46 protein-coding genes and 3 pseudogenes (1 of these 49 running past the window's edge) are annotated in these 57,671 nt (G+C 72.1%); 26 read left to right on the plus strand and 23 right to left on the minus strand.

Going from position 1 to position 57,671, the window contains the following annotated elements; all coding sequences use genetic code 11:
* The first annotated feature begins 71 nt into the window (after window positions 1–71).
* Window positions 72–476 (plus strand): ATP-binding protein, encoded by a 405-nt coding sequence (locus tag OG928_RS28510; protein ID WP_406288917.1) that lies wholly within the window; start codon window positions 72–74, stop codon window positions 474–476.
* A 20-nt stretch (window positions 477–496) separates the two neighbouring features.
* Here the strand turns inward: OG928_RS28510 and fhuB are convergent, their stop codons facing one another.
* The gene (gene fhuB / locus OG928_RS28515; protein ID WP_406288920.1) at window positions 497–2,752 is read right to left on the minus strand and encodes a Fe(3+)-hydroxamate ABC transporter permease FhuB; all 2,256 of its coding nucleotides are present in this window, start codon (window positions 2,750–2,752) and stop codon (window positions 497–499) included.
* 270 nt (window positions 2,753–3,022) lie between these two features.
* Here fhuB and OG928_RS28520 point away from each other — a divergent pair, with 270 nt between their 5' ends.
* The 6 genes from OG928_RS28520 to OG928_RS28545 all read left to right on the plus strand — a co-directional run bounded on the left by OG928_RS28520 (window position 3,023) and on the right by OG928_RS28545 (window position 8,445).
* Window positions 3,023–3,808, plus strand: coding sequence for a 2,3-dihydro-2,3-dihydroxybenzoate dehydrogenase (locus OG928_RS28520; RefSeq protein ID WP_406288922.1), 786 nt, complete (start codon window positions 3,023–3,025; stop codon window positions 3,806–3,808).
* 293 nt (window positions 3,809–4,101) lie between these two features.
* Window positions 4,102–5,292 (plus strand): isochorismate synthase, encoded by a 1,191-nt coding sequence (locus OG928_RS28525; protein WP_406288924.1) that lies wholly within the window; start codon window positions 4,102–4,104, stop codon window positions 5,290–5,292.
* Window positions 5,293–5,327: 35 nt separating this feature from the next.
* Window positions 5,328–6,983: a (2,3-dihydroxybenzoyl)adenylate synthase gene (locus OG928_RS28530; protein ID WP_406291276.1), complete on the plus strand. Its 1,656-nt coding sequence runs from the start codon at window positions 5,328–5,330 to the stop codon at window positions 6,981–6,983.
* 117 nt (window positions 6,984–7,100) lie between these two features.
* Entirely contained in the window at window positions 7,101–7,733 is a 633-nt protein-coding gene (locus tag OG928_RS28535) for an isochorismatase family protein (protein ID WP_406288926.1), read from the plus strand.
* A gap of 8 nt (window positions 7,734–7,741) precedes the next feature.
* Window positions 7,742–7,972, plus strand: a complete 231-nt coding sequence (locus tag OG928_RS28540) for a phosphopantetheine-binding protein (RefSeq protein ID WP_406288927.1) — start codon at window positions 7,742–7,744, stop codon at window positions 7,970–7,972.
* A gap of 95 nt (window positions 7,973–8,067) precedes the next feature.
* Complete coding sequence (locus OG928_RS28545; protein ID WP_406288929.1) at window positions 8,068–8,445, plus strand: RNA-binding S4 domain-containing protein; 378 nt, start codon at window positions 8,068–8,070, stop codon at window positions 8,443–8,445.
* A gap of 156 nt (window positions 8,446–8,601) precedes the next feature.
* Here OG928_RS28545 and OG928_RS28550 read toward each other — a convergent pair whose 3' ends face one another.
* From OG928_RS28550 to OG928_RS28565, 4 genes are all read right to left on the minus strand, one after another.
* The gene (locus OG928_RS28550) at window positions 8,602–10,191 is read right to left on the minus strand and encodes an APC family permease (RefSeq protein ID WP_406288930.1); all 1,590 of its coding nucleotides are present in this window, start codon (window positions 10,189–10,191) and stop codon (window positions 8,602–8,604) included.
* Between the two features lie 211 nt (window positions 10,192–10,402).
* Complete coding sequence (locus OG928_RS28555; protein ID WP_406288933.1) at window positions 10,403–11,623, minus strand: Cmx/CmrA family chloramphenicol efflux MFS transporter; 1,221 nt, start codon at window positions 11,621–11,623, stop codon at window positions 10,403–10,405.
* A gap of 205 nt (window positions 11,624–11,828) precedes the next feature.
* Window positions 11,829–12,410, minus strand: a complete 582-nt coding sequence (locus tag OG928_RS28560) for a TetR/AcrR family transcriptional regulator (protein WP_406288935.1) — start codon at window positions 12,408–12,410, stop codon at window positions 11,829–11,831.
* Window positions 12,411–12,523: 113 nt separating this feature from the next.
* Window positions 12,524–13,174, minus strand: coding sequence for a TetR/AcrR family transcriptional regulator (locus OG928_RS28565; protein ID WP_406288936.1), 651 nt, complete (start codon window positions 13,172–13,174; stop codon window positions 12,524–12,526).
* 257 nt (window positions 13,175–13,431) lie between these two features.
* Here OG928_RS28565 and OG928_RS28570 point away from each other — a divergent pair, with 257 nt between their 5' ends.
* Both OG928_RS28570 and OG928_RS28575 read left to right on the plus strand, forming a co-directional pair.
* On the plus strand, window positions 13,432–14,085 hold the full coding sequence (locus OG928_RS28570; RefSeq protein ID WP_406288937.1) for a TIGR03086 family metal-binding protein: 654 nt from the start codon (window positions 13,432–13,434) through the stop codon (window positions 14,083–14,085).
* The gene (locus OG928_RS28575) at window positions 14,082–14,963 is read left to right on the plus strand and encodes an alpha/beta hydrolase (protein ID WP_406288940.1); all 882 of its coding nucleotides are present in this window, start codon (window positions 14,082–14,084) and stop codon (window positions 14,961–14,963) included. The genes OG928_RS28570 and OG928_RS28575 overlap by 4 nt, the downstream gene beginning before the upstream one ends.
* A 100-nt stretch (window positions 14,964–15,063) precedes the next feature.
* Here OG928_RS28575 and OG928_RS28580 read toward each other — a convergent pair whose 3' ends face one another.
* Window positions 15,064–18,354 carry a S8 family serine peptidase gene (locus OG928_RS28580; protein ID WP_406288942.1) on the minus strand — a complete coding sequence of 1,097 codons (3,291 nt, stop codon included), beginning with the start codon at window positions 18,352–18,354 and terminating at the stop codon, window positions 15,064–15,066.
* Window positions 18,355–18,650: 296 nt separating this feature from the next.
* On the opposite strand from OG928_RS28580, the gene OG928_RS28585 reads away from it, so the two are divergent.
* Window positions 18,651–19,514, plus strand: coding sequence for an acyl-CoA thioesterase domain-containing protein (locus OG928_RS28585; protein ID WP_406288944.1), 864 nt, complete (start codon window positions 18,651–18,653; stop codon window positions 19,512–19,514).
* Between the two features lie 98 nt (window positions 19,515–19,612).
* On the opposite strand, the gene OG928_RS28590 is transcribed toward OG928_RS28585, so the two are convergent.
* Window positions 19,613–20,197: a TetR/AcrR family transcriptional regulator gene (locus OG928_RS28590; protein WP_406288946.1), complete on the minus strand. Its 585-nt coding sequence runs from the start codon at window positions 20,195–20,197 to the stop codon at window positions 19,613–19,615.
* Between the two features lie 79 nt (window positions 20,198–20,276).
* Here OG928_RS28590 and OG928_RS28595 point away from each other — a divergent pair, with 79 nt between their 5' ends.
* On the plus strand, window positions 20,277–20,834 hold the full coding sequence (locus tag OG928_RS28595) for a pyridoxamine 5'-phosphate oxidase family protein (protein ID WP_406288948.1): 558 nt from the start codon (window positions 20,277–20,279) through the stop codon (window positions 20,832–20,834).
* Window positions 20,835–20,939: 105 nt separating this feature from the next.
* Here the strand turns inward: OG928_RS28595 and OG928_RS28600 are convergent, their stop codons facing one another.
* The 3 genes from OG928_RS28600 to OG928_RS28610 are packed head-to-tail and all read right to left on the minus strand — an operon-like array spanning window position 20,940 to window position 24,050.
* Entirely contained in the window at window positions 20,940–21,503 is a 564-nt protein-coding gene (locus OG928_RS28600; RefSeq protein WP_406288951.1) for a rhodanese-like domain-containing protein, read from the minus strand.
* 36 nt (window positions 21,504–21,539) lie between these two features.
* Window positions 21,540–22,676, minus strand: coding sequence for a homoserine O-acetyltransferase (locus OG928_RS28605; protein ID WP_406288953.1), 1,137 nt, complete (start codon window positions 22,674–22,676; stop codon window positions 21,540–21,542).
* A gap of 24 nt (window positions 22,677–22,700) precedes the next feature.
* Entirely contained in the window at window positions 22,701–24,050 is a 1,350-nt protein-coding gene (locus OG928_RS28610; protein WP_406288956.1) for a bifunctional o-acetylhomoserine/o-acetylserine sulfhydrylase, read from the minus strand.
* Between the two features lie 975 nt (window positions 24,051–25,025).
* Here OG928_RS28610 and OG928_RS28615 point away from each other — a divergent pair.
* The 13 genes and pseudogenes from OG928_RS28615 to OG928_RS28675 form a co-directional block, all read left to right on the plus strand.
* A pseudogene (locus OG928_RS28615) lies at window positions 25,026–25,853 on the plus strand (isopenicillin N synthase family dioxygenase); the annotation flags it as partial.
* 156 nt (window positions 25,854–26,009) lie between these two features.
* Window positions 26,010–27,341, plus strand: a pseudogene (locus OG928_RS28620) (O-acetylhomoserine aminocarboxypropyltransferase/cysteine synthase family protein); the annotation flags it as partial.
* Window positions 27,342–27,427: 86 nt separating this feature from the next.
* Entirely contained in the window at window positions 27,428–28,270 is an 843-nt protein-coding gene (locus OG928_RS28625) for an alpha/beta fold hydrolase (RefSeq protein WP_406288958.1), read from the plus strand.
* Window positions 28,271–28,639: 369 nt separating this feature from the next.
* Window positions 28,640–30,193, plus strand: a complete 1,554-nt coding sequence (locus tag OG928_RS28630; protein WP_406288961.1) for an ABC transporter substrate-binding protein — start codon at window positions 28,640–28,642, stop codon at window positions 30,191–30,193.
* 40 nt (window positions 30,194–30,233) lie between these two features.
* Window positions 30,234–31,181, plus strand: a complete 948-nt coding sequence (locus OG928_RS28635; RefSeq protein ID WP_406288964.1) for an ABC transporter permease — start codon at window positions 30,234–30,236, stop codon at window positions 31,179–31,181.
* Window positions 31,178–32,893 carry an ATP-binding cassette domain-containing protein gene (locus tag OG928_RS28640; RefSeq protein WP_406288966.1) on the plus strand — a complete coding sequence of 572 codons (1,716 nt, stop codon included), beginning with the start codon at window positions 31,178–31,180 and terminating at the stop codon, window positions 32,891–32,893. Before OG928_RS28635 ends, OG928_RS28640 begins: the two co-directional genes overlap by 4 nt.
* On the plus strand, window positions 32,890–33,687 hold the full coding sequence (locus OG928_RS28645) for an ABC transporter ATP-binding protein (protein WP_406288968.1): 798 nt from the start codon (window positions 32,890–32,892) through the stop codon (window positions 33,685–33,687). The genes OG928_RS28640 and OG928_RS28645 overlap by 4 nt, the downstream gene beginning before the upstream one ends.
* 379 nt (window positions 33,688–34,066) lie before the next feature.
* A complete protein-coding gene (locus OG928_RS28650) occupies window positions 34,067–34,570 on the plus strand; it encodes a (2Fe-2S)-binding protein (RefSeq protein ID WP_406288970.1) in 504 nt (167 codons plus the stop codon).
* Window positions 34,571–34,576: 6 nt separating this feature from the next.
* Window positions 34,577–35,572: an FAD binding domain-containing protein gene (locus tag OG928_RS28655; protein ID WP_406288972.1), complete on the plus strand. Its 996-nt coding sequence runs from the start codon at window positions 34,577–34,579 to the stop codon at window positions 35,570–35,572.
* Window positions 35,569–37,746, plus strand: coding sequence for a xanthine dehydrogenase family protein molybdopterin-binding subunit (locus OG928_RS28660; protein WP_406288974.1), 2,178 nt, complete (start codon window positions 35,569–35,571; stop codon window positions 37,744–37,746). The genes OG928_RS28655 and OG928_RS28660 overlap by 4 nt, the downstream gene beginning before the upstream one ends.
* 153 nt (window positions 37,747–37,899) lie before the next feature.
* On the plus strand, window positions 37,900–39,633 hold the full coding sequence (locus tag OG928_RS28665) for an alpha-glucosidase (protein ID WP_406288976.1): 1,734 nt from the start codon (window positions 37,900–37,902) through the stop codon (window positions 39,631–39,633).
* Between the two features lie 50 nt (window positions 39,634–39,683).
* Window positions 39,684–40,202 carry a DUF4232 domain-containing protein gene (locus OG928_RS28670; RefSeq protein ID WP_406288978.1) on the plus strand — a complete coding sequence of 173 codons (519 nt, stop codon included), beginning with the start codon at window positions 39,684–39,686 and terminating at the stop codon, window positions 40,200–40,202.
* Between the two features lie 126 nt (window positions 40,203–40,328).
* Window positions 40,329–41,492, plus strand: a complete 1,164-nt coding sequence (locus OG928_RS28675) for a N(5)-(carboxyethyl)ornithine synthase (RefSeq protein ID WP_406288980.1) — start codon at window positions 40,329–40,331, stop codon at window positions 41,490–41,492.
* A gap of 131 nt (window positions 41,493–41,623) precedes the next feature.
* Here OG928_RS28675 and OG928_RS28680 read toward each other — a convergent pair whose 3' ends face one another.
* From OG928_RS28680 to OG928_RS28725, 10 genes are all read right to left on the minus strand, one after another.
* Complete coding sequence (locus OG928_RS28680; RefSeq protein ID WP_406288982.1) at window positions 41,624–42,805, minus strand: MFS transporter; 1,182 nt, start codon at window positions 42,803–42,805, stop codon at window positions 41,624–41,626.
* Window positions 42,802–42,942, minus strand: coding sequence for a hypothetical protein (locus OG928_RS28685; protein ID WP_406288984.1), 141 nt, complete (start codon window positions 42,940–42,942; stop codon window positions 42,802–42,804). The genes OG928_RS28680 and OG928_RS28685 overlap by 4 nt, the downstream gene beginning before the upstream one ends.
* A 320-nt stretch (window positions 42,943–43,262) precedes the next feature.
* Window positions 43,263–44,303, minus strand: a complete 1,041-nt coding sequence (locus OG928_RS28690; RefSeq protein ID WP_406288988.1) for an N-acetylglucosamine kinase — start codon at window positions 44,301–44,303, stop codon at window positions 43,263–43,265.
* Window positions 44,291–45,577, minus strand: coding sequence for a 6-phospho-beta-glucosidase (locus tag OG928_RS28695; RefSeq protein ID WP_406288992.1), 1,287 nt, complete (start codon window positions 45,575–45,577; stop codon window positions 44,291–44,293). Before OG928_RS28695 ends, OG928_RS28690 begins: the two co-directional genes overlap by 13 nt.
* Complete coding sequence (locus tag OG928_RS28700) at window positions 45,574–46,482, minus strand: carbohydrate ABC transporter permease (protein ID WP_406288995.1); 909 nt, start codon at window positions 46,480–46,482, stop codon at window positions 45,574–45,576. The genes OG928_RS28695 and OG928_RS28700 overlap by 4 nt, the downstream gene beginning before the upstream one ends.
* A 99-nt stretch (window positions 46,483–46,581) precedes the next feature.
* Window positions 46,582–47,547 carry a carbohydrate ABC transporter permease gene (locus tag OG928_RS28705; RefSeq protein ID WP_406288998.1) on the minus strand — a complete coding sequence of 322 codons (966 nt, stop codon included), beginning with the start codon at window positions 47,545–47,547 and terminating at the stop codon, window positions 46,582–46,584.
* A gap of 4 nt (window positions 47,548–47,551) precedes the next feature.
* Window positions 47,552–48,835 (minus strand): ABC transporter substrate-binding protein, encoded by a 1,284-nt coding sequence (locus OG928_RS28710; protein ID WP_406289000.1) that lies wholly within the window; start codon window positions 48,833–48,835, stop codon window positions 47,552–47,554.
* A gap of 442 nt (window positions 48,836–49,277) precedes the next feature.
* Window positions 49,278–50,489, minus strand: coding sequence for an ROK family protein (locus OG928_RS28715; RefSeq protein ID WP_406289001.1), 1,212 nt, complete (start codon window positions 50,487–50,489; stop codon window positions 49,278–49,280).
* A 225-nt stretch (window positions 50,490–50,714) separates the two neighbouring features.
* Entirely contained in the window at window positions 50,715–51,611 is an 897-nt protein-coding gene (locus OG928_RS28720) for a hypothetical protein (RefSeq protein WP_406289003.1), read from the minus strand.
* A gap of 203 nt (window positions 51,612–51,814) precedes the next feature.
* Window positions 51,815–52,327: a VanZ family protein gene (locus OG928_RS28725; RefSeq protein ID WP_406289005.1), complete on the minus strand. Its 513-nt coding sequence runs from the start codon at window positions 52,325–52,327 to the stop codon at window positions 51,815–51,817.
* A gap of 157 nt (window positions 52,328–52,484) precedes the next feature.
* Here OG928_RS28725 and OG928_RS28730 point away from each other — a divergent pair, with 157 nt between their 5' ends.
* Window positions 52,485–53,921 (plus strand): sugar porter family MFS transporter, encoded by a 1,437-nt coding sequence (locus tag OG928_RS28730; RefSeq protein WP_406289007.1) that lies wholly within the window; start codon window positions 52,485–52,487, stop codon window positions 53,919–53,921.
* 60 nt (window positions 53,922–53,981) lie between these two features.
* Here the strand turns inward: OG928_RS28730 and OG928_RS28735 are convergent, their stop codons facing one another.
* Window positions 53,982–55,643, minus strand: coding sequence for an ABC transporter permease (locus OG928_RS28735; protein ID WP_406289010.1), 1,662 nt, complete (start codon window positions 55,641–55,643; stop codon window positions 53,982–53,984).
* The gene (locus tag OG928_RS28740; protein ID WP_406289012.1) at window positions 55,640–56,563 is read right to left on the minus strand and encodes an ATP-binding cassette domain-containing protein; all 924 of its coding nucleotides are present in this window, start codon (window positions 56,561–56,563) and stop codon (window positions 55,640–55,642) included. The genes OG928_RS28735 and OG928_RS28740 overlap by 4 nt, the downstream gene beginning before the upstream one ends.
* A gap of 142 nt (window positions 56,564–56,705) precedes the next feature.
* Here OG928_RS28740 and OG928_RS28745 point away from each other — a divergent pair, with 142 nt between their 5' ends.
* Window positions 56,706–57,194, plus strand: a complete 489-nt coding sequence (locus OG928_RS28745; protein WP_406291277.1) for a GbsR/MarR family transcriptional regulator — start codon at window positions 56,706–56,708, stop codon at window positions 57,192–57,194.
* A gap of 222 nt (window positions 57,195–57,416) precedes the next feature.
* Here OG928_RS28745 and OG928_RS28750 read toward each other — a convergent pair.
* Window positions 57,417–57,671 (minus strand): annotated as a pseudogene (locus OG928_RS28750) (M28 family peptidase) (its annotated part continues 675 nt past the right edge of the window); the annotation flags it as partial.

Raw genomic sequence — 57,671 nt, forward strand, 5'->3', positions numbered from 1 at the left:
CTGTTGGATCGGGCGGAAGCGGGCACAGTCATCCTTCGACACCCCGCCGTCGAGGACGCTTGGGAGGAACCGTGGCTGAGGGTTCCCGGTACGCATCGTCCGGTGTGCGATGGCAGGTCCCGCGCCGGCACGGTGCGCTCGCGCAGGCGCGGGCCGCACTGCACGGCACGTTGGCCGGCTGGGGCTGGCCGAGTGAGCGGATCGACGTCGTCGTCCTGGTCGCGTGCGAGCTGCTGACCAACGCGCATCGGCACGCCGGCGGCGACGCGGGGCTCGCGGTGCGGGCCACCAAGCGCGGGATCTGGTTGGCGGTCGACGACGGCGAACGCGCTGTGCCGGTGCGCAGGGACACCGGGCCCGAGGTCGAGGGTGGGTTCGGGCTGCACATCCTCGACACCGTCGCCGATCGGTGGGGCGTGGCGGCTCGCGCGGACGGCAAGGCGGTCTGGGCCGAGATCGATCGTGTGGTCGCGTGAGGCAGCGGCCGGGATGCTTCTCAGGCCCGCGTCGCACTCGATCGACCGAGGAGGACCCACAGGAGGAACGGCCCGCCCAGCACGGTGCTGACCACGCCGACCGGGATCTCGGTGCCGTCGAGGAGTGTGCGGCCGAGAGTGTCCGCCAGCACGATCAGGATGGCGCCGACCAGCATCGAGCCGAGGATCGGCACCCGAAGCGGGCCGGCCAGCCGACCCGCTATGACCGGCGCGGCCAGGGCGATGAAGCCGACCGGCCCGCAGATACCGACCGCCAGGCCGGCGAGGCACACCGCGGCGACCAGGCAGATCATCCGGATCCGGGCCGGATCCACGCCCAGCGACGCGGCCGTCGAGTCGTCGAAGCGCAGCACGTCGAGTTTCCGGCCGAGCACCAGCGCGAGCGGTACGAGCGCGGCGAGGCCGATCAGGACCGGCACCGCGACGTCGTAGCCGCGCCCGTTCAGGCTGCCCGAGGTCCATACGTACAGCGCGCTCGCCGAGTTGAGTGAGCGGCGGGACAGGACCACCTGCGTGATCGCGGACGCGAGCGCGGACAGCGCGAGCCCCACCACCAGGACCCGGTAGCCGCGTCGGCCCAGCCCGCCCGCGACCGCCGTGACCACCACGACGGCGACCATCGCGCCGATCGGCCCCGCCCACCACGCGCCGAAGGTACCGCTCGCGCTGAACGTCACGGACAGCAGTACGGCCGCCGTCGCGCCGTCGTTGACGCCGAGCAACTCCGGTGTCGCCAGCCGGTTTCGGGCCAGCGTCTGGGTCAGGCAGCCCGCCACGCCCAGGGCCGCGCCGGCCGCGACGCCGGCGATGATCCGGCCGAGCCGGAACTCCTGGACGAGCAACACGTCGAAGCGGTCGCCGGTGCCGAAGACCGCGTTGAACGTACGGGTCAGGCCCATCTCGCGCTGGCCCGCGTACACCGACAGCACGACCGCGGCCACGAGCACGACGCCGAGCACGATCGTGGTCAGCACGGCCCGGCTCGGCAGCAGCAGGGACAGGCCGCCGCGACGGATCACCACGTGCTCGGGCAGCGTGCGCAGCCGCCGCGGCAGCCGGGCCGCGACCCGCTTGGCGAGCGACAGCCGGGTGGTCCGGGTCGCGACCTCGGCCACCGCGGGGTCGGTCATGCCCAGCGCGCCGAGTCGCCGCGACCGGACCACGCCGATCAGCAACGGCGCGCCGATCAGCGCCACGATCACCGAGACCGGGGCCTCGAACGGCCGCGACACCACCCGTGCCGCGATGTCGGACGCGGTCAGCACGGCGGCGCCGATCAGTGCCGCGAAGCAGATCTGCGCGACGATCCGCGGCCCCGCCAGCGTGCGCGCCAGGAAGCCCGCGAGCAGGCCCAGGAAGGAGATCGGCCCGACCAGCGCCACCGCGGAGGCGGTGAGCAGCGTCACCGCCAACGCGACGAGTACCCGGGTCGTGGACGGCCGATGGCCGAGCCCGCGCGCGAGGTCGTCGCCGAGCACCAGGGCGGACAGCGACCGCGACACGAACAGCGCGACCACGAACCCGACCGCGAGCACCGGGGCCAGACCGCCGAGCGACTCGTAGCCCTGGATGCCCGCGAGCGAACCGAGCACCCAGAACCGGAAGTTGTCGTACGCCTCCGCCGAGTTGACGATCAGCACATTGGTGATGCCGCCGAACGTCGCGCTCAGCGCCGCACCCGCGAGCACCAGGCGCATCGGCGAACCACCGCCGCGCTGCCCGGATATCGACAGCACCAGGACGCCCGCGACGGCCGCGCCCGCGAACGCCCAGACCAGATAGCCGAATCCGGTCTGCACCCCGACCAGGGTGATCCCGAGCACGACGCCGAGCGAGGCACCCGCGTTGACGCCGAGCAGACCGGTCTCCGCGAGCGGGTTGCGGGTGACGGTCTGGAGCAGGCAGCCGGCCGTGCCCAGTGCGGCGCCCGCGAGCAGCGCGGTCAGCGTGCGGGGGATCCGCAGATCGCGGATGACCAGCGTCAACCGCGTGTCGTCGCGCGCGTCGTCGCGGTTGAACAGGTAGTCGAACGCGCCGTCCGCGCCCACCTCGCCCGCGCCCACCGACAGCGATACCCCGGTGAGCGCCAGCACGAGCGCGACCAATGCGATGGCGGAGATCAGGACCGTGCGCCGACCGTGCGGACGCCTCGACAAGGCGTCGGGGCGATCGTCCGAGGGCTGATCGGACGTCGCGTCCGAAAGGTCGTCAGGAAGACCTTCCGACTTTTGCAGGATCGGCTGATGCACAGTCATAAGGTGAGGCTAACCTAAGATTCGAGTGCTCTCCGAGGTGCTCTCGGGTGCGCATCGACCGGGTTCGATGGCGGGTCCGGTGGCGGTCCGACGTCGGAGTCGGCGGCGGGATCGACGGCGGAGATCGCCTCCGGATGGACGGGGAAAACCGGCCATGCACGGGGTTTCAGCTGATTTGGGTACATCTCCCGCAGGCGTCGACCATGAGTACGAAGTTAGGTTAGGCTCACCTAAGTTCCGATCAGGGTTGTGCTTGTCGAGGGGAATTTCGTGCAGCCATCAGACCTCGCCGGCCGCGTAGCGGTGGTCACCGGCGCCGCCCGGGGCATCGGCGCCGCCGTCGTCCGCGGGCTCGTCGAACACGGGGCGATCGTCGCCGCCACCGACCGCGATCCGGTCGGCGTCAAGAGCCTCATGGCCGACGACGACACCGGCTCCGTGATCGCCTACCCGCTCGACGTCACCGACGCCGCCGCGGTCACCGCGACCTTCGCCGCGATCGAACGCCATCTCGGCCCGATCGCGATCCTGGTCAACGTGGCCGGCGTCCTGCACACGTCGCCCGTGCCCGAACTCACCGACCGCGCCTGGGCCGACACGTTCGCCGTGAACTCGACCGGCGTCTTCCACACCAGCCGCGCGGTGGCCGGCCCGATGGCCGAGCGGGGCGCGGGCAGCATCGTCACCGTCGGCTCCAACGCGGCCGGCACCCCGCGCACCGGGATGGCGGCCTACGCGGCCTCCAAGGCCGCCGCGACCATGTTCACGATGTGTCTGGGCCTCGAACTCGCCCGCAGCGGCGTGCGTTGCAACGTCGTGTCGCCCGGCTCCACCGACACGCCCATGCAGCGGAACCTGTGGACCGACGCCGACGCCGACGCGCCCGCCCGCGTCGTCGACGGCGACCTCGCGACCTACCGCACCGGGATCCCACTGGGCCGGATCGCCGACCCCGCCGACATCGCCGATGCCGTCGTGTTCCTGGCCTCCGACCGGGCCCGGCACATCACGATGCACAACATGTACGTCGACGGCGGCGCCACCCTGCACGTCTGACCGGCCGTCAGGACCGGTGCCACGGCCCGCTCGCGACCCCCCACCGGTACCGCCACGACGCCCCACCGATCGACCGAGCGCACCCGAAGCCCAGCCGAAGCCCGAGTCGAAGCCCGAGTCAAGCCGAGTCGAAGCCCAGCCGAAGCCGAGCCGAGCGCCCACCGGCCCGGCCGAGCGCCCTTCGACTCGGGCCGGCACCCCCGGCCCAATCCGGTGCGTGCACCCGGCCCAACCCACCCACTCCGCACCGCCCACCCGGCACCGTCCTGCCGGTGAACCAAAAGGAGCCCCAGGTGACGACCCCAGAAGCCACCGGCCTCGCCACAGTGGGCGCGGCCACCGCGCTGCTCGACGCCTATCGGCCCGGCAGCGCGCGCTTCTTCGCCTCACCCACGCGCACGCTGCTCGCGCACGGGGCACAGGCCGAAGTCGCGCACGACGCCCGGCCGCTGGCGATCCGGGTCGCCGAGACGCTGGACGCGGCGAGCCCGGTCGGCGGCCGGGCCCCGATCGTGCTCGGCGCGGTCCCGTTCGACCAGAGCGCCCCGGCCGCGCTGGTCGTTCCCGACGCCGCCACCTGGGGCCCGCCGCTGTCCGCCGACCCGCTGATCGCGCTGGCCGCCCCCGCGCCGGCCGCGACCGCCTGGGACATCCGTCCCGTGCCCGCGCCGGACGTGTACCGCGCGGGCGTCGCCGAGGCGGTCCGCCGAATGCGCGCCGGCGCCTTCGACAAGGTGGTCCTGGCCCGCACGCTCGAACTGCGCTCGCCCGACCCGCTCGACATACCCGTGATGCTGCAACGCCTGGCCCGCCGCGACCCGCAGGGCTACACCTTCGCGGTCCCGGGCGTGACCCCCGGCCGCACGCTGCTCGGCGCGAGCCCCGAACTCCTGGTCTCCAGGGACGGCGACCGCGTCGTCGCGAACCCGCTGGCCGGCTCCGCCAAGCGCAGCACCGACCTCGCAGAGGACGTCCGACGTGCGATGGCCCTGCTCGAATCCGAGAAGGACCTGCACGAGCACGCCGTCGTGGTCGCGGCCGTGCGCGCCGCGCTCGCGCCGTACTGCGACACGCTGGAGGTGCCCGACCGCCCGACCCTGGTCTGCACCGCCGCGATGTGGCACCTGTCGACCACCGTGACCGGGACCATCCGGGGCAACGAAAGCCCGGCCTCCGCACTGGAGTTGGCGTGCACGCTGCACCCCACGCCGGCCGTGTGCGGGACGCCGACCGCGATCGCGCGGGACACGATCGCCGACCTGGAACCGTTCGACCGAGGGTTGTACACCGGCATGGTCGGCTGGGGGGACGCGAACGGTGACGGCGAATGGGTCGTCACGATCCGCTGCGCCGAGGCGGACGCGGACACGCTGCGCCTGTACGCGGGTGCGGGCATAGTCGAGGCGTCCTCGCCGGACGCCGAAACCGCGGAGACCGAGGCCAAGTTCCGCACGTTCCTGCACGCCGTGGCGGACGAGCGATGAGCGCGCCCCGCATCTCGACCGGGAAGACCCCCACCATGAACGTCCCGACCGCGAACGTCCCGGCAGCGAAGATCCCGGCCCCGACCTGGCCCGCCGAGTTCGCCGAGCGCTACCGCGCCGCGGGCTGGTGGCGCGGCGAGACCTTCGGCGGCATGCTGCGCGAGCGCGCCGCCGCGCACCCCGACCGGATCGCGATCGTCGACGGCGACCGCCGCTGGACCTACCGCGACCTGGACGAGCGGGCCGACCGACTCGCCGCCGGACTGCTCGCGTGCGGGATCGGCAAGGGCGACCGCGTCGTCCTGCAACTCCCCAACGTGGCCGAGTTCTTCGGGATCGCCTTCGCGCTCTTCCGGATCGGCGCGCTGCCGGTCTTCGCGCTGCCCGCGCACCGCGAGACCGAGATCACCTACTTCTGCGCGTTCTCCGAGGCCGTCGCCTACGTGATCCCCGACGTGTCCGAGGGCTTCGACCACCGCGCGCTCGCCGCCAAGGTGCGCGCGGGCGTGCCCACCCTCAAGCACGTCCTCGTCGTGGGCGACCCCGGCGAGCACACCGCGCTCGCCGACATCGAGTGCGACCCGGTCGATGTCGCCGACCCGCCCCGCCCGGACGAACTCGCCTTCCTGCAACTGTCCGGCGGCAGCACCGGCGTGCCCAAGCTGATCCCGCGCACGCACGACGACTACATCTACTCGCTGCGCGGCTCCAACGAGCTCTGTGCGGTCGACGCGGACAGCGTGTACCTGTGCGCGCTGCCCGCCGCGCACAACTTCCCACTCAGCTCACCCGGCACGCTCGGCGCGTTGTACGCCGGCGCCCGGGTCGTGCTGTGCCCGCGCCCGACCCCCGACGTCGCGTTCGCCCTGATCGAGCGCGAACGGGTCACGATCACCGGCGTCGTGCCGCCACTCGCGCTCGCCTGGACCGAGGCCGCGCAGCGCGGCGGCTTCGACCTGAGCAGCCTGCGCGTGCTCCTCGTCGGCGGCGCGAAGTTCAGCGAGGAGGCCGCACGGCGGATCACCCCGGCCCTGGGGTGCACCCTCCAGCAGGTCTTCGGGATGGCCGAGGGACTGGTCAACTACACCCGGCTCGACGACCCGGACGAGATCATCGTCACCTCGCAGGGCCGGCCGATCTCTCCGGACGACGAGATCCGGATCGTCGACGACGCCGACGTCGAGCTTCCGGCGGGGGAGACCGGTCACCTGCTCACGCGCGGCCCGTACACCATCCGCGGCTACTGGAACGCACCCGAGCACAACGCGAAGTCCTTTACCGAGGACGGGTTCTACCGCACCGGCGACGTCGTGCGGATGCTGCCGTCCGGGCACCTCGTGGTCGAGGGCCGGGCCAAGGACCAGATCAACCGCGGCGGCGAGAAGGTCGCGGCCGAGGAGGTCGAGAACCACATCCTCGCGCACCCGTCCGTGCACGACGCGGCGGTCGTCGCGGTGCCGGACGAGTACCTGGGCGAGCGCACCTGCGCGTACGTGATCCTGCGCGCCGGCGCCGAGCCGCTCAAGCCGGTCGCGATCCGCCGCTTCGTGCGCGAACGCGGCCTCGCCGGCTACAAGGTCCCCGACCACGTCGAGTTCGTCGACACCTTCCCGTATACGGGCGTCGGCAAGGTCAGCAAGAAGGACCTGCGCGCGGCGATCGCCACGGGCCTGGCCCGGCACAGCGACTGACACCGGATCGGGGGCCACCCCGGAATACGAAACCGGCACCCACCGCACTCCACGCCCCGCACCCGCACTCCGCCCCGCCCCGCCCCTCACCCGACATCCGAAAGGCCGCACACCCTCATGGCCCTGCCGAAGATCGCCCCCTACCCGATGCCCGACGCATCGGACCTGCCGACGAACCGGGTCGAGTGGAGCGTCGACCCGGGGCGTGCCGTGCTGCTCGTGCACGACCTGCAGAACTACTTCCTGTCGGCCTTCGAGCCGGACGCGTCGCCCGTCACCGAGCTGCTCGCCAACGTCGCGCGGATCAAGAGCGAGTGCGACCGGCTCGGCGTACCGGTCGTCTACTCGGCGCAGCCCGGCGGCCAGACCGCCGAACAGCGGGGGCTGCAACAGGACTTCTGGGGTCCGGGCCTGCCGGACGACCCGCACGCGGCGGCGATCGCCGCACCCGTCGCGCCGGGGCCGGCCGACATCGTGCTGACCAAGTGGAAGTACAGCGCGTTCGCGCGCACCGACCTGCGCGAGCGGATGCGCGAACTCGGCCGCGACCAGCTCGTGATCGTCGGCGTGTACGCGCACATCGGGGTGATGACCACGGCGTGCGACGCGTGGATGCAGGACATCCGGACGTTCATGGTCGCGGACGCGGTGGCCGACTTCACCGAGGACAACCACCGCATGGCACTGCGCTGGGCGGCCGCGAACTGCGCGGTCGTCACCGATACCGAGTCGCTCTTCGCGGGGAAGTAGACAGACCCATGGCCCTGACCCTCGACCTCATCCGCGCCGACGTCGCCGACATCCTCGGCGAGGACCCGGCGGACATCCCGGTCGACGAGAACCTCGTCGACTACGGCCTCGACTCGGTCCGCGTGATGGCCCTGGTGGAGCGCTGGACGCGCGCCCACGGCGTCACCGTCGACTTCGCCGACCTGGCGGAGCGGCCCACGCTGGAGGGATGGACCGAACTCCTGGCACCGGCAGCGTAGATTGCGGCCGATCTCGATCCGGGGGGCGCCACCACGCGGGACGGACCGTCCGGTCTCCGGTCCCGATTCGCCCCGGGGGGTTCTAGAGTCGGGGGATGGGAACGACAGACGAGGGCACCGTACGGGTCGACAGTTGGATTTGGTCCGTGCGGATGACCAAGACGCGGTCGCTTGCCGCCGCGGCCTGCAAGGCCGGGCATGTGCGGGTCAACGGGGACCGGGTCAAGCCGGCTCAGTCGATCAAGATCGGCGACGAGGTGCGGCTGCGTCAGGACGGCTTCGAGCGGATCGTCGTGGTCAAGCGGATCGTGCGGAAGCGGGTCGGCCCGCCCGTGGCCGCCGAATGCATGACCGACAACAGCCCGCCCAGGCCCCCGCGCGAAGAGATCGTGGTGGTCGCCCGGCGCGACCGCGGCGCGGGCCGCCCGACCAAGCGCGACCGACGCGAGCTGGAGCAGTTCCGGGAGCGCTGACCCGAGCGCTACGCCGAGCGCCCACCCCCTGAGCGCCCACCCCCTGAGCGGCCACCCGCTGAGCACGGAACCGGGCGCCGGACCGGACGCGCACCCGTGCGCGGCACCGAGCGCCGACCCGTGGTGGGCCCGCCGACGCGGGCCCACCACCGGCGGTCACGGCTCGGTCGGTTCGACCGGCTTCGGTGCCGGCTCGCGCACCGCCGCCGAGCGCGGCAGCGTCTCGCCGCGGAAGAAGGCCGGCCGGGTGAACCGGCACACCAGCATCAGCACGATGCCCAGGAGCAGCGCGCCGATCCCGGTCAGGAACACCCCGCCCAGCGCCCAGTGCGGCGGGAACGGCAGGGTCCAGTAGGTCGTGCCGTAGTCCTTGTCCGCGTACACCCGGGACGCCTCGATGAAGAAGTAGGTCAGCAGCGCGCCACCGAGGCCCGGCATGATCCCCTTGGTCCACAGGTCGCGCGGGCTGCGCGTGAGCACGTGCCGGTAGTACCAGACACACGCGAACCCGGTCAGCGCGTAGTAGAACGCGATCGCCAGCCCGATCGAGCCGATCGAGTCGGTGAGCACGTTGGTACTGACTCGGGTGATCACGACGTAGAACGCCACCGACGCGATCCCCATCCCAACCGTCGACCACGTCGGCACCATGTTGCGGCTGTGCATGCGCGCGAACTTCTCCGGGATGGCCCGGTGCGCCGCCATGGACAGCGCGGTGCGCGCGGTGGGCAGGATCGTGGTCTGCGTGGACGCGGCCGAGGACGTCAGCACCATGAACACGAGCAGCTTGGCCATGAACCAGCCGACGCCCTCGGTGCCGAACACGCTGTCGCCGAGCCCGGACAGCACGTCCCCGGAGTTGTCCGGGTTGGCCAACCCGCCGCCCGTTTCGCCGGCGCCCGCGAAGGCCAGCGCGGAGGTGCTGCTCAGTACGTAGATCAGCAAAAGGAGCACGGTCGAGATGATCGCCGCCCGGCCGGGGGTGCGTCGGGTGTCCGCGGTTTCCTCGTTGATCGCGACGGCAGTGTCCCAGCCCCAGTAGATGAAGACACCGGCGAGTACGCCCTTGGTCAGCGCGTCGATCGAGTCGATCTCGAACGGGTTGAACCACGACCAGGCGACGTGCTGCGACCCGTCGGGGGCGTTGCCCAGGTACACCTTCCACAGCGCCGTGAGGCCGAGGGCCACGAGTACGACGACCTCGATCGTCAGCAGCACCTTCTGCAGATTGGCCGACAGTTCGATGCCGACGTAGCAGATCCACGTCATCAGGATGATCCACGCGACACCCGCGACGGTGGTCCAGAAGGTGTCCTCCGCGAGGCCGTACGCGCCGATCAGTTGGAAGCCGTACTGTCCCGCGATCTGGGCCAGATTGGCCATCACGATGACATCGGCGACGATGATCCCCCAGCCGCCCATCCAGCCGCTCATCGGGCCGAACGCGCGCGTGCCCCAAGTGAATGTGGTGCCGCAGTCAGGGTCGGCCTCGTTGAGTTCCTTGTAGCCGTAGGCGATCAGGAACATCGGGATGAAGGCCAGCACCATCACGATCGGCGCCTGTAGGCCGACGCCCGCCACGATGATGCCGAGCGTCGCGGCGATGCTGTAGGCGGGTGCGGTGGAGGCGAGACCGATCACGACGCTGGACGCCAGCCCCAGCGCGCCGGTCTTGAGACCCTTCTCACCGGCTCCGCGACCCAGCGGGCCAGGGTCGGCGGGTCTTGCGGGGTCGATTGTGGCCATGGCTAACCGTCCTGTCCTAGCGGGCAGTTTATTCGGGTTTGACCGAAAACGGACCATCGGAAACGGACCATCAGGTTAGACCCGCCACAGACCCGACCGGGAGTCCTGGAGGCCAGGAAAATCAAGGGAACTGATGACATGTCAGCCTGCCGCGAAGGCCCCGTCGCGGGAGGCGACGGGGCGGTTGCGTCGAGACGTCGCAGGGTGCCGGTCAGACGGACAGGCCGGCCGGTTCCTTCGTGGCCTCGGCCGGCCGCGGGTCGGCGACCGCGCCCGCGCCCGCGGAGGTCGGGCGCGCGTGCGAGTCGGCCCACGCGGTGGCGAGTGCGGCCAGGCCCAGGACCACGCCGACCCAGGCGACCGCCGCGTAGTCGAAGCCCGCCGCGATGACCCGCCCGCCCAGGAGCGGGCCGATCGTGATGCCGACGTTGAACGACGCCGTGTTGGTCGCGCCCGCGAGCGTGGGCGCGTCGGACGCGATCGCGAACACCCGGGCGTTGACGGCCGGATTGGCGGCGAAACCGCTCACGCCGAGGATGAAGATCAGGACCAGGGTGATGGGCAGGTTCTCGGCGGTCAGCGCGAGCAGCAGGGACGAGCCGACGATCCCGCCGATGCTCGCGTACAGCGTGCCGAACGGGTGTTCGTCGGCCACGCGCCCGCCCACGGTGATGCCGACCACCGCGCCCACGCCGTACCAGGACAGCACCAGCGGCACCCACGCCTCGCCGACGTCGGTCGTGTTGGTCAGGATCGTGCCCAGGTAGCTGAAGGTGGCGACGAGCGCGCCGAAGCTGAGGGCGGTCGTCGCGTACGCCAGCCACAGCCGCGGTCGGCGCAGCGCCCGCAGTTCGGTGCGGACCGAGCGCGGCGCCTCGTGGGTGGCGTGCCCGCCGGGCAGGACGGCGTACACGGCGATCGTGCTCAGCGCGGTGAGCACGGCGACCGCCCAGAACGCGGCCCGCCAGCCGGCCCAGTTGCCGATCATCGTGCCGAGCGGGAGGCCGACCACGGTGGCCAGCGAGAGTCCGCCGGCGACCACGGCCATCGCCTTGGCCTTGGCGTTCGGCGCGACCAGCCCCAGTGCCGTGACGGCGGCCACGGCCCAGAACCCGGCGTACGCGACGGCGCTCACGAAGCGGGTGACCAGCACGAGCCAGTAGCCGGGCGCGAGCGCGCCGACCACGTGGCCGAGGATGAACACGGCCTGGAACGCGATGAGTGCGGTGCGGCGCGGCCATTGCAGCGTCGCGACCGCCAGTAGCGGCGCGCCGACGACCATCCCGATCGCGAATGCCGAGATCAGCAGGCCGGCGTCGGGGATGGACACGCCGAGGTCCTTCGCCATCGTCTCGAGCAGGCCGGAGAGCATGAACTCCGAGGTGCCTTGCGCGAATATGCCTAGTCCGAGGATGTAGACGGCCAGGGGCATGGTGGAACTCCCGAGTTTTAGAACGGTCAGTACAAAATGCGGGCGTGCGTGATGAGCGGACCCGAGGTGTCGGGACCGGGTTGTGCGACCGGATGGTGTCGGGCAGGCGTTCTCCGGCCGGGCGTTCTCCGACCGGGCGTCGCCGGGTGTCGCCGAGTCGGGCGTCGCCGGTCCGGGGCGGATTCCCGCGGATTCCCGCGGATTCCTACAGGGCGGTCAGGGTCGTGTTCGCGATCGCCTGTAGTCCGGCGCGGTCCACGCCGCTGCGGGAGGCGAGGCGGATGGCCGACACCGTGCCGATGACCGCGTGCGCGAGCGCCCCGGCGTCCTTGTCCCGGGCCACGTCGCCGTCGAGGCGGCCGGCGTCGATCGCGGCCTTGATCGCCGCGAAGCGCCGCTCGTAGTCGTGCTTGAGGAGTGCGGCCACCTCCGCGTCGCGGCCCGCGAGTTCGATCGCGGTGTTCACGACGAGACAGCCGCGCCGGTCGTCGGTCTTGTCCACCTCGTCGGTGATGATCGCCTCCAGCAGGTCGCGGATCTTGTCCCGCACCGGCCGATCGGCCTCCAGGTCCGCGATCTGCGTGGTCGACATGTGATCGGCGTAGCGGGCGAGGGCGAGCAGGAACAGGTCGCGCTTGCTCTTGAAAGTGTTGTAGATGCTGCTGCGGCCGAGACCGGTCGCGTCGCACAGGTCCTGGGTCGACGTCGCCTCGTAGCCGGCGGTCCAGAACGCCTGGAGGGCGGCTTCCACCGCCTGCTCCTCGTCGAACTTCCTCGGTCGGGCCATGCGAAGACGCTAACAGGTTTTGTACAAGCCAGTCCAATACTCGGTTTCGACGACCGATTCCCGCTCGCCCCGGATCCGCCGGGCGCTGCGTCGGGTCGGGGTCGAGTGTGTGGTCAGGGGGTGAGCTCGGCCGCCAGCGTGGTCGGGTCGGTGGACGCGGACAGCAGGCGGGAGCGGACGGCGGTGGCGGCGCGCTCGTAGACGAGGGTGTCGTCGTGCAGGACGCTGACGCCGTTGGCGGTTTCCAGGAACGCGATGATCTCGAAGACGAGTTGGGCCGAGTCGAGGTCGGCGGGCGCGGCGCCGGCCCGCTTGGCCGCCTCGATCTCCCGGGTCAGGGTCGCGCGCCACAGCCGCCACGCTTCGGCCAGCGAGTCGCGCACCCGGCCGGGGCGCCCGTCGAATTCGGCGGACGCGTGGAAGAAGAAACAGCCGCCGGGGAAGACCCGGTCGCGCGAGTAGGCGATCCACCGGTCGACCAGCTGCCACAGTCGGATCAGGCCGGGGGGTGTGGCCCGCACGGGGGTCAGCACGTGCTCGACGAAGACGTCGCTCGCCGCGGCGATCGCCGCGAGCTGGAGTTCCTCCTTCGAGCCGAAATGCGCGAACACGCCGCTCTTGCTGATCTCCAGGTCTCCCGCGAGACGGCCGATCGACAGCCCTTCGAGCCCTTCGAGCGAGGCGATGTCAGCGGCCCGGCGCACGATCGTGAGCCGAGTGCGATCGCCCTTCCGGACCCGCCCATCGGTCGGCGACGCACTCACCACTGCCTCCACCTCCACGGGTTCGACGTATGACGCGACGGCGCCCGAGGTGCGGCGACGCGGATGACGCGACACAACGAAGGACGCGACACAACGAAGGACGCGACGAAACGGTCGGGCGACCGATCGTGGTCGATTATCTCCCGGCCTTGACAGTCCCTTCGTACTCGATAAATAGTACGACCGTTCGTGCAATTTCGCTCATCGTCCACGGTGCCCGCCGTACGACGTGGCCCATCGGCTCAAGGGGGACACCCATGACCGTTTCGAACGCCCGCGCACGGGACACCCGCGCCTTCGACATCCACGGCTTCGACATCCACAGTTTCGACATCGGCACCCTCGACATCCGGGCGCTCGACCGCCACGCGACCGTCGTCGCGCTGGACGTGCTCCGGCTCGTCCGGCGTGAGCACCTGGAGCTGTTCACCCCCTGCGCGGGATGGACGCTGCGCGACCTGCTCGGCCACCTGGTCGCGGAGAATCGCGGTTTCACCGCGGCGGCGGCCGGCTCCACCGATCCCGCCGCGTGGCACGACGACTCGCTCGGTGCCGAACCGTGGACGGACTTCGCCACCTCGGCGATCGTCCTCACCGCCGTGTTCGCGGCCGAGGACCTCCTCGAACGCAAGCTTCGGATCCGGGAGCTCGGATTCCTCCCGGGGACTCTCGCGATGGCGATCCACTTCGTCGACATCGTCGTGCACACGTGGGACATCGCACGCACGATCGGCTCCCACCGGGCGATCGAACCCGAACTCGCGCTGGCCGCGCTGGAGTTCGCCCGGCAATGGGAATCGGTCCGGCCTCCCGGCGCGTTCGGCGTCGCGGTCGAGGTGCCGGCGGACGCGTCCCCGGGCGATCGCCTCGTGGCGTTCCTCGGCCGCACACCGTTCGGGCGGACGGCGTGAGCGCGGGCGAGGCCGCCGCGCGGACCACGCTGCGGGCGGCGACCGCGCTGTCCCCGAAGGCGGCCGGCGCGCTCGCCTACCGGCTGTTCAACCGCCCGTTCGGGCGCGGCCGGGTCCGCCCCGCCGAGCGCTCGGCGCACATGTTCGCGACCGTCGACACGCTCGACGTCGGCGGCAGACGGGTCGTCACCTACCGCTGGGGCGACGGCACCGATCCGGTCCTGCTGCTGCACGGCTGGCAGTCGCGGGCGTCGCGCTTCGCGCTGTTCGTCGAGGAGCTACGGGCCCGCGGGATGACCCCGATCGGCTTCGACGCGCCCGGGCACGGGGATTCCGGCGGCAAGCGCACGACGGTCCTCGACTACGCCGAGATCGCCGGTCGAATCCAGGACCGGCACGGGGACTTCCGCGCGATCCTGGCCCATTCGTTCGGCGTGCTCGGCGCGTTCCAGGCGTTGCGCTCGGGGGTGCGGGCCGACCGCGTGGTGGCCGTCGGCGGGGTGTGCGACATGGAATACCTGCTCGACCGGTTCAGTGCCGGGCTCGGCCTCGATTCGCGGGTCAAGGCGGCGTTGCGGGCGCGGGCCGACGCGCGGTTGCTCGCGCCGGAGTCGGACATCTGGCAGCGCTTCTCCGCGTCGCACGGACCCGAGACGATCCGCGTGCCGATCCTGGTCGTGCACGACGAGGACGACGACATGGTGGTGGCGGACCAGGCGCATCGGCTCGTCGCGGCATACCGGGACCGGGCTCGGCTGTTCGGTACCAAGGGCCTCGGCCATCACCGCGTGCTGGGCGACGCCGCCGTGGTCGCCGAGGTGTTGCGCTTCCTCGAACCGGCGCCGCGACCCGAGCCGGTGTGGGGGTGCGCGGCCTGAGATCGGCGCGGGTTTCGCCCGCGGCGCGGGGGCCGCGGGTCGCGGGCCGCGGGAGCGTCGGCAGCCCGCGATGTGGGGCTCGCGACGTGCGGCTCGCGATCTACGAGCTGCGCAGTGCGTACGCCCGGTCGATGGTCTGGGTCAGCGTGTTCCCGGCGGCGTCGCGTGCCGTCGTGCGCAGGGCGATGAAGCCGTCACCGCCCGGTCCGCCCGGGGGCAGTACGGCGACGAACCGTCCGCCGCCGACCGGCAGGGCCGGCAGTCGCCGCCACCCGAGGTCGCCGCCGAACGACGCTTCGATGGTGAACGCCCGTACGTCGGGGGCGTTTTGGCCGGCGCCCTCGACGGCGATCCGCAGCACGGCCGGCCGGTGTGCCGGTACGCGGTCGTCCAGGCCGAAGTCCCCCTCGACGCGGGTCGCGAGGAGCGGCACGACATGCCGTGCGCACTCTCCCTCGTCGGCGGGTCGGGCGGACGAGAAGGTCCACTCGGCCCGCACCCTCGTCGAGGTCGCCGCGTCCCCGCGGTCCGCGTCGAGCCGCATCGTGTACTTCGCGCCGCCCTCGCTCAGGCCGCCGAGCTCCGCCCACGACGGGTTGTAGCTGGTGGACAGCTCCTGACCGCCGCTGAGCAGCGTGACCTGTCCGCTCCACGGTTCGGCGGTCGCCGTTCCCGCGTGCCCCCGGGCCGAGGCCGCGAACGGCGAGACGGCCGCGTACAGCAGATCGCCGCAGCGGACGGTGTCGTTGGCGGGCGCGAGCACCGCGCCGTTCCACGCCTCGACCGTGCGCCGGCCTGCCGTGTACCGCGTGCTCGGCCCGGTCTCGCTCGCGCCGTCGACGCCGAAGACCCCGTACCAGGACAGTCGCGGACCCGCCGAGAAGTACTCCGTCGTGGTCGCGGGCATCGGTACGTCGTGGAACCAGCCCGAGGCGTGGGTGGAGCCGTCCAACGCCGAGAGCCGGGACATCGAGGCGTCCCGGGTGCCGTTGCGGCCGTGTGTCCGCACCTCCACCTCGGCCAGGTCGCGGGTGCGGACGCGGAAGGCCGGATCCGGCGGGACTCGGCCGTCGTGACTGAGTGTCAGGTTGTAGGTCGTCGTGGCGTTGCCGAGGAACTCACGCATGACCAGTGCGTACGGACGTGACGTGACCTTCGGGGTCGGCACCGCGTACAGCGGCGTGTCCGGATTGGTGGCCATCACGTCGCCGCCGTGTTCCTGTCCCGCGATCCGTTGGACCAGGGACAGTCGCCGTACGTCGACGCGCACCGACGGGTCGTCGAGCGCGACCGTCACCGGCTTTCCGGCGCGGGCGTCCAGGGTGAGCGTGGTGTCGCGGGCGACGGTGACCTCCGGTCGGCCGGCGATCGTCCAACTGGCCGCGCCCGCACCGGCCGGAGTGCGGATCATCGAGTCGGCGGAGAACCGGCCCTTCGGCACCCGGACCACCAACGCGCCCCCGTTGTACGAGGGTTCGTAGCCGATACCGGTCTCGAGGTCGGTGAGATGCACTACCCCGGACTCGAACGGCGCGCCGGCGCGGTCGCGCAGGTCGAGCGTCACGTCGTACATCTCGGCCTCGGCGTACGCGCCGACCGCGACCCGAACGGCCGAGCCGCCCGGGCCGGTCGCGAGCACCGTCGCGCCGAACGGGCCCGCGCCCGGGGCATCCGGAGTGAAGGTCAGCGTGGCGTCGGCGGTCCCGTGCGCCGGCACCGTGACGCGGGTGGTGTCCAAGGCGATCGAGGCGGGACCGTCCACGCGCAGGTCGAGCGCGATCGGGGCGGTGCCGTCGTTGCGGTAGGTCACGGTGTCGGTGACGGGCCGGGTGAACGGCCACTTCGCGAACAGCGAGACGGTGCCCTTGCTCGGGTACACGTTCTGACTCACCGCGCGGGCCACGTCGACCAGGCCGGTGCCCTGCGCGAAGACGCCGAGGTCGGAACTGGGGGTCGCGGTCCCGATCAGCGCGGCCTTGAGCCGATCCGCGCGCCAGTCCGGGTGTCGCTGCGCGAGCAGCGCGGCGGCGCCGGCGACGTGTGGGGCGGCCATCGACGTGCCGTCGACGCGCGTGTAGTGCTCGTCCAGCGGCTCGCCGAGTTCGGTGTCGGCCGCGCGGGCGGCCGCGATGCCGACGCCGGGCGCGGTGAGTTCGGGCTTGACCGCGTTGTCGCCCAGTCGGGGGCCTTGGCTGGAGAAGGGGGCCAGGGAGCCGTCGCGGTCGATCGCGCCCACGGTCAGCGCCGCGTCGGCCGCACCGGGGTTGCTCACCTTGCCGCCGGTGCGGCCGTCGTTGCCGGCCGCGACCACGAACAGGGCGCCGGTGGAGGCGGTGAGGTTGTTCAGCGCGAGCGAGGTCGGATCCCGGCCGTCGCCCGGGCCGCTGCCGAAGCTCATGTTGACCACGCGGGCACCCTGATCGGTCGCCCACTGCATGCCGGCGATGGTGGTGGATTCGGTGCCGAAGCCGGCGTCGTCCAGGACCTTGCCGATCAGCAGCCTGGTGTCGGGGGCAACGCCCTTGTACGCGCCGCCGGACGCGGTGCCGGCTCCGGTGATGATCGAGGCGACGTGGGTGCCGTGACCGTTTCCGTCGCGGGGTCCGGCCGGGTTGTCGGTGAAGTCGGCCGCCTGCTCGACGGCGTCGAGCAGATCGGGGTGGCCGGCGTCGATTCCCGAGTCCAGCACCGCTGTGCGCACGCCCAGGCCGGTGTGGCCGGCCTGCCACGCGGCGGGCGCGCCGATGCGCGGGACGCTCCGGTCGAGGTCGGCCGCCACCTTGCCGTCCAACCAGATCCTGGTCACCCCGGGCGCCGCCGTACGCGCCTGCGCCGAGCCGGCGGTGACGGACTGCCAGAACTCCCCGGCGGTGGCCTTGGGTTCGGCCACCGCCCGGGCGCCGATGCTCGGTAAGTCCAGGCCGCGCCCCCGCGCGAGCGTGGCCGGGCCGCCGGTGGACTGCACGATGAGCGGGAGGGTCGACCGTGACCGGTCGTCGTATCCCGCCCGGACCAGGCCGGTCACGTCGAAGAGCCGGCCGTCCAGCACGCCCCGGCCGAGCAGGGCCAAGGCATCGGCGGGCACCACCGAGACCGCGGCACCCTTGCGCTGCTGGGTGAACGACATCCCGGCGCGGCCCGGGCCGGGCGTGACGGACACCGCGTCGCCGCCGTCCGGGAGATGGTCGAGCCGAACCCGGTCACCCGTCAGCAGCGTGACGGTGTCGTGCGTGCCGCCCGGCCGCGCGGTGTTCGGCGGCGCGCTCGGGGGTCCGTTCGGGGGTTGGGCGGCCGCGGCTCCGCCGCTCGCGCCCAGCGTCATCGCGATGGCGAACGCGGCGAATCGGGCGCCGGTTCCGCGCCGACGGATCTGCTTCGGGTTCTGGTGCACGGCATCCTTTCGTCGCCCCCGGACGGCGGATGCGCGTTGCCCGACCGCGGACTCGGTGAGAGCTTCGGCGTGCGTGGGCGGTCACGGCGCGAGATACCGGACCGTTCGCAGCGTCGCCGGATCGACGGTCGAAGAGAAGCCACCGCGCCAAGACGCGACCGATCCGTTGCACAGCGGGACCGTTGCACAGCGGGACCCGAAGGGGCGAGCCGGTGCCGTGGCCGGAAAGGTTCACCGCTTCTCGGCGCCCGACCCGGCCACTGGCATCTTCGGGACGGCCGTGTCAGCATCCGCCGATGGACACTTCCGGTGGCGTGCCCACCACTACGTCGACACCTTTGGGGGAGTTGCGGGTCCGGCCCACCGCCCACGGCTTCGTCGCGGACCTGCCCGAGTACTTCTGCATCAACGGCCGCGGCTTCGGCGGGTACACCGCCGCGATCGCCGCGCTGGCCGCCGCGCGATACGCCGATGGCAAGCAGCTGCGCAGCCTGCGGACGGTCTTCACGCGCAGCGCCGAGACGGGCGAACTGGACCTGGAAGTACTGCCGTTGATGCGTGGGCGCACGGCGTGCGGAGTCCAGGTGACGGCCCGTCAGGACGGCGAACCCGTCGTCGCGGCGCTGGCATGGTTCGCGAGCCCGGGGCTGTTGCCCGCGGTCGGTGCGCGCCGTTCGCCGCGGCACGTGCCCCGGCCCGAGGACTGTCCCCGGCTGCCGTGGTTGGAGAAGGTCGTGCCGTTCCTGGCCGGTTTCGACGCCCGGGCGGTGGATTTCCCGCTCACGGCCGAGGAGTTCGCGGATTCGTATCACGACGGCGGCACCTCGATCGCGCTGTGGGCAGTGCCGCGATGGCCGGATTCACCGGGGGACGGGCTCGCCGAGCGGCTCGCCGACGTCATGCTGTTCGATGCCCACCTGATGGACGCGGCGCATCGCGATCAGCCCCGCGGGACGGTCATGACCAGCCTGGACCTGGACGTCACCTGGCACGTCCCCGCCGGAGTCGGATCGCCCGATGCCACGCTCCTCGAGGCGGAGGCGGACGCCGACGGCCTGTTCGCCAACACGCGGGGAACGCTGAGCGATCCCGACGGCACCATCCGCGCCACCGGGACCAGCCAGTGCCGGATGTACCCGCCCACCCGATCGGCCGGTTGACCCGAAGCGGACGACCCGGCGTTCGAATTTCCGTGCTCGGAGGGGCCGCATCGGACCGGAGCGGGTTCGGAGCGGGTACGCAGCGGGACCGGAGCGGGTCAGTCGGCGAGCGCGGCGCGCGCGGCGGCGAGTGTGGGTGGGTCGAGCAGCGGCGGTGGGGTGCGACCGGCGGCCAGGTGTCGGTGCACCGCGGCGTACGGGATGTCGACGAGGGCGAAGGTGACCCGCTCCAGCGCGGCGGGGGAGGCGCGGCCGAAGCGGGCCGCGGTGTAGGCGCGCAGCGCGGCGGCCACGGCGTCGTTGAGGACCGCGAGGTCGGGGCCGAGGTCGGCGGGCCATTGCGCGACCAGGTCGTCGCGCCGATGCAGGAGCAGCACCGCGGCCTCGTCCGGGTTCCCGCGCACCCAGGCGAGCACGGCAAGGACCGTGCGGTCGGCGCCCCGGACCGGATCCTCGTCCGCGAGTGCCGCCAGGACCGGTTCCTGAAAGCGCCGGACCGTGCGCACCCACAGCCGCGCGAGCAGCAGGTCACGCGACGCGAACCGGTGGTACACCGACCCGACCGGCGCCCCGGCCTCGGCCGCCACGGCGGCGATGGTCACGGCACCGGCACCGGTGCGCGCGGTGACCCGGAGCGCGGCGTCGAGGAAGTCGTCCTCGCTGAACCTCGGTTTGCGACCCATGCCCACATCCTCTTGACGTTTTCTTGAAGAGGGATTCTAGTATGGCCTCACTAATAAATCGAACGATGGGCGGCGGAACATGACGACCTCCTCGACCTCCTCTACTCACGCCGATGGCGACACCGACACCGACACCGGCACCGGTACCGACCGCGGTGCCCTGCTCGAGGTGTCCCTGCGCATCCTGCGCTCGCACCCGCTCGGCTTCCTCGCCACGACCGGTCCCGACGGCGGGCCGCGTGTGCGCCTGGTGCAACACCTGGCCGTCGAGGACGACGCGACGGTATGGATCAGCGCGAGCCCGAACTCGCGCAAGGTCGCCGACGCGACGGCGCGACCGGAGGTGTCCTACGCGGTGGAGGACCGGGCCGCCTTCGGATACGCGACGCTGTACGCCCGCGCCGAACTGCTCACCACCGGCCCCGAACTCGAGGTCCACTGGACCGAGTCGCTGCGCCCGTTCTTCCCCACCGGCCCGACCGCCGGCGATTTCGCGCTGCTGCGCCTGACCCCGCACCGGATCGAGGTCGTCGACTTCGCCGCCCGGGTCCACCCCGATCCGTACGGCCTCGCCGCGGCGGTGCTGGAGTGCGGTTCGGCCGGTTCGGCCGACTCGGCCGGGAAGCCGAAGGTGTAGCCCTGCCGGACCGGCCGGGGGAGGAGTCGCCTGCGGGCGGCCACGGTCTGCGGGCGCTCGCCGCCGCCGGGGATCCGGGGATCCGCGAATCCCCGGATCCGGGGATCAGTGTCGGTCGAGGGCGGTGAGGGTGGTGGCGAGGTCCGGAGTGGTCGGGGCGGGGCGGTTGTGCGGGAGCTTGGCGAGGGCGGTGGCCATGCCGCAGGTGTTGCTGACCGCGGAGAAGATCAGGCCGGAGCCGATGGCGGCGGACAGGAGGCGGGCCTTGGGGGAGCGGCGGCCGACGGCGAGACCGAGGACGACCAGGCTGCCGGCGGCCAGGCGGACCTGACGTTCCATCGGCCAGACGTTGCGGGCGCCCGTGGGGCCGTCGAGGGCGTGGCCGTCGGCGACCCAGGCGGAGGTGCCGCCGGTGAGGTGCGCGGCGTCGATGCCGGCGGCGGTCAGATCGGTGCGGGCGCGCTCGGAGCGGGCGCCGGACGCGCAGACGATCAGCAGGTTCGGATGGCCGGCCCGCTTGAGCACGGGCACCGCTTCGCGCAGGCGGTCCAGCGGGACGTTGTGCGCGCCGGGGATGTGGCCGGTCGCGTACTCGCCGGGGGTGCGCACGTCGAGCACGGTGAATTCGGTCAGACGCGGGCGGACCTGCGCGGGGGCCAGGGCGGTCATGGTGTTCGGACCTTTCGACGGGGGCGTAATGGAAGGCTACCTACCGGTAACGGTGCGATCGAGCGCCGTGTTCCGGGTCCGCGCGAGCAGCTCGGCGAGCAGCGGCGCCACCTGGGCGAGCTCGATCAGGAAACCGTCGTGGCCGTACGAGGATTCGACCACGCGTAGTGGCCCCGCCCCGGGGATGCCGTCGGCGAGGACGCGCTGCTGGCTCGGCGGGTACAGCCGGTCGCTGTCCACCGCCGCGACCACCGTCGGCGCGGTGACCCGGGCCAGCGCGGCGGCGACGCCGCCCCGGCCCCGGCCCACGTCGTGGCTGTTCATCGCCTCGGTCAGGCTCACGTAGCTGCCCGCGTCGAACCGCGCGGTCAGCTTGGCGGCGTGGTGGTCGAGGTACGACTCGACCGCGTACCGCCCGTCGGGCCCCTCGCCGGGCTGCCGGTCGCGGCCGAAGCGGGCCGCCAGCTCCGCCTCGCTCCGATACGTGACGTGCGCGATCCGCCGGGCCAGGCCCAGGCCGCGCCACGGTCCGGACTCGGCCGGCAGCTCGTGGTAGTCGCCGCCGGCCCAGCCCGGATCGGCCCGGATCGCGTGCAGCTGCGTCGCGCACCACGCGATCTGCTCCGCGCTCGCCGCCGCCGTGGTGGCGACCAGGAACAGCGCGCCGACCCGGGCCGGATGGGTCACCGCCCACTCGACCGCCCGCATGCCGCCCATCGACCCGCCCACCACCGCTGCCCAGCGGCCGATCCCGAGCGCGTCGGCGGTGGCCACCTCGGCCGCGACCTGATCGCGAATCGTCAAGCGCGGGAAGCGACTTCCCCACACCCGACCATCCGGCCCCGGCGAAGCCGGCCCGGTCGTCCCCCGGCAGCCGCCGAGCGCGTTCGGCGCGACCACGAACCAGCGGTCGGTGTCCAGCGCCCGGCCCGGCCCGATCAGGCCGTCCCACCACCCCGGACTGGGAAACCCCGGACCGGCGGGCCCGGCGACATGGCTGTCCCCGGTGAGCGCGTGCAGGATCAGCACCGCGTTGGACCGGTCCGGCGCGAGCCGCCCCCACGTCTCGTAGCCGACGCGAACCTCGGGCAGCACCTCCCCGGACTCGGTCCACAGCGGCTGAGGCAGGGTCAGGGACCGTGGCCCCGTGGTGGTTTGCGTGTCGTGCGGCATGGTGTCGTCCGTCCGGAACACGCCCTAGTTCACCCGCGCGGCGCGGAATCCGGCTTCCAGGTCGGCCCGCAGGTCGGCCAGGCCCTCGATGCCGACCGACAGCCGGACCAGACCCGGGGTGACCCCGGTCGCGAGCCGCTCGGCGTCGGAGAGTTGCGCGTGCGTCGTGCTCGCCGGGTGGATCACCAGGCTGCGCACGTCGCCGATGTTGGCCAGGTGGCTGAACAGCGAGAGGCCGTCCACGAACCGGCGGCCCGCCTCGATTCCGCCCTTCAGCTCGAACGCGACGATCGCGCCCGCGCCCAGCGGCAGATAGCGCTTGCCCGCGTCGTACCACCGGCTCTCCGGCAGGCCCGCGTAGTGCACGGTCTCCACCTCGTCCCGCGCCCGCAACCAGCCGGCCAGCGCGCTCGCGTTGGCCACGTGCCGCTCGATCCGCAGCGACAGCGTCTCCAGGCCCTGCAGGATCAGGAAGCTGGTCAGCGGCGCGATCGACGCGCCCACGTCGCGCAACAGCTGTACGCGCAGCTTCGCCGCGTAGGCGCCCGGGCCCAGGTCGGGCCAGTAGCGCAGGCCGTTGTAGCTCGCGTCGGGCTCGACGAAGCCGGGGTAGCGGTCGGCGTGCGCGCCGAAGTCGAACGTGCCGCCGTCCACCACGATCCCGCCGATCGCGGTGCCGTGCCCGCCCAGGAACTTGGTCGCCGAGTGCACCACGATGTCCGCGCCGTGCTCCAACGGCCGCAGCAGGTAGGGCGTCGGGACGGTGTTGTCGACCACGAGCGGCAGGCCCGCCGTGTGCGCGACGTCCGCGACCGCCGCCAGGTCGAGCACGTTGCTGCGCGGATTGCCGAGCGTCTCGGCGAACAGCAGCTTGGTCTCCGGCCGGATCGCGGCCCGCCACGCGTCGAGGTCGTCCGGGTCGTCCACGAACGACACCTCGATGCCGAGCTTGGGCAACGTCCAGTGGAACAGGTTATAGGTGCCGCCGTACAACGACGAACTCGACACGATGTGGTCGCCGGCCCCCGCCAGGTTGAGCACCGCGAGCGTCGTCGCGGCCTGCCCCGACGCGGTCGCGACCGCCGCGACGCCACCTTCGAGCGCGGCCACACGTTGTTCCAGGGCGTCCGTCGTGGGGTTGTGGATGCGGGTGTAGATGTGGCCTTCCTCGGACAGGTCGAACAACCCGGCGGCGTGCTCGGTGTCGCGGAAGACGAACGACGTGGTCTGGTAGATCGGCACCGCGCGGGCTCCGGTGGTCGGGTCGGGCGAGGTGCCGGCGTGGATCTGCCGGGTCTCGAAGGACCACGCCGAGGGCTCGGCGGCAAGCTCTTCGGCGATCGTGGGCGGCGCGTCGGTTGCTTCGAGGGTCATTGGAAACTCCTTGCGGGGTAAGGGAATCGACCAAGGCACAGAGGTACGGAGGTACGGAGGTACGGAGGTACGGCTGTGCGGCCGTACAGGCACGGGTACGCGAACGGACACCACCGACCCGTCGGGACGGCGGCGAGCGGGGGCGCACGGGGGGTACCGGGGGTGCGTGGAAGGCGCCCGCGTACGGGAAATCGACCGCGGTCACGCCGAACAGGGTTCGGCGCACGCGGAGTTCACGCGAGCGAGGGCCTTGCGGAGCGGCGGGAGCACCGGATCGCGGCGAGTCGGCGCCTCAGCGCCGGGACTCCTGGGCCGCGGGAACCTCGGGGACCGGAAGGGTCACACGGGTTCAGTAGGACATTCGACACGCCATGCTGGTCACGCGCACGAGATCCACGTGGCGGCGACTGACGAGCATGGGGCTGGGCATGGCCGCGAGTCTAGGCGGCCCGACCGGGTCCGCGCCACGGGGTTCCCCGAGGCGAGCGCGCAGGGATGCCACCGGGCCGCACGAGCGAGGTATCGCCGGGCCGCGGGATCGGTGCGCCGCAGGCCCACAGGATCGGTGCGCTCTCCGCCCGGAGGGTCGGTCCGCCGCCCACGACACAAAATGCCGGCTGGACCGGAGCGCCTTCTTCGTGCTTTCATCACCGCCATGACACCGAGTCAGGTCGCTTGCGCGCTGCTCGACCCCTTCTGGGCGGGTCGACGAGCCGACCACTTCGACCAGATCTGTCGCTGAACCCTGCGCCCGTGCGGCCTTCTCGCCGCCGGGTGATGCGCCGTCCCCGCCCTGCGTGACCCCTGCCGGTCCGCCGCGCCACCGGACGGCTCCCGCGTCGCCGGCTTCCACGCCCGCGCCGCGCCCTGTACGCGACTTCGCCCCACCCGCCGCATGACCGCCGCCGCACCGTGCCCGGCCCACCCGGGCCGCCCCGGCGCGGCCGTGTGCGCGGCTGTACCGAGGACCCAGCCATGCCTGCCACCACCGCACCACCCACGCTGCCCGTGATCGACATCTCCCGGTTCCGCGACCCCGCCGCCGACCGAGCCGCCCTGTTGGCCGAACTCCGGTACGCCGCCCGGGAGGTCGGCTTCTTCTACGTCGTCGGCCACGGCGTGGACCCGGAGCTGCGAGCCCGTGCCCTGGACGTATCCCGGCGCTTCTTCGCGCTGCCCGAGGCCGACCGGCTCGCGGTCGAGAACGTCAACTCGCCGCAGTTCCGGGGCTACACACGCACCGGCACCGAGTACACCCAGGGCGGCCCCGACTGGCGCGAGCAACTCGACATCGGCCCCGAACGCGACGCGCTCACGCTCGGCCCGGCCGACCCCGCCTACCTGCGCCTGGTCGGCCCGAACCAGTGGCCCGCCGCGCTCCCCGAGCTGCGCGAGATCGTGCTCGCGTGGCAGGCCGAGGCACTGCGGGTGAGCCGCGAGGTGCTGCGCGCGCTCGCCGCCGCGCTCGGCCAGGACACCGGCTACTTCGACGAGTGGTTCGACGACGAGGCCGCCGTGCACGTCAAGGTCGTGCACTATCCCGGCCGGCCCAGTGCCGAGGTCGACCAGGGGGTGGGCGCGCACAAGGACTACGGCTACCTCGCGCTGCTCCAGCAGGACGAGGTCGGCGGCCTCCAGGTGCAGGCCCGGGACGGCTCGTGGATCGACGCGACACCGCTGCCGGACGCGTTCGTGTTCAACATCGGCGAGATGCTGGAGATCGCCACCCGCGGCTACCTGCGGGCCACCCGGCACCGGGTGATCGCCCCACAGCCCGGCGTCGACCGCTACTCGCTCCCGTTCTTCCTCGGCCCGCGCCTGGACGCCGTGGTCGAACCGCTCACCCTGCCCCCGGAGTTGGCCGCGGTGGCCGACGGCGTCACCGAGGACCCGACCAATCCGCTCAAGCCCGCGTACGGCGAGAACGCGCTGATCGGGTGGCTGCGCTCGCACCCGCGCGTGGTCGAGCGCTGGTGGTCCGACCTCGTGCCGAGCACCGAGCCCGCCTTCGAGACCCGCCAGGTGCACGCCGGCGCCCGACCGGACCCGACCACCGGCGCCCGGGCCGTGCCGATCTACCTGACCAGCAGCTACGTCTTCCGCGACGCCGCCCACGCGGCCGAAACGTTCGCGCTCACCGACCTGGAGACGCACGCCTACACGCGCCTGTCCAACCCCACCACCGCCGTGGTGGAGGAGCGGATCGCCGCGCTCGAAGGCGGCACCGCCGCCGTCGCGGTGGGCAGCGGACAGGCCGCGACCACCCTCGCGCTGCTCAACCTGGCCCGGGCCGGCGACCACCTCGTCGCGGCCGCGTCGCTGTACGGCGGCACCCGCACGCTGCTCGAACACACCTTCGCCGACCTGGGGATCGGCGTGTCGTTCGTGGACGACCCGGACGACCTCGACGCGTGGCGGGCCGTCATCCGGCCGGAGACCAAGGCGCTGTTCGGCGAGAGCGTCGGCAATCCGCGCGGCAACGTGCTCGACCTGGCCGGCGTCGCCGAGATCGCGCATGCCGCGGGCGTGCCGTTCGTGGTCGACAACACCGTCCCGACGCCCTACCTGCTGCGGCCCTTCGAGCACGGCGCGGACATCGTCGTGCACTCCACCACCAAATTCCTGGGCGGGCACGGCGCCGCGATCGGCGGGATCGTGGTGGACGGCGGCACGTTCGACTTCGGCGCGCACGCCGACCGCTACCCCGGTCTGGTCGCCCCCGACCCGACCTACCACGGGCTCTCGTTCTGGGAGCGCTTCGGCGCCGACCGGATCGCGTACGCCCTTCGCCTGCGGGTCCGCCTGCTGCGCGACCTTGGCCCGGCGGTGTCGCCGCTGAACAGCTTCCTGCTCCTGCAGGGCATCGAGACGCTCTCGCTGCGCCTGGACCGGCACACCGCGAACGCCGAACGGGTCGCGGCCTGGCTGCACGAGCGGCCCGAAGTCCTGCGGGTGGACCACCCGAGCGTGCCGACCAGCCCGTGGCACCAGGCCGCCAAGCGCTACCTGCCGCGCGGCGCCGGAGCCGTGCTCTCCGTCGACCTCGCCGGCGGTCTCGACGCGGGGCGGCGATTCGTCGAAGGGCTGCGGCTGTTCAGCCACCTCGCCAACATCGGCGACGTGCGCAGCCTCGCGATCCACCCCGCGTCCACGACCCACGCCCAACTCGACCCGCGTCAACAGGCGCTTGCCGGGGTAACACCCGGCCTGGTCCGCCTGTCCGTCGGCCTGGAGGGCATCGACGACCTGCTCGCCGACCTGCGGCTCGGGCTGGCCGCCGCCCATCCCGCCCACTCCACCCGTCCAGCCCGTCCAGCCCATTCCGCTTCTCGCGCCGATTCCGCAGCCGTTGCCAATGCCGTTACGGAGAGCACCCGATGACGACTCGTCAGGCCGTCCATGAAAGCCGGGTCCGCGGTGAACGCGGCGAGTTCCACCTGCGGGTGTGGCCCACCGAGGGCGCCCCGGTCGCCGTCGTACTGCTCCTGCACGGCCTGGGCGAACACGCCGGCCTGCACGCCCCGCTCGCCGAACGGCTGAACGCCGACGGCATCGAGGTCTGGGCCCCCGACCACATCGGCCACGGTCTCAGCGACGGCACCCGCGTCCTGGTGGAGAGCCTCGACGCGCTCACCGACGACGCCGAACTCGTCCTGGACCTGATCGCCGCCGGACGCCCCGACGTACCGCTCGTGCTGGCCGGCCACTCGCTCGGCGCGGCGATCACGCTGCTCCTGGCCGGCACCCGTCCCGCCGCCGCACACGCCCGGGCCCTGGTCCTGGCGGGCGCGAGCGTGGGCCTGTCACCGGGCGAGAGCGGCCTGCGCAAGCTCCTGGAGGAACACGGCATCGACCCGATGTCGCTGCGCAAGGACCCGGCCGAGCTGTGCGGAAACGCCGAGTACGCCGAGCAGTTGCGCAACGACCCGCTGGTCTGGTCGGGCGGCCTGCGCCCCGAGACCCTGGACGCACTCGAAGCCGGCGGTCGGCGGATCGCCGAACTCGTCACCGGCGGCACGCTCACCCGCCCGGTGCTGTTCGTGCACGGCGAGGCCGACGACCTCGCCCCCGCGAGCGCGGTGCTGGCCGCAGCCGAGATCCTGCCCAACGCCCGGGCCCGAATCTTCCCCGGTGACCTGCACAACGTGCTCGCCGAAAACGACCGGGAGCAAGTACACGCCGAGATAGTCGAGTTCGTCCTGGCACACGCGAACGACTGAGCCACGCGCCGCACCACGCGGCCGAATATCACGGGTCTAGGGCCTGTCTTCAATCCCACGCCGAGCACCGCGACGCCCGGCATCCGCCCTTCGGGCTCCTCGCTGCGCTCACCTCGCCGCCCCGGTGAACCGCCCGAATAGAACCACTATGCAAGCGCTTCCCCGGCACGCCGATGCACGGCACCGGACGCCGCGGAGCCCGACGCGGGATCGAAGACAGGCCCTAGCCACGCCACAACCCACGGCCGGCCGCGCCGGCGACACCGCCGAGGCGCGACGCGCGGCCCCGACGCGCGTGCCCGCGCGCGGCCGCGCGGCATCACGCCCGGCGACTGAAACCACATCACCCAGCAAGGAGATCGATCCACCATGCGCCGCTCCGCGCTCCGCATAGCCGCCGTCCTCGCCCTGGCCGGACCGGTCCTCGCCGCGTGCGGCTCCGGCGGCACCCCCACCCCCGGGGCCACCGGCGCGAACACCCAGGCCCCCGCGCCCGCCGACAGCGCACTCGACCCGAACGCCACGGCCAGGGTCCGCCTCGTGCTGGAACCGACCAGCCTCAACCTGACCACCACCGCCGGCGTGGCCCTCGAACAGGTGCTGCTCGACAACGTGTACCAGGGCCTGTTGAGCGTCGACACCAACGCCGACAACAAGATCGTGCCCGCGCTCGCGACCGCCTTCGAGACCTCGCCCGACGGCCTGACCTACACGTTCCACCTCACGCCCGGCGCGACCTTCCACGACGGCTCGCCGGTCACCGCCGAGGACGCGGTCTGGTCGCTCCAGCAGGTGATCGCACCCGGCTCCAAGCAGCCGAACGCCAAGACCCTGGCCACGATCGCGGCCGTCGCCGCGCCCGACCCGGCCACCGTCGTGATCACCCTCAAGCAGCGCGACACCAACCTGACCTGGGCACTCACCCAGCGCGCCGGCGTCGTGTACAAGAAGGGTACCGACTTCAGCCGGCTCGACACCACCGAGAACGGCACCGGCCCGTTCAAGCTGGACGGCTGGCAGCGCGGCTCGGCGATCACCCTGGTGCGCAACGACGCGTACAAGGGCGCCAAGGCCAAGGTCGCCAAGGTCGTACTCAGCTACATTCCCGACCGCAACGCCGCCAACAACGCTCAGGCCACCGGCCAGACCGACATCGAGACGGCCGCCGAGGCCACCCTGCTCCAGCCGTTCACCGGCAACGACCGGTTCGCCGTCCTGCGCGGCACCACCACCGACAAGTACACGCTCGCGATCAACAACGCCAAGCCGCCGCTGAACAACCCGGCCGTGCGGCACGCGATCCGCCGGGCGATCGACAAGGACGCGCTGATCAAGACGCTCGGCGGGGCCGGTGTCCGACTCGGCGGCCCGATCCCCACCTCCGACCCGGGCTACCAGGACCTCACCGCGCTCGACCCGCACGACGCCGCCGCCGCGAAGCGGGCACTCGCCGACGCCGGTGTCGGCAACCTCAAGCTGACCCTGAAGATCCCCAACATCTACCCCGCCGCGATCGGCGACGTGCTGGTCTCCAACCTCAAGGAGGCCGGCATCGAACTGACGGTCAAGCAGCAGGAGTTCACCGCCTGGCTGAGTGAGGTCTACACGGCGAGGGACTACGACCTGAGTCTGGTCGACCACGCCGAACCGCGCGACATCGGCAACTACGCGACGGCCGGCTACTACTTCGGCTACGACAACCCGCAGGTGCGCGAGTGGTACGGCCAGGCCGTCGCCGCGGCCGACGAGCGCACCCGCGCCGATCTGCTCGCGAGGATCGGCCGCCAGGCGAGCGAGGACGCCGCCGCCGACTGGCTGTTCCAGGCCCAGACGCTGACCGTGGTCCGCAAGGGCGTCAGCGGCGCCCCGCAGCACCACACCAGCAGCCGGCTCAACCTCGCGACCATCGGGATCACCAAGTGACACCGCGTCACCAGGCGCTCCGAACAAGGGCGATCCGCGCATGACGGTGTTCGTCGCGCGCCGACTCGGGCTGCTCGCGCTGTCCCTGCTCGGCGCGAGCATCGTGACCTTCGCGCTGCTTCGACTGCTGCCCGGTGATGCCGCCGCCTCGGTCGGCGGCATCACCGCGGACCCCGCGCAGCTCCGCGCGATCCGGCACGAACTGGGCCTGGACCGGTCGTTGCCCGCCCAGTATTGGACCTGGCTGACCCGGGTGCCGACCGGCGACCTCGGCCACTCGCAGCTCAACGGCTCCTCGGTGACCGCCGAACTCGGTGCCAAGCTCCGGGTCACCGGCCCGCTCGTGCTCGGCTCGCTCGTACTCGCGCTCGCCTTCGCGGTACCGCTGGGGATGCTCGCGGCCGTCCGCCGCGACCGCCGCGGCGGCACCGCGATCAGCGTGGCGAGCCAGCTCGGGATCGCGCTGCCGACGCTGTGGGTGGGCCTGCTGCTGATCGTGGTCTGCGCGGTGCAGACCCCACTGCTGCCCGCGCAGGGCTTCCCCGTCGACGGCTGGGCCGACCCCGGGGAGGCGACCCGCAGCCTGGTCCTGCCGGTCCTGACGCTCGCGCTGTCCGAGGGCGCGGTACTGCTCCGGTTCGTCCGCTCGGCCACCCTCGACGTGCTGCACCGCGACTACCTGCGCACCGCGCGGGCGGCGGGCCGCACCCGGACCGGCGCGCTGCTGCGACACGGCGTGCGCAACGCGGCCGGTCCCGTCCTGTCCATGCTCGGCGTCCAGGTCGCAGCCCTCCTGGTCGGAGCCATCGTGGTGGAAAAGGTCTTCACCCTGCCGGGGGTCGGCTCGATGCTGGTCACCGACGTCGGCAATCGGGACCTGGTCAAGGTGCAGGGCGAGGTCATGCTTTTGGTCGCGATCGTGCTGTTCGTGGGCTTCCTCGTGGACCTCGCCCAGCGGCTGATCGACCCGCGGCTGGTGGACGCGTGAGCGCCGGCCCCGCGGTCCTGCGCGCCCTGGTCCGCGACCGCAACGGCCTGATCGGCGGCGCCCTCGTGGCGATCCTGGTCGGCGCCGCGCTGCTCTCGCTCGTGTGGACGCCGTACGACCCCACCGCCGTCGACCCCAACGCGCCCTGGCTGCTGCCGTTCCGGGACGGCCACCTGCTCGGCACCGACATGCTCGGGCGCGACCAGTTCAGCCTGCTCCTGGCGGGCTCCCGGGAGACCCTCGCGATCGCGCTCGGGTCGGCCGCGATCGCCGCCGCGCTCGGCGTACCGCTCGCGCTGGTCGCCGCGCTCGGGCCGCGCCGGGTGGCCGCCGTCGTCGTGCAACTGATCGACGTCGCGATCGCGTTCCCCGCGCTGCTCACCGCGATGATCCTGGCCGCCGTGTTCGGCGGCTCGCTGTGGACCGCGGCCGGTGCGATCGGGGTCGCCTACGGCGTGCACGTCGCGCGGGTCGCGCGGGCCGAGATCGAGCGCGTGCACGGCAGCGACTACGTACTGGCCGCCACCGCGAGCGGATCGAGCACGTGGCGCACGGTGCGCCGGCACATCCTGCCGAACATCGCGCCGACCCTGCTCGTGCAACTCTCCCTGATCCTGGCCGTCGCCTCGCTGACCGAGGCCGCGCTGTCCTACCTCGGCTACGGCAGCCCGGCGCCCGCCGTGTCGTGGGGGCGCATCCTGCACGACCAACAGCCCTACATCGCCGCCCGACCGCTCCTGGTGGTCTGGCCGGGACTCGCCGTCGCGCTGTCCGTGCTCGGCTTCAACCTGCTCGGCGACGCGTTGCGGGACGCGACCGATCCGCGCCTGCGACACCGACCGGCCGAGCCGGCCGGCGGTGCCGAACCGCCCACGCCACGCCCGCCGTCGACTGCGCCGGACGCGTTGCTCCAGGTCACCGACCTGACCGTACGAATCGCCGGCCGCATCGTCGTCGACCACGTCGACCTCACCCTCGCGCCCGGCGAACGGCTCGGCCTGATCGGCGAATCCGGCTCCGGCAAGTCGCTTACCGCGCTCGCCGTGCTCGGCCTGCTCCCCGAAGGGGCCGAGGTCACCGGCAGCATCCGCCTCGACGGCGTCGAACTCCTGGGCCGCACCGAACGCGAACTCGCGCGCGTGCGCGGCGATCGGGTCGCGATGGTGTTCCAGGAGCCGCTCACCGCGCTCGACCCGACCATGCGCGTGGGCCGGCAGATCGCCGAACCGCTGCGCCTGCACCGGGGCATGACCCGTCGTCAGGCGGATCTGGAGGCCATCGAGCTGGCCAAGCGGGTCGGCCTGCCCGACCCGGCCGATCTGGTCCGCGCCTGGCCGCATCAACTCTCCGGCGGCCAGCGCCAACGCGTCGGCATCGCGATCGCGCTCGCGTGTCGACCCGCCGTGCTGATCGCCGACGAACCGACCACCGCCCTCGACGTCACCGTGCAGAAGGACATCCTCGCCCTGCTCGACGACCTCGCCCGCGAACAGGGCACCGCGCTGCTGTTCATCACCCACGACCTTGCGGTGGTATCCCAGGTGAGCCACCGGGTCGCGGTCATGCGTACGGGCCGGGTGATCGAGCACGGCCCGCTCGCGCGGATCCTGCACGACCCCGGCGAGGAGTACACGCGGGCGCTGCTCGCCGCCGCCCGCGCCACCGCGTTCGACGCGGCGGCCCTGCCCGCACCCGTGGAGGTCCACCCGTGACCGAGCCCGCTGTCCTCCTGCGCGCCGAGGCGCTGACCCGCACCTACCGGCTGCCGCGCCGTTCGCTGTTCGGCCCCGCCGGGCAGCGGTACGCGCTGCGCGGCGTCGACCTCGAACTGGTCGAGGGCGGTGCGCTCGGCGTGGTCGGCGAATCCGGCGCGGGCAAGTCCACGCTGATCCGCCTGCTGCTCGGCCTCGACCGGGCCGACGGGGGAGTGGTCCGCTACCGCGACCGCGAGGTCCGCCCCGGCCCGGCCCGCTCGCTGACCTGGTTCCGCCGCGAGGTGCAGATCGTCCTCCAGGACCCGATGAGCTCGCTCGACCCGCGTGCCCGCGTGCGCGACATCGTGGCCGAACCGCTGGCGTGCCTGGCCGTGGACGGCGACCACGACGCCCGCGTCGACGAGGTGCTCACCGCCGTCGGGCTCGACCCCGAGGTCCGCACCCGCTACCCCCACGAGTTCTCCGGCGGCCAGCGGCAACGCATCGCGATCGCCCGCGCACTCGCCCCGAACCCACGCGTCCTGGTCGCGGACGAGCCGGTCAGCGCGCTCGACGTATCCGTCCGGGCACAAATCCTCGACCTGCTCCGCGACCTCACCGACCGCCTCGGCCTGGCCCTGATCCTGGTCTCGCACGACCTAGGCGTGATCCAACACCTATGCACCCACGTCCTGGTCCTCAAGGCCGGCGAGCCAATCGAATCCGGCCCAACCCCAGAAGTCCTGGGCACCCCACGCCACCCCTACACAAAATCCCTACTCACCGCCATCCCACACCTACCACCGGCATAACCCAAACACCCAACCGACCCAGCCGACCGAAGTCAGCCCGTCCGGCGCTTGAGGACGCCTCGGCCGCGGGCCGGCCCAAGCCAGCCCGTCCGGCGTTTGAGGACACCGGGCCGCAGGCCGTCGGCGTCGGCGCTCGGGCCGCTTCTCGGCCGTAGGCCGGCTCGAACCAGCCCGTCCGGCGCTTGAGGACGCCTCGGCCGCAGGCCGGCCCGAAGTCAGCCCGTCCGGCGTTTGAGGACGGCCGGCCGCAGGCCGCCCACCCCGGACATGCCCCCACGCGCGCCTCCACGAGACCGTGTACCGCTCCGCGAGACGGGTACCAGCGCTCATCCGGGCCGGCCACGGTTCGGACACGTCCGCCACCCGGAGGGTCACCACCATGCCCGAACCGATCGACCCCGGCCCCGCCCACGAGCACGAGGTCGACGTCGACCTGCACGTGAACGGCGCCGTGCGACGGCTCCGGGTCGACCCACGCGTCACCCTCCTGGACGCACTGCGCGAGCACCTCGGGCTGACCGGCCCCAAGAAGGGCTGCGACCTCGGCCAGTGCGGCACCTGCACGGTGCTGCTGGACGGGCGCCGGATCACGTCCTGCCTGACCTTCGCGGTCATGCACGACGGGCGCGACGTGACCACGATCGAGGGCCTGGACGGCAATCCCGAAGGCGAGCTGCACCCGGTCCAGCAGGCGTTCGTCGACCACGACGCGTTCCAGTGCGGGTTCTGTACGCCGGGCCAGATCATGTCCACGGTGGCGCTGCTCGCCGAGGACCACGCGGGCGACGACGACGAGATCCGCGAGTGGATGAGCGGCAACCTGTGCCGGTGTGCCGCGTACCCCAACATCGTCGCCGCGATCGCCGCGGCGGCGGGACGGTAGGCCCCGATGCGCCCCTTCACGTACACCCGACCGGACCAACCCGCGCAGGCCTGGGCCGAACTCGGCCCCGACGCGATGTACATCGCCGGCGGCACCAACCTCGTCGACCTGATGAAGTCCGGCGTCACGACGCCCGGGCGACTCGTGGACATCGGCCGACTCCCGCTCGCGGAGATCGAGACCGACGGCGACACGCTGCGAGTCGGCGCGCTCGTGCCCAACAGCGACCTCGCCGCGCACCCCGTCGTGCGCGAGCGGCTGCCCGTGCTGTCCCAGGCGCTGCTCGCGGGCGCGTCGCCGCAATTGCGCAACCTCGCCACGATCGGCGGCAACCTGATGCAGCGCACCCGGTGCGGATACTTCCGGGACACCGCGATGCCCTGCAACAAGCGCGAACCCGGCACGGGGTGCGCGGCACTCGACGGCGACCACCGCGGCCACGCGGTCCTGGGCACCAGCCCGCAATGCATCGCGACGCACCCCTCCGACCTCGCGGTCGCGCTCGTCGCGCTGGACGCGCTGGTGCGGATCGATGGGCCGAACGGGCCCCGCGTGCTGCCGCTGGGCGCGTTCCACCTGCCGCCCGCGGACACGCCGGAACGGGAAACCGCGCTGGTCCACGGCGAGTTGATCACCGGCGTGGAGGTACCGATGACCGCGGTCGGCGCGCACTCGCACTACCTCAAGGTGCGCGAGCGGGCCGCGTTCGCGTTCGCGATGTGCTCGGCGGCCGTCGCGCTGGACGTGCACGAGGGGACGGTACGGTCCGCCCGGATCGCGCTCGGCGGCGTGGCGACCACGCCGTGGCGGGCGCACACCGCCGAACAGGCCCTGATCGGCGTCCCGCCCGGCACCGCCGCCTTCGCACGCGCGGCCGACGCCGCGACCGAGGGCGCCGCACCGCGCCGGGACAACGCCTACAAGGTCGAGCTGATCCGCCGCGTCGTCGCCCGTGCCCTGACCACCCTGGCCCCGCTGATCCTGGACGAGGAGCCCGCATGAGCTCGCCGGCCCCCTGGATCGGCGCGGCCCGCCCGCGCGTGGACGGCCCGGTCAAGGTCACCGGCACCGCGGTCTACACGGGGGACGTCGCGCTGCCCGGCCTCGCGCACGCCGTGCTGTTGCAGAGCACGATCGCCAAGGGTCGGATCACCGGCCTGGACATCGCCGCGGCCGAGGCCGCGCCGGGCGTACTCGCGGTGGCGACCCCGGACGGCCCGCTGCGGATCGGCCGCGTCGCGTCGTACTACTCGGCCGACAACGGGCCGATGGGCGACGGCCGCACGCCGCTCTCCGACCACTGGGTGCACCACCACGGGCAGCACATCGCGATGGTCGTGGCCGAGACCCCGGAACAGGCGCTGGCCGCGGCCGAGTCGATCCGGGTGCGCTACCACGAGGAACCGCCGCTGGTCCGGATCGAGGACGCGATCCCGCAGACCCCGCCGGGCCGCGAGGACATCGTGCGCGGCGACCTGACCACCGGGCTCGCGGTGGCGGACGTACGGGTCGAGGCGTACTACGAGACGCCACCGCAGCACATGAACGCGATGGAGCCGTGCACGACCACCGCGCGGTGGGCCGGCGACCGGCTCACCGTGTACGACTCGACCCAGACCCTGACCCAGGTACGGATCGCGCTCGCGACCGCCTTCGGGCTGCCTGCCGAGCACGTGCGGGTGCTGTCCGGGTTCGTCGGCGGCGGATTCGGCAGCAAGGGCACGGTGTGGCCGCACGTCCTGCTGGTCGCGGCGGCCGCGCGGCACGTCGGCCGGCCGGTCCGGCTCGCGCTCACCCGCGCGCAGATGTTCACCTCCTGCGGCATCCGGCCCGCGACCCGGCAACGGATCGTGCTCGGTGCGCACCGCGACGGACGGCTGACCGCGATCGGACACGACGGCACCACGTCCACGTCGCCCGGCGAGAACGTGGTCGAGTCGACCGGCGGGGTGACCTCGACGCTGTACGCCTGCCCGAACGTGACGATCCGTCAGCGGATCGTCCGGCTCGACATGCAGGCGCCGACCTTCCAACGCGCGCCGGGCCGCGCGCCCGGCTCGTTCGCGCTGGAGTCGGCGCTCGACGAACTCGCGCACGAACTGGGCCTGGACCCGGTCGAGTTGCGGCTGCGCAACCACGCCGACACCGATCCCGCGACCGGCCGGCCGTGGTCGAGCAAGCACCTGAAGGACTGCTACCGCCTGGGCGCCGAGCGGTTCGGCTGGGATCCCGCCGACCGTACCCCCGGTACGCGTCGCGAGGGCGACGTACTGATCGGCAGCGGAATGGCGTCCGCGACCCACGAGATGGACCCGGGGCAGGCCGCGGCCAGTGCCGAACTGCGGGTCGACGGCACCGCCGTGGTGGGCGTCGGGTCCCATGACATCGGCACCGGGACCTACACGGTGCTCGGCCAGATCGCCGCCGACGTGCTCGGTCTGGACCCCGACCGGATCATCGTCAGCCTGGGCGACACCGACCTGCCCGAGGCGCCGCCCTCGATCGCCTCGCAGACCGTCGCCAACGTCGGCCCGGCGGTCCGCCGCGCGTGCGAGGCGGTCCGGGACGATCTGCTCGCGACCGCCGTCGCCGACCCCGAATCGCCGCTGTACCGGCAGGAGATCGGCGCGATCGTGTTCGGCGCCGACACGTTCACGGCCGAACTCGCACGCACCGGCACACCGTCGATCTCGGCGATCGGACACCACCACCCGGACGTGAACTCCCCGTACACGGTGCACTCGTTCGGCGCCCAGTTCGCCGAGGTCGCGGTGGACGCGCTCACCGGCACGGTCCGGGTCCGGCGGATGGTCGGCGCGTTCGACATCGGACGGGTCGTCAATCCCCGCACCGCGCGCAGCCAAGCGATCGGCGGGATGACCTTCGGCCTGGCGCAGGCGCTGATGGAGGCCACCGCGATCGACCCGCGGCGCGGCCACGTGGTCGAGCCGCACTTCGCGGGCTACCACCTGCCCGTCAACGCCGACATCGGCACGCTGGACGTGCTGTTCGTCGGCGGCCCCGACCCGCACGTCAACGACCTCGGCGCGCGCGGTGCGGGCGAGATCGGCGTGGTCGGCGCGGCGGCGGCGATCGCCAACGCGGTCTTCCACGCGACGGGTGTCCGGATCCGGCGGTTGCCGATCACCCCGGATCGCGTCCTGCGCGTCGGCTGAACACCGCGGCCGAACGACGCGGCCGAACATCGCGGCCCCGGCGATCCCGGCACCCGACCCGGGCAGGACGCCCTGGGCAGGACGGCCCGGGCAGGGCACCCTGGACAGGGTGGTCGGGGTCGGCCGCGGCGGTCGCGACGAGAGGTTCGGTCCATGGCACTCGATGGTTCCCGGGTCGAGGACGACGCGTGGTGGAAGTCCGCCGTCGTCTACCAGATATATCCGCGCAGCTTCGCCGACACCGACGGCGACGGGATCGGCGACCTGGCCGGGATCACCGCGCGGCTCGACCACCTGGTCGGACTCGGCGTGGACGTGATCTGGCTGTCGCCGGTCTACCCCTCGCCACAGGACGACAACGGCTACGACATCAGCGACTACCGGGACATCGAGCCGATGTTCGGCGATCTGGCCGCCTTCGACCGGCTGCTCGCGGCCGTGCACGACCGCGGCATGCGGCTGGTGATGGACCTGGTGGTCAATCACACCTCGGACGAACACGCATGGTTCCGGGAATCGCGCGAGGGCCCGAACAGCCCGAAACGGGACTGGTATTGGTGGCGACCGGCACGCAAGGACGTAGGCCGGGAGGAGGCCGCGACGCCGAACAACTGGGGGTCGTTCTTCTCCGGTCCGGCCTGGGAGTTCGACGCCGCGAGCGGCGAGTACTACCTGCACCTGTTCTCGCCCAAGCAGCCGGACCTCAACTGGGAGAACCCCGAGGTCCGACAGGCCGTCCACGCGATGATGCGCTGGTGGCTCGACCGCGGCGTCGACGGCTTCCGGATGGACGTGATCAACCTCGTCTCGAAGGACCCCGACCTTCCGGACGGCCCGCTGCTCGGCGACGGCCTGTACGGCGACGGATCGCCGCACTACATCTGCGGACCGCGGATCCACGAATACCTCCGGGAGATGCACCGCGAGGTCTTCGCCGGCCGGCCCGAGCGGCTGCTCACGGTCGGCGAGATGCCGGGGGTGACGCTGGAGCACGCGCGGCTGTTCACCGACCCCGCGCGCGGCGAAGTGGACATGGTCTTCCAGTTCGAGCACGTCGGACTCGACTTCGGCCGGCACCGGTTCGACCCGCGCCCGCTGCGCCTGACCGCGCTCAAGGAATCGCTCGGCCGCTGGCAGGCCGGCCTCGCCGAGGTCGGCTGGAACAGCCTGTACTGGAACAACCACGACCAGCCGCGGATCGTCTCGCGGTTCGGCGACGACGGCCTCGAACACCGGGTCCGTTCGGCGAAGATGCTGGCCACCGTGCTGCACCTGCACCGCGGCACGCCGTACATCTACCAGGGCGAGGAACTGGGCATGACCAACGCGCCGTTCGCGTCGGTCGAGGACATCCGGGACATCGAGGCGCTGAGCCACTACGCGCAGGCGGTACGCGCGGGAGAGGACCCCGACGAGGTGCTGCGCGGGCTGCGCGCGAGGGGCCGCGACAACGCGCGCACGCCCATGCAGTGGGACGCGTCCGAGCACGCCGGCTTCACCACCGGCACGCCGTGGCTGCCGGTCAACCCCAACCACACCACGATCAACGCCGAGGCGGCGGTCGGCGATCCGGACTCGGTGTACCACCACTACCGCCGATTGATAGCCCTGCGGCACACCGAACCGGCGGTCGTACACGGCGACTTCGCGATGCTGCTGCCGGACGACGAACGCCTGTACGCGTTCACCCGGCGGCACGGCGACACCACGCTCCTGGTCCTGGCCAACTTCACCGGCGAGGCCGTACCCGTGCCCGCGGGGATCCCGGCCGAATGGCTCGACGCCGACCTCGTGCTCGGCAACGTCGCGCCGGTCGATCCCGAGGTGCTCGGTCCGTGGGAGGCACGGATCGTCCGGCGACACCACGATCACCACACGACCGGGTGATCCGCGGGTGGGCAGGCTTGCCCAACCGTTCGGGCGGATATGACAGGCACATGCGATCTCTCGGTACCCTCGGCGCCCTCGCCCTCGCGTCCGCCCTCGTCTGTGCCACCGCCATCGCGCCCGCGGTCGGCGCCGAATCCACCCACGCCCTCCCGCCGCCGTGCGCCGCGCAATCGCTCGGTTACGACGCGGTCGCGCTGCCGCCGATCGCGAGCAGTGTCGTGCTGGTGACGGTCACCAACGGCGCGGCGACGTGTACGGTCGACCGCTTTCCGACGGTGACGTTCGGTGACCTGGACGGCACGGCGCGTCCGGTGCCGGAGGTGGGCAGCGGCGCACGGGTCATCGGGGCCGGGAAACGGCTGTACGCGGCCCTGCGTACCGATGACCGGAGCGGTCTCGCGCGATACGTGCCGACCCTCACCGTCGCGGCGAATCCGGCCCACTCGGGTGCCGTGTTCACCGCGTCCGAGATCGGTGCGCCCACGCCCGGGATCGCGGTCGACGACCCGATCACGACGCTGTGGCAGAAGAGTGTGGACGACGCGGTGGCGGCGCTGCCGAGCTGATCGAAGGGCGGTCCGCGCCGACCCCTCGCGGGCCCGTCGCGGGCCGTCGAATCGGGCGACTCGGACGCGGACCGGTGACCCACCCGGTGTCGAGGGTCGATACTTGGGGCCTACCTAAGGAATCTCATGATTCGCAGGACCCGCATGACCCTCGGCATCCTCGGCTCGTCGCTGAAGGAAAACGAGCACAGGTTGCCGGTCCACCCGCTGCACCTGGAGCGGATCGCCCCGGACGTGCGCGAGCACCTCTTCCTCGAAGAGGGGTACGGCGAACGCTTCGGCGTCGCCGACGCGGAACTCGTCCGCCACGTCGCCGGACTGCTGCCGCGTAAACGGTTGCTCGCCGAGACCGACATCGTGCTGCTCCCCAAACCGACCCATGAGGACGTCGCCGCGCTGCGCGACGGGCAGGTCCTCTGGGGTTGGCCGCATTGTGTGCAGGATCCGACGATGACCCAGTTGGGGATCGACCGGAAGCTGACGATGATCGCGTGGGAGGCGATGAACCACTGGACCGCGGCCGGCGCGTTCAGCGTGCACGTGTTCCACAAGAACAACGAACTCGCGGGCTACTGCTCGGTGTTGCACGCGCTCGCGCTCGGCGGGGTGACCGGCAGCTACGGCCGGCGGATGCGCGCGGCGGTGCTCAGCTTCGGCGCGACGGCTCGCGGCGCGGTCATAGCACTCGAGGCGATGGGCGTCTCGGACGTCACGGTCCTGACCGCGCGGGACGCGGTCGCGGTCGCGTCGCCGATGCCGTCGGTCGTGATGGGCCACTTCCAGTTCGGCGAGGACGACCCGACGCGGTTGGACGCGCTCACGGAGGAAGGTCCGGTGCCCCTCGGGTCCCACCTCGCCGGCTACGACATCGTCGTCAACTGCATCCGGCAGGACACCGACGCGCCCCTGACGTTCGTGCTGGAGCGCGACCTGCCGCAGTACCGCCCGGGGTCGTTCTTCATCGACGTCTCCTGCGACGACGGGATGGGCTTCGAGTGGGCCCGCCCGACCACGTTCGAGGAGCCGACCTTCACGGTCGGCGACAACTGCCACTACTACGGCGTCGACCACAGCCCGTCCTACCTGTGGGACTCGGCCACGTGGGAGATCAGCGAGGCCCTGATCCCCTACCTCGGCACGGTCATGGACGGCCCGGAGTCATGGGACGCGGACGCGACCATCGCCCAGGCGATCGAAATCCGTGACGGGGTCGTCCAGAACCCCAAGATCCTGTCCTTCCAAAACCGCCCGGCCGCATACCCGCACGCGATCACCGGCCCGGGAGCCTAGCCCGCGACCGCGCTCGAACCGCGCGGGCTGACGCCTGACGTCCATGGGTCCTGGTGCTCATGGACGTCAGGCGGCGGGGCCGGCGTCGCCGAGACGTGGGAGGCGCGAGATGTGCGAGGTGGTGGGTCGGGTCAACCGTGGGTTCGGGTGCTCCTGATCAGGATCGGGATCGACGCGACGAGCAGGATCGGCAGCAGCAGGAACGCGGCCCGGACCGGCATCAGGTCGGTGGCCAGGCCCAACAGGAACGGCGCGCCGCCCGCCGCGATCGTGGTCGCCACCGCGAGGCGGGACACCGCGAGGTCGGCCCGCCCGCCCGCCGCGCGGATCGCCGCCGCCGTCGCGAGCGGGAACTGCACCGACATGCCCAGGCCGGACACGAACAGCCCGAGGTAGGCGAGCCAGGGAACGGTGGCCGACCAGAACATCGTGAAGCCGACCAGGTTCAGCGCGACGGCCGAGATGTACAGCCGGTGCAGGGCCAGCCGCAGAGCGAGCCGCCCGCCGACCAGCCGGCCCAGGCAAAGGCCGGCGACCACGGCGGTCATCCCGGTGGCGGCGGCGCTCTCGGACATCCCGGTGCGATCGCGCAGCAGCGTGGACGCCCACAGCGACAGCGAGAACTCGACCGCCACCGAGCACACCGTGAGCAGCCAGGCCCACCAGTACGCGGCGGGCAGCGGGCCGCCGGGTGCGGCTGCCTCGGGCGTCACGGGCGCGGGCGCGAGAGCGGGCAGGTCCGGGATCCGGGTACGACCGAGGCCGAGCGCGAGCGCGCCGAACAGCAGCGGCACCGCGTACATCGCCCAGCGCCAGCCGGGCCCGGACGAGTCCATTACCCCGATCAGCAGCGGCGCGGCCATTCCGACCCCGGCCGCGAGCCCGTTCGCCTCGTTCAGCGCGCTCGGCCCGGCGGTCGTGCCGTGGTGGTCGGCGAGCGCCGTACCGGCCACGTTGACCACCAGGAACGCGCCGAAGCCGGATAGCAGGGCCGCGCTCAGGGACACCGCGGGCGTCTCGGCCGCGCAGTACGCCAGGACGCCGAGGCTGAGCAGCCCGCACCCCGCCCACAGCGTCGGCCCGCGGCCGAACCGGCGCATGGGGCGGTCGCCGAGCAAGGCGATCAGCACGCCGGCCGCGGCGTACGCGGTGCTGTGCAGCGCGGCCACGGCGTTGCCGACGCCCAGGTCGTCGCCGAGCAGCGTGACGGAGGGGCCGAAGCAGTACAGGAAGTAGCCGAACGCGGCCATGTGCAGGTAGAGCAGCCAGGTCGCGCGGTCGCGGACCAGGGCTGGGGCGGCGGTGTCGATCACGTGGGGTCGACCGCGCCGAGTCGGGGCCGGGCGTGGTCCTGTGGGTGGTTCTGGGCGTGGTCCTGGGCGCGGGATGCGAACGCGGGCGCGTGCGGTCCGGGCTCGGCCGTGGTCGGATCGCCGATGGTTCGTGTCATGGAGCGGGGTGCGGCTGCGCCCCATCCGAGGTTGCCCACTTGGTGTTCCTCTCGCATTGCGCGGGCCCTGATGCGGATGGTCCGCCCCGCGGGGATCGTATGCGATCGAGGTGAACGTGCGGTCTCGGCGTCCTCCTGATGCCGTTGTCCTCAAACGCCGGACGGGCTGGGTTTGGTGGCTGGGCGGCCTGGTGTCGGTGTCCTCAAGCGCCGGACGGGCTGGTGTCCTCAAACGCCGGACGGGCTGGGTTTGGTGGGCTGGGTGGGGTGCTGCGGTTGTCTTCGAACGCCGGACGGGCTGAGCGGCCCGGTGGGCGGGCTCAGGCTGGTTGGGGGGTTGGGGAATGGGGCCAGTGGGTGCGTAGGTGGTGTTCTGCGGTGGCGGTTGGGTCGGCGGGGGCTCGGCCGTTGGTGCGTAGGTGGTCCAGGCCCAGTAGGGCCGCGCCGACTATCGGGGGGTCCACCGCGACGCGGAAGATCGCCCTCGGGGCGGAGCGTAGGACGCGGTGTTCGACGGCTGCCATCAGGCGTGGTTCTCGGGCGGCGAGGACCCCGCCGCCCAGCACGACGTCGGCCTCCTCGTCCAGCAGGTCGAGTCGGCCGAGCGCCGTCACCGCCATCAGCGCGATCTCCTCCGCCTGGCGGTCGATCACCGCCGCGGCCACCGCGTCACCGGCGTCGGCGACCCGGAACAGCACCGGGACCAGTTCGTGCAGCCGTTCCTGTTCCAGCTCGCCCAGGTGGACGGCCTCCGCGACCGCGGTCGCCGTCGCGCGGCCGAAGTGGCCGCTCGTCGCCGCGGCGAGGCCGGTTGCGGGGCCGCGCCCGTCCTCCGCGCGGACCGACCACCACATCACCTCCTCCATCAGCCCGAGCCCGCCGCCCCAGTCCCCGGTGATCCGGCCCAGCGCCGGAAACCGCGCGGTCCGCCCGTCGGGCAACAGCCCCACGCAGTTGATCCCCGCGCCGCACACCACCGCGACCCCGCGCGGCGCGCTCGTGCCCGAACGCAGCACCGCGAACGTGTCGTTGCCCACCGTGACCGTGCGGCCCCACCCGCGCGTCTCGAACTCCTTGCGCAGACGCAGCTCCTCGACCGGCAGGTCGACGTTCGCGAGGTAGGCCGCCACATGCTGCACCGGCCCGGCCGCGGCCGCCTCGCGCAGGACCTGCTCGACCAGGGCCGCCATCACCTCGACCGCCGCGTGCTCCCCGAGCACGTACGGCGTGTAGCCCGCACCGCGCCCCCTGGCCCACACCCGACCGTCCGCCGTCACCACCGCGACGTCGGTCTTCGAGTTGCCCGCGTCGATCGCGAGCACGGCCGGGGAGCGCGGATCCGGCCCGGTCACCGCGCCCACGGCAGGTACTCCTTGCCCGCGGCGAGCAGCCGATCGGTGAGCGCCTCGGCGATGTCGTACTGCCCGACCAGCGGATGCGCGAGCAACGCGGTGAACACCCGGTCGCGCCCACCGCGCAGCGCGGCGTCGAGCGCGAGCTCCTCGTACGCCGCGACATGCGCGATCAGCCCGGCCTGCAACGGCCCCACCGGAGCGAGCGGCAGCGGGGTCGCCCCCCGCGCGTCGACCAGCGCCGGCACTTCGATCACCGCGTCGTCCGGCAGGAACGGCAGCGTGCCGCGGTTGCGCACGTCGGCGACCTGGACGCGGTCGCCGGCGGCCACGTCGCCACCCACGAGTGCCGCGACCAGGGCGACCGCCGCCTCCGAGTAGTAGGCCCCGCCGCGCCGCTCCAACAGCGCGGGTTTGGTGTCCAGGGCCGGATCCGCGTACAGCGCGAGCAGTTCGCGCTCGATCGCCGCCACCTCCTCGGCCCGGGACGCGGTGTGCCGCTGCCCGGACACGACCGCGTCGTGCGCGTAGAAATACCGCAAGTAGTAGGACGGCACGGTGCCCTGACCACGCATCAGGTCCACCGGAAGCTCGACGTCCGCCGCGATCTCCGGCCCGTGCTCGGCGAGCAGCAGCGGGAGCAGGTCCGGACCCGGCACGCCCTTGTCGTCCAGGACGTGCACGCCGCGCTCCCACGTGAGGTGGTTGAGCCCGACGTGATCGAGCCGTACCCGCTCCGGCGCCACCCCGAGCAACCCCGCGAACCGCCGCTGGAAGCCGATCGCCACGTTGCACAGCCCGACCGCGCGATGCCCCGCGTCGAGCAGCGCGCGGGTGACGATCCCCACCGGGTTGGTGAAGTCGACGATCCACGCGTCCGGCGCGACCCGGCGCACCCGTTCGGCCGCGTCCAGCACCACCGGCACCGTGCGCAGCGCCTTCGCGAGCCCGCCCGCGCCGGTGGTCTCCTGGCCCACACAGCCGCAGTCCAGCGGCCACGCCTCGTCCTGCGCGCGGGCCTCCTGACCGCCCACCCGGAGCTGGAACAGCACCGCGCCGGCGCCCTCGGCGCCCGCGTCCAGATCACTTGTGAGCGTGACCCGCGCGGGATGGCCGTGCCGGGCCAGAATCCTGCGCACCACGGCCCCGACCGGTTCGAGCCGTTCGGCCGACGGGTCGACGAGCACCAGCTCGTCGATCGGCAACGTCTGGCTCAACCGGCCCAAGCCGTCCGCCAGTTCGGGCGTGTACGTGGACCCACCACCCACCACTGCGAGCTTCAACCCTTTACTCCCGTCAAAGTCACGCCCTCGATGAACGCCTTCTGGGCGAAGAAGAACACGAGGATCACCGGCGCCATCACGAGCAGCGTGGCGGCCATCATGAGATTCCAATTGACCTGATGTGCGCCCTTGAACGACTCCAGGCCGTAGGACAGCGTCCACGCGCCCGGATTCTCGGACGCGTACACCTGTGGACCGAAGTAGTCGTTCCAGCAGTAGAAGAACTGGAACAGCGCGACCGCCGCGATCGCGGGCCGGATCATCGGCACCACGACCGTGACGAGGATGCGCAGTTCGCCGCACCCGTCCACGCGGGCCGCGTCGAGGTATTCGGTCGGCACCGTCAGCAGGAACTGCCGGAGCAGGAAGATCGTGAACGCGTCGCCGAACGCCATCGGGATGATCAGCGGCCACAATGTCCCGGTCAGGTTCATCTGCTTGGCCCAGAAGATGTACATCGGGATCACGAGCACCTGCGGCGGCAGCATCATCGACGAGATCACCAGCATCAGCGCCACGCCCCGGAAGCGGAACCGGAACTTGGCCAGCGCGTAGGCCACCGGCAGGCTGGAGACCACGGTGAACAGGGTGCCGAGCCCGGCGTACATCAGCGTGTTGCGCCACCAGGTGCCGAAGCCCGGGGTCTTCATCACCTTGCTGTAGTTGCCCCACTCCCACGAGGTGGGCCACAGGTCGCTGGTCAGTGCCTGCTTGTTGCCCATCACCGAGGTCAGGAACAGGAACACGAACGGCAGGACGAAGAACAGTACGGCGGTGACGGCGAGCGTGTGCACGCCGATCCAGGTCAGTACGCGCTTGCGCCGCTGTGGGCGCGGCGGCGTCCGGACGGGCGCGAGCGGCGGCGGCGCGATGCCGGCGGCCTCGGCCGTGACGGTCTGGGCCATGGAATCGATCCCTTCTGGGCACGGTGGATCGGCGAACTCGGGTCTCCGGTCCGGCGGTTCCGCGACCGGTGTGGGCGGGGGTGGTGCGTGGCCCGGTGCTCAGTCGTCGTCCAGCAGACCCGAGCGGCGGCGGAGCAGCAGGAAGGTGAACGTCATCGCGATCGCGAACAGGAGCAGCGAGATCACACACGCGGCACCCGTGTTGAAGGTGGAGAACCCTTCCTCGTAGACCAGTTGCGGCAGGGTGAGCGTGGTGCCCTGCGGGTAGCCCGGTTCGAAGGACTGGCCGGAGTTGCCGATGATGCCGCTCGCGACCTTCCCGGCCACCATCGCCTGTGTGTAGTACTGCATCGTCTGGATCACGCCGGTGACCACGGCGAACAGCACCACCGGCGTGATCGCCGGCCAGGTCACGTAGCGGAAGCGCTGCCACGGCCCGACGCCGTCCAACTCGGCCGCCTCGTACTGCTCGCGCGGCACGTCGAGGAGCGACGCGGTGAAGATCACCAACAGGTCGCCGATCCCCCACAGGGCGAGCAGGGTCAGGGCCGGCTTGGACCAGTCCGGGTCGTTGAACCAACCCGGTTGCGGCAGGCCGACGTTGCCGAGCAGGTGGTTGACCGGCCCGGTACCGGGGTTGAGCAGGAACGCGAAGCCGATCGTGGCGGCCACCGGCGGGGCCAGGTAGGGCAGGTAGGACAGCGTGCGGAAGAGCCCGCCGCCGCGCTTGAGCCGAATCGCCAGCATGCCCAGGCCGAGGCCGAAGACCACCCGCAGCGTCACCATCACGACGACCAGCCACAGCGTGTTGCGCAACGCCTGCCACAGCGGCGGGTAGTCGTTCAACACGTAGGTCCAGTTGCGCAGGCCCACCCACTCGGGCGGGTTGATCAGGTCGTAGCGGGTGAACGAGTAGTACACCGTCATGCAGAGCGGGTAGACGAAGAAGACCGAGAACCCGATCAGCCACGGGGACAGGAACGCGAGCGTGCGCAGGTTCCGCCGGCGGCGCTGCGCACGCAGCGCCGCCGGGACCTTCGCCGCCGCGGGGGCGGTCGTGGTCATCGGGTCACTTGACCTGGGCCACGTCGGTGTCGATCTGCTTGTCCAGATCGGCCAGACTCCTGGTCAGGTCACCGCCCTGGCCGGCCTCCCACTTGTAGGCGTACTCGGACAGGCTGACCTGGTACTTGCCGCCGTTGGGGCTGGCCGGCGTGGTGTTGCTGGCGGGGTGCTTGAAGGCGTCGATGAACGGCTTGAAGTGCTCGTCGTTGGCCAGCGGCGACGCGGCCAGCGCGGCGTTGGTGCTGGGCACGTTGTGGATCGCCTGCGAGAACGCGTTCAGCGCCTCGGTGTCGGTGGTGACGAACTTGACGAACTCCCAAGCTGCGGCCTGGTGGTGGCTGGACTTGGCGATACCGACGGTGGTTCCGGTGAGGTAGCTGCGGCCGTACTTGTCGACCTGGTCGTCCGGGACCGGGAACGGCGCGGTGCCGTACTTCAGGTTCGGCGCGTCCTGGGCGATCATCGCGGTGCGCCACTCGCCGTCCATGGTCATCGCGAGCTTGCCGCTCATGAACGGGTTCTCGGCGGAGAACTCCTCACCGAACGTGGTGCGGAACCTCTCCAGCTTGTCGAACCCGCCCTGGCTCTCCACGAATTGCTTCTGCCAGTTGAAGAACTGCGGGACGACCGGGTCCTTGGACAGGTTCGACTTGCCGTCGGGCGTCTGGTAGGTCGGACCGAACTGGGCCAGGGTGTGCGCGGCGGAGAACTCGTAGGAGTGGAAGGTCGGCAGGAAGCCGGCGACCTTGAATGTCCCGTCACCATTGAACTGGTTGAGCTTCTTGGCGGCCTCGGTCAGCTCGGTGAACGTCTTCGGCGGCGCGGTGATGCCCGCGGCGGCGAACATGTCCTTGTTGTAGTACAGCCCGTAGGAGTCGGCGAGCAGCGGCAGCGCGCACCGCTTGCCCTGGAACTGGGTGTAGTCCAGGACCGGTTTGGGGAAGGTCGCGGCCGGGTCGATGCCGGACTTGGCCAGCCAGGGCGTCAGATCGGTCCACGAGCCCGACGTGCAGAACTGGCCGACGTTGTCGGTGGTGAACGAGGAGACCACGTCCGGGCCCTTGCCGGAGCGGATGCCCTGGGTGATCTTGTCGTCGGTCACGTTGGAGACGATCTTGACCTTGATGTTGGGGTGCTTCACGTTGAACTTGGCGACCAGGTCGTCGACCGCCTTGGTCTCGCTCTCGGCGCTCCAACCGTGCCAGAAGGTGATGGTGACCTTCTTGTCGGGCGCCTCGTCGGCACCGGTCCCCGATCCGCCGTCGTCACCGGCGCATGCGGAGGCCATCAGGGCAAGCGTGGCGGCGCACGCGATGGTCGTGATGGAACGACGGAGCCGTGGGAGTCTGTGCACTGGGTCCTCCTCCGGAGATGGCGGCGGCGCCATAGTGCGGCGAAGCGCGCGGGGTTGGCTTCGTGCGGTGGTCCTCTGACGCCGGACGGGCGCTGGGTGGCCTGATGCCGTTGTCCTCAAGCGCCGGACGGGCTGGGGGTGCCGGGTTGGGTGGCCTGATGCCGGTGTCCTCAAACGCCGGACGGGCTGGTTTTGGTTGGTTGGGCGGGGTGCTGCGGTTGTCCTCAAGCGCCGGACGGGCTGGGGTGCTTGGGTTGGGCGGGGTGCTGCGGTTGTCCTCAAGCGCCGGACGGGCTGGGGTGCTTGGGTTGGGCGGGGTGCTGCGGTTGTCCTCAAGCGCCGGACGGGCTGGTTTTGGTGGGCTGGGGTTGGTGGGTCAGGTTGTGGTGAAGACGGTGTCGCGGGCTACGTCCAGGGCTGCGTGTACGGCGCCGGCGAGTACGGGGTTGGTGGGGACGTTGCCGAGGACGACCTGGGGGCGGGGGATGGCGAGGCGGTGCAGTTCGTTGACCACGCGGGAGCGCAATGCCTCGCCGCCGGCCATCGGGATGGCCCCCGACAGCACGACGAGTCCCGGATCGAGCACCGAGACGATCACCGCGAGGCCGACCGCGAGCCGGTTCGCCAGCTCGTCGAGGAAGGCCCCTCCGCCCGTCTCGGTGGCGCGGACGGCGCGCGCCACCGCCTGCGGGGCGGTCCGGCTGCCCACCCCGTACGCGCGGGCCAGTGACAACACCGCCGGCGCGCCCGCGAGTTGCTGGAAGCCGCCGGTGTTGCGGCGGCTGACGTCGTGCGGCAGCGGTGCGCCGGGCATCGGCATGTAGCCGACCTCGCCCGCGCCACCGGTGGAACCACGGTGCAACCGGCCGCCGAGCACGATCGCGCAGCCGATCCCCTCGTCGACCCACAGCAGCACGAAGTCGCCGCCGTCGCGCGCCGATCCGTCCCGCTGCTCGGCGAGCGCGGCGAGGTTTACGTCGTTCTCGACGTCGACGGTGAGGCCCAACTCCTCGCGGATCGTGTCGAGCACGCCGGGGGAGTGCCAGCCCGCGAGGTGCCGGCCGTAGCGGAACTGCTCGGTGGTCGGGTCGAACGCGCCGGGGATGCCGATCACGATGTGCGCGAGATCGGCGAGCTCGAGCCCGGTCGGCTTCGCGGCGGCGCGCACGGCCTCCCGGATCCGGCCCGGGGTGTCCGCCGCTTCCCGACGCGGGGTGGGCAGTTCGTGTTCGCCCACCACGCGCCCGGTCAGGTCCGCGATGGCCACCCGGATCCGGGCCGGCGTCACGTCCAGACCCGCGACGTGCCCCGCCGCCGGGTTGATCTCGTACAACTGTGCGCCGGGCCCGCGACCGCCCTCGGAGGTGCCGACCCCGACGACCAGGCCGGCCGCCTCGAGGCGGGAGAGCAACTGCGAGGCGGTCGGCTTCGACAATCCGGTCATCGTGCCGATCTGACCACGCGACAGCCGTCCGTGCCGCAGCAGGAGTTCGAGCGCGGCCCGGTCGTTGATGGCTCGCAAGAGGCTCGGCCGGCCTGCCTGCTCCCGCCCGGACGCTCCCGCGCCGCGCTCGGTGCTCCCGGCCATCGGCGGCCACCCTTTCAACGACTGTTAGGAAACCTTCCTAAGAGTTGTAGAGGAAATTAGGCCCGCTCTCTCGGCACTGTCAAGGGTGTCCGTCAAGGTCGTTCTCCCCTACCGGGAAAGGGAATCCACGCCTCACCCCGGGCGGCGCCGGCGAACCGCGGGACGAGGCCACCGCTCGGGAGCGGTGACCTCGTCGGATGGACGCCGGGAACGGACGGGCGGGGGTCAGGGCGCGATCGCGTCATTCGGCTCGCGTGCGGGCACTCCGGCGGGCGACTGCGAGGGGTCCGGCAGGTCCGGGAGGTCCGGCAGGTCGGACAGGTTCGACAGCTGGGACAGGCTCGGCATCTTCGACAGCTTCGACAGGCTCGACAGGTCCGACAGCTTGGACAGGTCCGACAGGTCCGACAGGCCCGACAGGCCCGACAGGTCGAGCGGCGTCGACGGGTCGTCGACGATGCCCAGGTTTCGGACCGGTAGGAACGTGCCGTAGCCGGCGAAGTACGGGTACGGGACCTTCCGGTAATGCATTCCGGAGCCGCTGAACTCGTAACCCCAGTAGGAGCTCTGCGACCCGTCCACCCACGTGTCGAACAGCACGATGTGCCCGTAGGCGCCCGGGGCCTCGTTGAGCAGCGCGTCGCCGGGCCGCAGCATGCCCTTGCCGATGCCGATCGTCACCCCGGACGGACCGAAGCTGGTGGTGTCGAGACCGGGCTTGGCGAGCTTCCAGGCCATCGACGCGAAGCCCGAGCAGTCCGTCCGGTAGCCCTGGTAGGTGGTGGTCCAGCTGTACTCGAGCCCGATACCGACCCAGCTGTCGGCCCGGGCGATCACGTCGGCCCGGGTCATCTTGGTGGCGGCGCTCGGGCCGGCCAGGGCCCGGCCCTGGATGCTCGATGCGCCCTGCCCCGGACTGCCGCGGTCCGCATCCGGCACGTCCGTCCCGGTCGGGCCGGCGGTCGCGGCGGGCGGAGTGGGCTGATTGGGCTGAGTGGGCGGGGTGGTCGCGGTCCCCGGAGTCGCCGACGCGGTGCCGCCGGCGACGACGAGCCCGGCGGACATCGCGAAGGTGAGCAGAACGCCGACGGCCGAGCCGCGGGCGGTGGTGATCCTGGACATGGAATACCTCTTCGAGAAAGGGATTCGGGGAAGGGGATTCGGGCAGACGCCATCGCCGCGTGTAGGCGCGGGGCGCGATACCGCAGGGCCCACCGATGGGGCTGTCGACCGGGTACCCCGCCGACCACCCAAAGCATGTCCGCCGGTCGAGCGGCAGGTACGACTCGCCCGGTGCACCAAGATCCGCCGGACAGGGCCTGGCGTCAGTCGGCGCCAGTGCGGGCCGGTTTCGCGGCGGGTCGGCGCAGGCCGGACAGCACGGCCGCGGCGAGGGCCCCTGCGGTGTTCAGGAGCACGTCGTCCACCGACGAAACCCGGCCGATCGCGAGGACCCACTGCGCGAGTTCGATCGCCGTCGACGACAGCGCGGCGACGCCGGCCACGCGCCACCGCCCGGCGCGGCCGGCGAAGCGCGCCGAGTACACCGGGAGCAGGCATCCCAGGGCAGCGAAGACCAGCAGGTTGCCGCCCACCTGGACGACCGCCGTCGTCGGATCGGCGCGCAGCACGGTCAGCAGGTCGCGCAGCGGCACCACGCTCACCGCACGCGAGTCGCCGACCGGTGTCAGGACCATCCACACCCACGGCGCGGTCCCCACCACCAGGCCCGCCACCACCCCCGCCCGCGGACGCAATACCGCGAGCACCGCGACGATCGGCAGCGCGATCGCGCCCCCGACCAGGACCGTCCCCCACTGCGACCAGATCCCACCCATTCGGCGGACTGTACCGCCACCACGGCGTTGTGGGGGGGACGCGCGGGGCAGCGCCGAACGGGTGTATTCGGATGATTAGCCCCGCAAACTCCGGCAACAGTCAAGACCCGGGCACCGCAGCACGTGGGACCGGCGCGACAGAACAGCGGGAGGCGGCGTGGCCAACACGGGACCGGGACCGGCGACGGGGGGTCGGAGCGGGGGCGCCTACTCGGACAACCTTGCCCACGTCATCTTCATCACGGCCGCGGCCGCCATGGGCGGATTCCTCTTCGGCTACGACAGTTCGGTCATCAACGGCGCCGTCGAGGGCATCCGCGGCAAGTTCGACCCCGGGTCCAGCCTGCTCGCGCAGGTGGTCGCCGCCGCGCTGATCGGCTGTGCGTTCGGGGCCGCGCTCGCGGGGCGGATCGCCGACCGGATCGGCCGGATCCGGGTGATGCAGATCGCCGCGGTGCTGTTCGCGGTGAGCGCGGTCGGGTCCGCGCTGCCGTTCGCGCTGTGGGACCTGGCCATGTGGCGCGTGCTCGGCGGCACGGCCATCGGGATGGCGTCCGTGATCGGCCCGGCGTACATCGCCGAGGTCGCCCCGCCCGCCTATCGCGGCCGGCTCGGCTCGTTCCAGCAGGCCGCCATCGTGACCGGCATCGCGGTCTCGCAGCTGGTCAACTGGGGCATCCTCAACCTCGCCGACGGCGACCAGCGCGGCGAGCTGCTCTTCGGCCTCGAAGCGTGGCAGTGGATGCTCGGGGTGATGGTGGTGCCGGCCATCCTGTACGGGCTGTTCTCGTTCACGATCCCCGAGTCGCCGCGCTTCCTGCTCTCGGTCGGTCGGGTGGATCAGGCCAGGAAGGTGCTCGCCGAGGTGGAGAGCAACGACGTCGACCTCGACGCGCGCGTCGCCGAGATCGAGGAGGCGATGCACCGCGAGCACAAGTCCACGTTCAAGGACCTGCTCGGTCCCGGCTTCGGCTTCCTGCCGATCGTGTGGATCGGCATCGGGCTCTCGGTGTTCCAGCAGCTCGTCGGCATCAACGTGATCTTCTACTACTCGGCGTCGCTGTGGCAGTCGGTGGGCATCGACCCGAACAGCTCGTTCCTGTACTCGTTCACGACGTCGATCATCAACATCATCGGCACCGTCATCGCGATGTCCCTCGTCGACCGGGTCGGCCGCAGGCCACTCGCGCTGGTCGGCTCGGCCGGCATGGCGATCTCGCTCGGCACCGTCGCGTGGGCGTTCTCGGCCCGGAGCGGTGAGGGCAAGAACATCACGCTCCCCGACACCCAGGGCACCGTCGCACTGATCGCGGCCCACTCGTTCGTGTTGTTCTTCGCGCTGTCGTGGGGCGTGGTGGTGTGGGTCCTCCTCGGCGAGATGTTCCCGAACAAGATCCGCGCGGCGGCCCTCGGCGTGGCCGCGTCGGCGCAGTGGATCGCCAACTGGGTGATCACCGTGTCGTTCCCGACCCTGTCGGACTGGAACCTGTCGGCCACGTACGTGATCTACACGTGCTTCGCACTCCTGTCCATCCCGTTCGTGCTGATCTTCGTCAAGGAGACCAAGGGCAAGACACTGGAGCAAATGGGCTGAGGCGGGCCTGTCCGGCGCCGGTGCCGTGGCCGCGGGCCTGCCTCCCCCCCCCACCACGCGTCAGCCCATGTCCCGCCGGCGCAGCGACGCGAGGCCGATCGTCGGCAGTGCGAGCGCGATCGCGAGCAGCCACGCGTACGGGGCCGCGGTGACGTCCGCGCCCGGGAGCTTCGGCAGGTGGCCGAACGGCGACACGTCCAGGGCGGCTTGCGGCAGTTCCAGCGCCGGACCCAGCCAGCCGAGCGCGATCACCAGGCCGACCAGGCCCCACACCGCGACGGTGAGCCGGGGGAGCGCGCCGAAGATCAGCACCGCCACCCCGGTCAGGACCCACACGGCCGGCGCCTGGGCGAGTGCGGCGAGCACGAGTCGAGGCACCTGGCCGCCGACGTCGTCGGCCGCGATGCCGTACGAAAGGCCCATGGTGAGGCCGCCGGCGGCGAGTACGACGGCGCTGCCGAGGTAGGCGATCACCAGGTGCCCGCCCGCCCAGCGCAGCCGGCCGACCGCGTTGGCCAGGAGCGGCTCGGCGCGTTCCTCCGTCTCCTCGGCGCGCAGCCGCAGCACCGCGCCGGTCGCGAACAGCACGCAGACCAGGCCGAGCATGCCGACCAGGGTGGACAGGAACGCGTCGGTGAGCCCCTGGTGGCCGCCCATCCGCTCGAAGATGTCCCGGGTTCTGGCGTTCTCGCCGACGATGTCGTCGGCCCCGTCGGCGATGCCGCCGAAGACGGCGCCGGCGAACGCGAACCCGACCGTCCAGGCCAGCAGCGTGCCGCGCTGGAGGCGCCAGGCGAGTCCGTACGCGCCGCCGAGCGACGCGGGTGCCTCGGCGGGACCGGGGCGCGGCCGGATGAAGCCCGCGCCGAGGTCCCGCCGCCCCGCGAGTGTGTAGGCCGCCGCGACGCACACCGCGGCGAACCCGGCCGGGAGGCCGAGCACCCACCACCGGTCGCCCGCGAACGGCCGGACGCTCTCGGCCCAGCCCAGCGGCGACAGCCAGACCAGGAGGTGGCTGCCGTGGGCGGCGGCGTCCTCGGCCGCGTCGCCGGCGGCGCGCAGGACGAAGGCCACGCCCAGGACGGCGATGGCGATGCCCTTCGCGAGTCGGGCGTTCTCGGTCAGTTGCGCGGCGACCGCGGCGATCCCCGCGAACGCCATCCCGGACAGCGCCACCGCCGCGCCGAACACGAGCGAGCCGGTGGCGGGGCGGCCCGCCCCGATCAGGACGGCCGGATACAGCGCGAGCACGAGCGCGTTGGCCAGGCCGGCGGTCGCCAGCGCGGCGGTGAGCGGGGCGCGCCGGCCCACCATGGCGGCGGACAGCGCCTCCTGACGGCCCGTCTCCTCCTCCTCGCGGGTGTGCCGGATGACGATGATCACGCTCATGATCCCGGCGAGCAGCGCGCTGTACGCGCCGATCCGCCACACGGTGAGGCCGCCGTACGAGTCGGCGAAGACGGCCCCGTACAGGGCCCGGAGCGAGCCGTTGCCGTTCATGTCGCGGGCCAGGTCGGCGCGTTCGGCCGCCGTCGTGTAGACGTCTTCGAGCGAGCGATTGACGGAGGCCATCATCAAGACCAGGACCGTCACCCACACGGGAAGAAGGACGCGGTCGCGACGCAGCGCGAGGCGGATCAGGGTGCCGGTGCCGGTCAGGTGGTGGGCGGCCGAGGCGCGCGGAGGCGCGATGCGGCCGGGTGCGTCCAGCAGGGCGGTCATCGCGACACCGCCTCGCGGGCGTCGGTGTCGGCGGCGGCGTCGTCGCGGTAGTGCCGCAGGAACAGCTCCTCGAGGGTGGGCGGGCTGCTCGCGAGGCCGCGCACTCCGCACGCGGCGAGCCGGCGCAGGACCGCGTCGAGGTGGTCGTTGTCGACCTGGAGGGCGACCTGGTCGCCGCGCACGTCGAGGTCGTGGACGCCGGGGAGTTCGGCCAGGCCGGTGGGGTGTCCGACGAGGCGGGCGCGCACGGCGGTCCGGCTCAGGTGGCGCAGCTCCTCCAGCGAGCCCGACTCGACGGTGCGGCCCCGGCGGATGATGCTCACCCGATCGCACAGCGCCTCGACCTCGGCGAGGATGTGGCTGGAGAGCAGCACGGTACGGCCGCGCTCGCGCTCCTCGCGCACGCAGGCCCGGAAGACGTCCTCCATCAACGGGTCGAGCCCGGATGTCGGCTCGTCGAGGATCAGCACGTCCACGTCGGACGCGAACGCGGCGACCAGCGCGACCTTCTGCCGGTTGCCCTTGGAGTACGCGCGGCCCTTCTTGGTCGGATCGAGCTCGAACCGCTCCAGGAGTTCGGCGCGGCGGGTCGGGTCGAGGCCGCCGCGCAGCCGGCCGTACAGGTCGATGACCTCGCCGCCGCTGAGGTTGCGCCACAGGGTGACGTCGCCGGGCACGTAGGCGATCCGCCGGTGCAGTTCGACGGCGTCGCGCCACGGGTCCCGGTCGAGCAGGACGACGTCGCCGCGGTCGGCGCGGATCAAGCCGAGCAGGACTCGGATGGTCGTGGACTTGCCCGCGCCGTTGGGGCCGAGGAAGCCGTGTACCTCGCCGGTCGCGACGGTCAGGTCGAGCCCGTCGAGGGCATGGGTGGACCCGAAGGACTTGTGCAGACCGGAGATGCTGATCGCCGTTTTCATGTTTCTGAAGTTACGCTTATTTCAGGAACTTGTGAAGTTAGGGAATCCCAAGAATCATGACCGGAGGCGAGACCTGCGCAAACGCGCCCAACGGCGACCGGAAGCCGGTCCGGATGGAGATGATGAACCCGTGACCCGAAAGATGGACCGGCCGGACGAGCATGAGGCGACGGCCCGCGACGACGAGGCGGTCTCACGCTTCATCGAGCGCTTCGCCGGCGAACTGACCGACGCCGGCATGCAGCGGATGGGCGCCCGGGTGTTCGTCGCGTTGCTCGCGTCCGACTCCGGCACCCTGACGTCCGTCGAACTGGCCGAGCGACTGCGGATCAGCCCGGCGGCCGTCTCGGCGGCGATCGGCTACCTGAGCCAGATGCACATGGTCAACCGCGAGCGCGAACCTGGATCGCGGCGGGATCGATACCGCCTGCACAACGAACTCTGGTACGAGACCTACGGCGAACGCGACAAGTTCCTGTCCCGCTTCGAGACCACGCTGCGCGAAGGCGCTCGCGCGCTGGGCCCGGGCACACGGGCGGCGGTCCGAGTCGAGGAATCGGCGGAGTTCTTCGCCTTCCTCCAACACGAACTCATCGCCGTAATGGAACGCTGGCGAACCCGGAACGACTAGCGCGGAGCGCCGGGGCGCCGCCAATCCCGGCCTGCGACCGGTCGTCCTCGAACGCCGGACGGGCTGTTCATAGCCCGTCCGGCGTTCGAGGACAGGCTTTTCAAGCCCGTCCGGCGTTTGAGGACAAGCGGGCCGCAGGCCGGCCGCGCCGCCCCGGCCTCAACGCGGGGACGACTCCACCGGAACTGCTCTTCACCGTCACCCAGTCCGTCAGGTACGTACATTGCGGGAGCCGACCATGTCGAAGTTGTAGTAGCCCTTGATGGCGGAGCGTTGGGCGGAGCCGAGTTGGTTCACGTAGTAGGCGGAGCCCTGGAGGCCCTGTTCCTCGCCGGCCCACCAGCCGAAGCGTACGTGCTTGGTGAGGGTGGGGTTGGCCTGCGCGAGCGCGAGCGCGTTCTCCAGGAGGGTGGCGGAGCCGGAGCCGTTGTCGTTGATGCCCGGTCCGGCGCTGACGCCGTCGAGGTGGGCGCCGAA

This window comes from Embleya sp. NBC_00896 (assembly GCF_045207785.1).
GTDB lineage: Bacteria > Actinomycetota > Actinomycetes > Streptomycetales > Streptomycetaceae > Embleya.

Excerpts from the sequence above, each read along its gene's own strand:
- OG928_RS28585 (WP_406288944.1), top strand. The coding sequence starts at position 18,651 with ATGGACACTTCCGGTGGCGTGCCCACCACTACGTCGACACCTTTGGGG.
- OG928_RS28550 (WP_406288930.1), bottom strand. The coding sequence starts at position 10,191 with ATGGCCACAATCGACCCCGCAAGACCCGCCGACCCTGGCCCGCTGGGT.
- OG928_RS28545 (WP_406288929.1), top strand. The coding sequence starts at position 8,068 with ATGGGAACGACAGACGAGGGCACCGTACGGGTCGACAGTTGGATTTGG.
- OG928_RS28600 (WP_406288951.1), bottom strand. The coding sequence starts at position 21,503 with ATGACCGCCCTGGCCCCCGCGCAGGTCCGCCCGCGTCTGACCGAATTC.
- OG928_RS28665 (WP_406288976.1), top strand. The coding sequence starts at position 37,900 with ATGGCACTCGATGGTTCCCGGGTCGAGGACGACGCGTGGTGGAAGTCC.
- OG928_RS28700 (WP_406288995.1), bottom strand. The coding sequence starts at position 46,482 with ATGGCCCAGACCGTCACGGCCGAGGCCGCCGGCATCGCGCCGCCGCCG.
- OG928_RS28535 (WP_406288926.1), top strand. The coding sequence starts at position 7,101 with ATGGCCCTGCCGAAGATCGCCCCCTACCCGATGCCCGACGCATCGGAC.
- fhuB (WP_406288920.1), bottom strand. The coding sequence starts at position 2,752 with ATGACTGTGCATCAGCCGATCCTGCAAAAGTCGGAAGGTCTTCCTGAC.
- OG928_RS28725 (WP_406289005.1), bottom strand. The coding sequence starts at position 52,327 with ATGGGTGGGATCTGGTCGCAGTGGGGGACGGTCCTGGTCGGGGGCGCG.
- OG928_RS28720 (WP_406289003.1), bottom strand. The coding sequence starts at position 51,611 with ATGTCCAGGATCACCACCGCCCGCGGCTCGGCCGTCGGCGTTCTGCTC.
- OG928_RS28595 (WP_406288948.1), top strand. The coding sequence starts at position 20,277 with ATGACGACCTCCTCGACCTCCTCTACTCACGCCGATGGCGACACCGAC.
- OG928_RS28705 (WP_406288998.1), bottom strand. The coding sequence starts at position 47,547 with ATGACCACGACCGCCCCCGCGGCGGCGAAGGTCCCGGCGGCGCTGCGT.
- OG928_RS28570 (WP_406288937.1), top strand. The coding sequence starts at position 13,432 with ATGACCGTTTCGAACGCCCGCGCACGGGACACCCGCGCCTTCGACATC.
- OG928_RS28710 (WP_406289000.1), bottom strand. The coding sequence starts at position 48,835 with ATGGCCTCCGCATGCGCCGGTGACGACGGCGGATCGGGGACCGGTGCC.
- OG928_RS28560 (WP_406288935.1), bottom strand. The coding sequence starts at position 12,410 with ATGGCCCGACCGAGGAAGTTCGACGAGGAGCAGGCGGTGGAAGCCGCC.
- OG928_RS28715 (WP_406289001.1), bottom strand. The coding sequence starts at position 50,489 with ATGGCCGGGAGCACCGAGCGCGGCGCGGGAGCGTCCGGGCGGGAGCAG.
- OG928_RS28655 (WP_406288972.1), top strand. The coding sequence starts at position 34,577 with ATGCGCCCCTTCACGTACACCCGACCGGACCAACCCGCGCAGGCCTGG.
- OG928_RS28555 (WP_406288933.1), bottom strand. The coding sequence starts at position 11,623 with ATGCCCCTGGCCGTCTACATCCTCGGACTAGGCATATTCGCGCAAGGC.
- OG928_RS28675 (WP_406288980.1), top strand. The coding sequence starts at position 40,329 with ATGATTCGCAGGACCCGCATGACCCTCGGCATCCTCGGCTCGTCGCTG.
- OG928_RS28740 (WP_406289012.1), bottom strand. The coding sequence starts at position 56,563 with ATGAAAACGGCGATCAGCATCTCCGGTCTGCACAAGTCCTTCGGGTCC.
- OG928_RS28745 (WP_406291277.1), top strand. The coding sequence starts at position 56,706 with ATGGACCGGCCGGACGAGCATGAGGCGACGGCCCGCGACGACGAGGCG.
- OG928_RS28605 (WP_406288953.1), bottom strand. The coding sequence starts at position 22,676 with ATGCCGCACGACACGCAAACCACCACGGGGCCACGGTCCCTGACCCTG.
- OG928_RS28735 (WP_406289010.1), bottom strand. The coding sequence starts at position 55,643 with ATGACCGCCCTGCTGGACGCACCCGGCCGCATCGCGCCTCCGCGCGCC.
- OG928_RS28625 (WP_406288958.1), top strand. The coding sequence starts at position 27,428 with ATGACGACTCGTCAGGCCGTCCATGAAAGCCGGGTCCGCGGTGAACGC.
- OG928_RS28660 (WP_406288974.1), top strand. The coding sequence starts at position 35,569 with ATGAGCTCGCCGGCCCCCTGGATCGGCGCGGCCCGCCCGCGCGTGGAC.
- OG928_RS28610 (WP_406288956.1), bottom strand. The coding sequence starts at position 24,050 with ATGACCCTCGAAGCAACCGACGCGCCGCCCACGATCGCCGAAGAGCTT.
- OG928_RS28630 (WP_406288961.1), top strand. The coding sequence starts at position 28,640 with ATGCGCCGCTCCGCGCTCCGCATAGCCGCCGTCCTCGCCCTGGCCGGA.
- OG928_RS28670 (WP_406288978.1), top strand. The coding sequence starts at position 39,684 with ATGCGATCTCTCGGTACCCTCGGCGCCCTCGCCCTCGCGTCCGCCCTC.
- OG928_RS28590 (WP_406288946.1), bottom strand. The coding sequence starts at position 20,197 with ATGGGTCGCAAACCGAGGTTCAGCGAGGACGACTTCCTCGACGCCGCG.
- OG928_RS28530 (WP_406291276.1), top strand. The coding sequence starts at position 5,328 with ATGAACGTCCCGACCGCGAACGTCCCGGCAGCGAAGATCCCGGCCCCG.
- OG928_RS28650 (WP_406288970.1), top strand. The coding sequence starts at position 34,067 with ATGCCCGAACCGATCGACCCCGGCCCCGCCCACGAGCACGAGGTCGAC.
- OG928_RS28685 (WP_406288984.1), bottom strand. The coding sequence starts at position 42,942 with ATGACACGAACCATCGGCGATCCGACCACGGCCGAGCCCGGACCGCAC.
- OG928_RS28540 (WP_406288927.1), top strand. The coding sequence starts at position 7,742 with ATGGCCCTGACCCTCGACCTCATCCGCGCCGACGTCGCCGACATCCTC.
- OG928_RS28635 (WP_406288964.1), top strand. The coding sequence starts at position 30,234 with ATGACGGTGTTCGTCGCGCGCCGACTCGGGCTGCTCGCGCTGTCCCTG.